Source organism: Tepidimonas sp., assembly GCF_046292505.1.
GTDB lineage: Bacteria > Pseudomonadota > Gammaproteobacteria > Burkholderiales > Burkholderiaceae_C > Tepidimonas.
Map to the genome: position 1 here is coordinate 1 of NZ_JBKBQX010000004.1, position 48,074 is coordinate 48,074.

At 69.8% G+C, this 48,074-nt stretch carries 45 protein-coding genes; 21 read left to right on the plus strand and 24 right to left on the minus strand.

Annotated elements, in window-relative coordinates; genetic code table 11:
- Positions 1-194: 194 nt before the first annotated feature.
- The 8 genes from fusA to ACK4TH_RS03160 all read right to left on the minus strand — a co-directional run bounded on the left by fusA (position 195) and on the right by ACK4TH_RS03160 (position 7,405).
- Positions 195-2,297, minus strand: coding sequence for an elongation factor G (gene fusA, locus ACK4TH_RS03125; RefSeq protein WP_409622559.1), 2,103 nt, complete (start codon positions 2,295-2,297; stop codon positions 195-197).
- Between the two features lie 96 nt (positions 2,298-2,393).
- Entirely contained in the window at positions 2,394-2,864 is a 471-nt protein-coding gene (gene rpsG, locus ACK4TH_RS03130) for a 30S ribosomal protein S7 (protein WP_068607662.1), read from the minus strand.
- Between the two features lie 183 nt (positions 2,865-3,047).
- Positions 3,048-3,425: a 30S ribosomal protein S12 gene (rpsL, locus tag ACK4TH_RS03135; protein ID WP_068607664.1), complete on the minus strand. Its 378-nt coding sequence runs from the start codon at positions 3,423-3,425 to the stop codon at positions 3,048-3,050.
- A 104-nt stretch (positions 3,426-3,529) separates the two neighbouring features.
- A complete protein-coding gene (locus tag ACK4TH_RS03140; RefSeq protein ID WP_409622882.1) occupies positions 3,530-4,702 on the minus strand; it encodes a D-alanyl-D-alanine carboxypeptidase family protein in 1,173 nt (390 codons plus the stop codon).
- Positions 4,703-4,809: 107 nt separating this feature from the next.
- Entirely contained in the window at positions 4,810-5,445 is a 636-nt protein-coding gene (locus ACK4TH_RS03145) for an alpha/beta hydrolase (RefSeq protein ID WP_409622564.1), read from the minus strand.
- Positions 5,446-5,466: 21 nt separating this feature from the next.
- Positions 5,467-5,826, minus strand: coding sequence for a (2Fe-2S) ferredoxin domain-containing protein (locus tag ACK4TH_RS03150; RefSeq protein WP_409622567.1), 360 nt, complete (start codon positions 5,824-5,826; stop codon positions 5,467-5,469).
- Positions 5,823-6,965: a VanZ family protein gene (locus ACK4TH_RS03155; protein ID WP_409622570.1), complete on the minus strand. Its 1,143-nt coding sequence runs from the start codon at positions 6,963-6,965 to the stop codon at positions 5,823-5,825. The genes ACK4TH_RS03150 and ACK4TH_RS03155 overlap by 4 nt, the downstream gene beginning before the upstream one ends.
- Before the next feature lie 11 nt (positions 6,966-6,976).
- Positions 6,977-7,405 carry a CopD family protein gene (locus ACK4TH_RS03160; protein WP_409622573.1) on the minus strand — a complete coding sequence of 143 codons (429 nt, stop codon included), beginning with the start codon at positions 7,403-7,405 and terminating at the stop codon, positions 6,977-6,979.
- A 58-nt stretch (positions 7,406-7,463) separates the two neighbouring features.
- On the opposite strand from ACK4TH_RS03160, the gene ACK4TH_RS03165 reads away from it, so the two are divergent.
- The 5 genes from ACK4TH_RS03165 (at position 7,464) to ACK4TH_RS03185 (ending at position 12,119) form a co-directional block, all read left to right on the plus strand.
- Positions 7,464-8,444 carry an SMP-30/gluconolactonase/LRE family protein gene (locus ACK4TH_RS03165; protein ID WP_409622576.1) on the plus strand — a complete coding sequence of 327 codons (981 nt, stop codon included), beginning with the start codon at positions 7,464-7,466 and terminating at the stop codon, positions 8,442-8,444.
- Positions 8,445-8,534: 90 nt separating this feature from the next.
- Positions 8,535-9,686 (plus strand): glycolate oxidase subunit GlcE, encoded by a 1,152-nt coding sequence (gene glcE / locus ACK4TH_RS03170; RefSeq protein ID WP_409622579.1) that lies wholly within the window; start codon positions 8,535-8,537, stop codon positions 9,684-9,686.
- Positions 9,687-9,689: 3 nt separating this feature from the next.
- Complete coding sequence (glcF, locus tag ACK4TH_RS03175) at positions 9,690-10,964, plus strand: glycolate oxidase subunit GlcF (RefSeq protein ID WP_409622582.1); 1,275 nt, start codon at positions 9,690-9,692, stop codon at positions 10,962-10,964.
- Positions 10,965-10,977: 13 nt separating this feature from the next.
- On the plus strand, positions 10,978-11,364 hold the full coding sequence (locus ACK4TH_RS03180) for a CidA/LrgA family protein (RefSeq protein ID WP_409622585.1): 387 nt from the start codon (positions 10,978-10,980) through the stop codon (positions 11,362-11,364).
- A complete protein-coding gene (locus tag ACK4TH_RS03185; RefSeq protein WP_409622588.1) occupies positions 11,361-12,119 on the plus strand; it encodes an LrgB family protein in 759 nt (252 codons plus the stop codon). Before ACK4TH_RS03180 ends, ACK4TH_RS03185 begins: the two co-directional genes overlap by 4 nt.
- A 38-nt stretch (positions 12,120-12,157) precedes the next feature.
- On the opposite strand, the gene ACK4TH_RS03190 is transcribed toward ACK4TH_RS03185, so the two are convergent.
- Together ACK4TH_RS03190 and lplT are read right to left on the minus strand one after the other, a co-directional pair.
- Entirely contained in the window at positions 12,158-13,174 is a 1,017-nt protein-coding gene (locus ACK4TH_RS03190) for a Bug family tripartite tricarboxylate transporter substrate binding protein (protein WP_409622591.1), read from the minus strand.
- A 53-nt stretch (positions 13,175-13,227) separates the two neighbouring features.
- Positions 13,228-14,511, minus strand: a complete 1,284-nt coding sequence (gene lplT, locus ACK4TH_RS03195) for a lysophospholipid transporter LplT (RefSeq protein WP_409622595.1) — start codon at positions 14,509-14,511, stop codon at positions 13,228-13,230.
- A gap of 147 nt (positions 14,512-14,658) precedes the next feature.
- Between lplT and alr the strand changes: the two genes are divergently transcribed.
- From alr to ACK4TH_RS03230, 7 genes are all read left to right on the plus strand, one after another.
- On the plus strand, positions 14,659-15,825 hold the full coding sequence (gene alr, locus ACK4TH_RS03200; RefSeq protein ID WP_409622598.1) for an alanine racemase: 1,167 nt from the start codon (positions 14,659-14,661) through the stop codon (positions 15,823-15,825).
- 55 nt (positions 15,826-15,880) lie between these two features.
- Positions 15,881-16,984 carry an efflux RND transporter periplasmic adaptor subunit gene (locus tag ACK4TH_RS03205; RefSeq protein ID WP_409622601.1) on the plus strand — a complete coding sequence of 368 codons (1,104 nt, stop codon included), beginning with the start codon at positions 15,881-15,883 and terminating at the stop codon, positions 16,982-16,984.
- 40 nt (positions 16,985-17,024) lie between these two features.
- Positions 17,025-20,318 (plus strand): efflux RND transporter permease subunit, encoded by a 3,294-nt coding sequence (locus tag ACK4TH_RS03210; RefSeq protein WP_409622604.1) that lies wholly within the window; start codon positions 17,025-17,027, stop codon positions 20,316-20,318.
- Positions 20,319-20,402: 84 nt separating this feature from the next.
- Complete coding sequence (locus tag ACK4TH_RS03215) at positions 20,403-20,630, plus strand: DUF2892 domain-containing protein (protein WP_068607687.1); 228 nt, start codon at positions 20,403-20,405, stop codon at positions 20,628-20,630.
- A 20-nt stretch (positions 20,631-20,650) separates the two neighbouring features.
- Positions 20,651-21,667: an SLAC1 anion channel family protein gene (locus ACK4TH_RS03220; protein WP_409622608.1), complete on the plus strand. Its 1,017-nt coding sequence runs from the start codon at positions 20,651-20,653 to the stop codon at positions 21,665-21,667.
- A gap of 1 nt (position 21,668) precedes the next feature.
- Complete coding sequence (locus ACK4TH_RS03225; RefSeq protein ID WP_409622610.1) at positions 21,669-22,424, plus strand: sulfite exporter TauE/SafE family protein; 756 nt, start codon at positions 21,669-21,671, stop codon at positions 22,422-22,424.
- Positions 22,425-22,543: 119 nt separating this feature from the next.
- Positions 22,544-22,873, plus strand: coding sequence for a hypothetical protein (locus ACK4TH_RS03230; protein WP_409622612.1), 330 nt, complete (start codon positions 22,544-22,546; stop codon positions 22,871-22,873).
- A gap of 43 nt (positions 22,874-22,916) precedes the next feature.
- Here ACK4TH_RS03230 and ACK4TH_RS03235 read toward each other — a convergent pair whose 3' ends face one another.
- The gene (locus tag ACK4TH_RS03235; RefSeq protein WP_409622615.1) at positions 22,917-23,825 is read right to left on the minus strand and encodes a LysR family transcriptional regulator; all 909 of its coding nucleotides are present in this window, start codon (positions 23,823-23,825) and stop codon (positions 22,917-22,919) included.
- Between the two features lie 103 nt (positions 23,826-23,928).
- Here ACK4TH_RS03235 and ACK4TH_RS03240 point away from each other — a divergent pair, with 103 nt between their 5' ends.
- The gene (locus tag ACK4TH_RS03240) at positions 23,929-25,446 is read left to right on the plus strand and encodes a CoA-acylating methylmalonate-semialdehyde dehydrogenase (RefSeq protein WP_409622618.1); all 1,518 of its coding nucleotides are present in this window, start codon (positions 23,929-23,931) and stop codon (positions 25,444-25,446) included.
- The gene (locus ACK4TH_RS03245) at positions 25,443-27,113 is read left to right on the plus strand and encodes a GMC family oxidoreductase (protein ID WP_409622621.1); all 1,671 of its coding nucleotides are present in this window, start codon (positions 25,443-25,445) and stop codon (positions 27,111-27,113) included. Before ACK4TH_RS03240 ends, ACK4TH_RS03245 begins: the two co-directional genes overlap by 4 nt.
- Before the next feature lie 286 nt (positions 27,114-27,399).
- On the opposite strand, the gene ACK4TH_RS03250 is transcribed toward ACK4TH_RS03245, so the two are convergent.
- Both ACK4TH_RS03250 and ACK4TH_RS03255 read right to left on the minus strand, forming a co-directional pair.
- Entirely contained in the window at positions 27,400-27,708 is a 309-nt protein-coding gene (locus ACK4TH_RS03250) for a flagellar basal body protein (RefSeq protein ID WP_409622624.1), read from the minus strand.
- Between the two features lie 73 nt (positions 27,709-27,781).
- Positions 27,782-29,068: a solute carrier family 23 protein gene (locus ACK4TH_RS03255; protein ID WP_409622627.1), complete on the minus strand. Its 1,287-nt coding sequence runs from the start codon at positions 29,066-29,068 to the stop codon at positions 27,782-27,784.
- 213 nt (positions 29,069-29,281) lie between these two features.
- Here ACK4TH_RS03255 and ACK4TH_RS03260 point away from each other — a divergent pair, with 213 nt between their 5' ends.
- Positions 29,282-31,375, plus strand: coding sequence for an acetoacetate--CoA ligase (locus ACK4TH_RS03260; RefSeq protein WP_409622630.1), 2,094 nt, complete (start codon positions 29,282-29,284; stop codon positions 31,373-31,375).
- Between the two features lie 45 nt (positions 31,376-31,420).
- Positions 31,421-32,290, plus strand: coding sequence for an HDOD domain-containing protein (locus ACK4TH_RS03265; protein WP_409622633.1), 870 nt, complete (start codon positions 31,421-31,423; stop codon positions 32,288-32,290).
- Between the two features lie 53 nt (positions 32,291-32,343).
- On the opposite strand, the gene ACK4TH_RS03270 is transcribed toward ACK4TH_RS03265, so the two are convergent.
- From ACK4TH_RS03270 to ACK4TH_RS03280, 3 genes are all read right to left on the minus strand, one after another.
- Positions 32,344-33,234: a DMT family transporter gene (locus ACK4TH_RS03270; RefSeq protein ID WP_409622885.1), complete on the minus strand. Its 891-nt coding sequence runs from the start codon at positions 33,232-33,234 to the stop codon at positions 32,344-32,346.
- Positions 33,235-33,248: 14 nt separating this feature from the next.
- The gene (locus tag ACK4TH_RS03275; protein ID WP_409622636.1) at positions 33,249-33,734 is read right to left on the minus strand and encodes a flavin reductase family protein; all 486 of its coding nucleotides are present in this window, start codon (positions 33,732-33,734) and stop codon (positions 33,249-33,251) included.
- A gap of 105 nt (positions 33,735-33,839) precedes the next feature.
- Positions 33,840-35,180, minus strand: a complete 1,341-nt coding sequence (locus tag ACK4TH_RS03280; RefSeq protein ID WP_409622639.1) for a D-amino acid dehydrogenase — start codon at positions 35,178-35,180, stop codon at positions 33,840-33,842.
- A 143-nt stretch (positions 35,181-35,323) separates the two neighbouring features.
- On the opposite strand from ACK4TH_RS03280, the gene ACK4TH_RS03285 reads away from it, so the two are divergent.
- On the plus strand, positions 35,324-36,244 hold the full coding sequence (locus tag ACK4TH_RS03285) for a LysR family transcriptional regulator ArgP (RefSeq protein ID WP_409622641.1): 921 nt from the start codon (positions 35,324-35,326) through the stop codon (positions 36,242-36,244).
- 22 nt (positions 36,245-36,266) lie between these two features.
- Here ACK4TH_RS03285 and ACK4TH_RS03290 read toward each other — a convergent pair whose 3' ends face one another.
- The 3 genes from ACK4TH_RS03290 to ACK4TH_RS03300 are packed head-to-tail and all read right to left on the minus strand — an operon-like array spanning position 36,267 to position 39,393.
- Positions 36,267-37,505: an HD-GYP domain-containing protein gene (locus tag ACK4TH_RS03290; protein WP_409622644.1), complete on the minus strand. Its 1,239-nt coding sequence runs from the start codon at positions 37,503-37,505 to the stop codon at positions 36,267-36,269.
- A complete protein-coding gene (locus ACK4TH_RS03295) occupies positions 37,499-38,425 on the minus strand; it encodes a metallophosphoesterase (RefSeq protein ID WP_409622646.1) in 927 nt (308 codons plus the stop codon). The genes ACK4TH_RS03290 and ACK4TH_RS03295 overlap by 7 nt, the downstream gene beginning before the upstream one ends.
- Complete coding sequence (locus tag ACK4TH_RS03300; protein ID WP_409622888.1) at positions 38,425-39,393, minus strand: LysR family transcriptional regulator; 969 nt, start codon at positions 39,391-39,393, stop codon at positions 38,425-38,427. Before ACK4TH_RS03300 ends, ACK4TH_RS03295 begins: the two co-directional genes overlap by 1 nt.
- Positions 39,394-39,501: 108 nt before the next feature.
- On the opposite strand from ACK4TH_RS03300, the gene ACK4TH_RS03305 reads away from it, so the two are divergent.
- Positions 39,502-40,053: a hypothetical protein gene (locus ACK4TH_RS03305; protein WP_409622649.1), complete on the plus strand. Its 552-nt coding sequence runs from the start codon at positions 39,502-39,504 to the stop codon at positions 40,051-40,053.
- An 87-nt stretch (positions 40,054-40,140) separates the two neighbouring features.
- Here the strand turns inward: ACK4TH_RS03305 and ACK4TH_RS03310 are convergent, their stop codons facing one another.
- Positions 40,141-42,012: a phosphoenolpyruvate carboxykinase (GTP) gene (locus ACK4TH_RS03310; RefSeq protein WP_409622652.1), complete on the minus strand. Its 1,872-nt coding sequence runs from the start codon at positions 42,010-42,012 to the stop codon at positions 40,141-40,143.
- 414 nt (positions 42,013-42,426) lie between these two features.
- Positions 42,427-42,570, minus strand: coding sequence for a hypothetical protein (locus tag ACK4TH_RS03315; protein ID WP_197484434.1), 144 nt, complete (start codon positions 42,568-42,570; stop codon positions 42,427-42,429).
- 110 nt (positions 42,571-42,680) lie between these two features.
- Here ACK4TH_RS03315 and ACK4TH_RS03320 point away from each other — a divergent pair, with 110 nt between their 5' ends.
- Positions 42,681-43,481, plus strand: coding sequence for an NDP-sugar synthase (locus ACK4TH_RS03320; protein ID WP_409622655.1), 801 nt, complete (start codon positions 42,681-42,683; stop codon positions 43,479-43,481).
- Positions 43,482-43,549: 68 nt separating this feature from the next.
- Entirely contained in the window at positions 43,550-44,950 is a 1,401-nt protein-coding gene (locus tag ACK4TH_RS03325; protein WP_409622658.1) for an aminopeptidase P N-terminal domain-containing protein, read from the plus strand.
- 48 nt (positions 44,951-44,998) lie between these two features.
- Here ACK4TH_RS03325 and ACK4TH_RS03330 read toward each other — a convergent pair whose 3' ends face one another.
- Positions 44,999-45,712 (minus strand): GNA1162 family protein, encoded by a 714-nt coding sequence (locus ACK4TH_RS03330; protein WP_409622661.1) that lies wholly within the window; start codon positions 45,710-45,712, stop codon positions 44,999-45,001.
- A complete protein-coding gene (locus ACK4TH_RS03335) occupies positions 45,699-45,938 on the minus strand; it encodes a DUF4810 domain-containing protein (protein WP_409622664.1) in 240 nt (79 codons plus the stop codon). The genes ACK4TH_RS03330 and ACK4TH_RS03335 overlap by 14 nt, the downstream gene beginning before the upstream one ends.
- Before the next feature lie 114 nt (positions 45,939-46,052).
- Between ACK4TH_RS03335 and ACK4TH_RS03340 the strand changes: the two genes are divergently transcribed.
- Positions 46,053-47,045 (plus strand): IS5 family transposase, encoded by a 993-nt coding sequence (locus ACK4TH_RS03340; RefSeq protein ID WP_409622891.1) that lies wholly within the window; start codon positions 46,053-46,055, stop codon positions 47,043-47,045.
- Positions 47,046-47,277: 232 nt separating this feature from the next.
- Here ACK4TH_RS03340 and blaOXA read toward each other — a convergent pair whose 3' ends face one another.
- Positions 47,278-48,054, minus strand: coding sequence for an OXA-198 family carbapenem-hydrolyzing class D beta-lactamase (gene blaOXA / locus ACK4TH_RS03345; protein ID WP_409622894.1), 777 nt, complete (start codon positions 48,052-48,054; stop codon positions 47,278-47,280).
- Between the last annotated feature and the right edge of the window lie 20 nt (positions 48,055-48,074).

Genomic DNA, 48,074 nt, shown 5'->3' on the forward strand with positions numbered 1-48,074 from the left:
GTCTTGCCATGGTCCACGTGACCAATCGTGCCCACGTTGACGTGCGGCTTGGTCCGCTCGAATTTTTCCTTTGCCATTGCAGTTTCCTTGCATCAAAGAACAGCGCCCGTGCGGGTTTAACGTCTGGGGCACGGTCCCGCCACGGGCAGCGGGACCTCCCCCTGGAGCGGGGTGCCCAAGACCAAAGGGGTGGCTTACTTCGCGCGCGCGGCGATAATGGCTTCCTGCACGTTGCGCGGGGCTTCGCTGTAGTGCTTGAATTCCATCGTGTAGGTCGCGCGGCCCTGCGACATGGAGCGCAGCGTGGTGGAGTAGCCGAACATCTCGGACAGCGGCACCTCGGCCTTGATGACCTTGCCACCGCCGGGCAGGTCGTCCATGCCCTGCACCATGCCGCGGCGGGACGACAGGTCGCCCATCACGTTGCCGGCGTATTCCTCCGGCGTCTCGACTTCCACGGCCATCATCGGCTCGAGGATGACGGGCTGGGCCTTCTTGCAGCCTTCCTTGAAGCCGAAGATGGCGGCCATCTTGAACGCCTGTTCGGACGAGTCCACCTCGTGGTACGAACCGAAGTGCAGCGTGACCTTGACGTCGACGACCGGGTACCCGGCCAGCACGCCGGTCTGCAGCGCCTCTTCGACACCCTTTTGCACCGCCGGGATGTACTCGCGCGGCACCACGCCGCCCTTGATGGCGTCGATGAACTCGAAGCCCTTGCCCGGCTCGTTCGGTTCGATCTTGAAGACGACGTGACCGTACTGGCCCTTACCGCCCGACTGGCGCACGAACTTGCCTTCGGCCTCGTCCACCGAACCACGGATGGTTTCGCGGTAGGCGACCTGGGGCTTGCCGACGTTGGCCTCGACGCCGAACTCGCGCTTCATGCGGTCGACGATGATCTCCAGGTGCAGCTCGCCCATGCCGGCGATGATGGTCTGGCCGGATTCTTCGTCGGTGTAGACGCGCAGCGACGGGTCTTCGGCGGCCAGGCGCGACAGCGCGATGCCCATCTTCTCCTGGTCGGCCTTGGCCTTGGGCTCGACCGCCTGCCGGATCACCGGCTCGGGGAACACCATGCGCTCCAGCACGATCGGGGCGGCCGGGTCGCACAGGGTTTCACCGGTGGTGACTTCCTTGAGGCCCACGCAGGCGGCGATGTCGCCGGCGCGGATTTCTTCGATCTCCTGGCGGTTGTTGGCGTGCATCTGCACGATGCGGCCGATGCGTTCCTTCTTGCCCTTGACCGAGTTGAGCACCGTATCGCCCTTGCGCAGCACGCCCGAGTACACGCGCACGAAGGTGAGCTGGCCCACGAACGGGTCGCTCATCAGCTTGAACGCCAGGGCAGAGAGCTTTTCTTCGTCGCTGGCCTGACGGGAGGCGGGCTGCTCGTTGTCGTCGGTGCCGGCCACCGGCGGAATGTCCACCGGCGAGGGCAGGAACTGGATGACCGCATCCAGCATGCGCTGCACGCCCTTGTTCTTGAAGGCGGTGCCGCACAGCATGGGCTGGATTTCCACCGCGATGGTGCGCTGGCGCAGGCCGGCGATGATCTCGTCCTCGGTCAGCTCACCGGTCTCGAGGTACTTGTTCATCAGCTCTTCGCTGGCCTCGGCCGCGGCCTCGACCATCTTTTCGCGCCATTCGTTGGCCTGGTCGACCAGCTCGGCCGGGATCTCGCGGTACTCGAACTTCATGCCCTGGGAGGCCTCGTCCCAGATGATGGCCTTCATCTTGATGAGGTCCACCACACCCTGGAAGTTGTCCTCGGCGCCGATGGGGATGACGATGGGCACCGGGTTGGCCTTCAGGCGCAGCTTCATCTGCTCATAGACCTTGAAGAAGTTGGCGCCGGTGCGGTCCATCTTGTTGACGAAGGCCAGACGGGGCACCTTGTATTTGTTGGCCTGGCGCCAGACGGTCTCGGACTGGGGCTGCACGCCACCGACCGCGCAGTACACCATGCAGGCGCCGTCGAGCACGCGCATGGAGCGCTCCACCTCGATGGTGAAGTCCACGTGGCCCGGGGTGTCGATGATGTTGAAGCGGTGCTCGGGGTAGTTGAGGTCCATGCCGCGCCAATAGCAGGTGGTCGCGGCGGACGTGATGGTGATGCCGCGCTCTTGCTCCTGCTCCATCCAGTCCATGGTGGCAGCGCCGTCGTGCACCTCACCGAGCTTGTGGTTCACGCCGGTGTAGAACAGAATGCGCTCGGTCGTGGTGGTCTTGCCGGCATCGATGTGCGCCGAAATGCCGATGTTGCGGTAACGCTCGATGGGCGTGGTACGTGCCATGAGAAAACTCCGATTTTGGATGGGCGAAGCCCGCCGACCTCGTGCAGTGCGGTGGCGGGCTTGGGGTTGAGGTCGCGGCCTGGCGCTCGGACGGCGTCAGAAGCGGAAGTGGCTGAACGCCTTGTTGGCCTCGGCCATGCGGTGGACCTCGTCGCGCTTCTTCATGGCGCCGCCACGGCCTTCGGTGGCCTCGATCAGTTCGTTGGCCAGACGCAGGGCCATCGACTTTTCGCTGCGCTTGCGCGCGGCCTGCTTGACCCAGCGCATGGCCAGGGCCTGGCGGCGCACCGGGCGCACTTCGACCGGCACCTGGTAGTTGGCGCCACCGACGCGACGGGACTTGACCTCGACGAGGGGCTTGACATTGTTGAGCGCGGTCGAGAAGACCTCCAGCGGGTCTTTGCCGGTCTTCTTCTCGATGTGCTCGAGCGCGCCATAGACGATGCGCTCGGCGACCGCCTTCTTGCCGCTCTCCATGACGACGTTCATGAACTTGGAGAGCTCGACATTGCCGAACTTGGGATCCGGCAGGATTTCGCGTTTAGGGACTTCGCGACGACGTGGCATGGTTTGTTCCTTTTTGCTTCAGTTGGCACCCAGGTGCCCCGAGGGCCATCGGGACCCTCACTTACTCGACCACCGGCACCCCTACGGCTGCTGCGGTCACACTGCCGGAGGCCCGCCAGCCAGGCATTCCGACACCGAGGCGTGACAGCCGCATGACGGCCGCGCACGCGCGACATGCACCGATCAGGCCTTCTTGGGCCGCTTGGCGCCGTACTTGGAGCGGGCTTGCTTGCGGTCCTTGACGCCCTGCAGGTCCAGCGAGCCGCGCACGATGTGGTAGCGCACGCCGGGCAAGTCCTTCACACGGCCGCCGCGCACGAGCACCACCGAGTGCTCTTGCAGGTTGTGGCCTTCACCGCCGATGTACGAGATGACCTCGAAGCCGTTGGTCAGGCGCACCTTGGCGACCTTACGCAGCGCCGAGTTCGGCTTTTTGGGCGTCGTGGTGTAGACGCGGGTGCACACGCCCCGCCGCTGGGGGCAGTTCTCCATCGCCGGGCTCTTGGACTTGGTCTTCTCGACCGTCCGCCCGTGACGCACGAGTTGGTTGATGGTTGGCATAACGTCCCTAAACGTCAAAGAAAACGATTCACCCTTCGGACGAATCCGAAAAGCCCGCTACTGTAACACGCGCTGGGGCTGGGCGCAATGGCTGGACGGCGCGCTCAGCGGATCCAGAGGCGCAGCGCGCCCCACAGCCGCCCCAGCAGCCCGGCCTCGTCGACGGTCTCCAACACGACCAGCGGCACTTCGGCGACGGGCTCGCCCCCCGCGGAGAGCACGCGCAGCGTGCCCAGCGGCTGGCCTTTTTGCAGCGGCGCGACCAGCGGGTCGGGGCGGACCACCTCGGTGCGCAGACCCTTGGCCATGCCGGCGGGCACGGTGACCACCACGCCCTCCGGGCGGCCGAGCTTGACCTCGCTGGCGCGGCCCTTCCAGACCGCGGGGGTGGCGATGGGCTGGCCCGGCGCCGACAGCCGCACGGCGTCGAACGCGGTATAGCCCCAGTTGAGCAGTTTCTGGCTTTCGGCGGCGCGGGCGTTTTCGCTGGCCGCCCCGAGCACGACGCTGATCAGGCGGCGCTGCCCCGCCGCCCCCTCGCCCAAGCCCGGCACGGACCGGCGCGCCGTGGCCACGAGGCAGTAACCCGCCGCGGCGGTGTGCCCGGTCTTGAGCCCATCCACGGTGGGATCGCGAAACAGCAGCAGGTTGCGGTTGGTGTCGTTGGCCGCAGGCGTGCCGGGGTAGCGGTAGCGCTGGATGGCGTAGTACCCCACGTACTCGGGGAAGTCGCGCATCAGCCGCATGGCCAGGGTGGCCAGATCGCGCGCGGTCGTGGTGTGCCCCGGGGCGGTGAGCCCCTCCGGATTCTGGAACTGGGTGCGCGTCAGCCCCAGGGCCTTGGCCTGTCGGTTCATCAGCTCGACGAAATGCTCCACGGTGCCCCCAACGCCTTCGGCCAGGACCACCGTGGCATCGTTGCCCGACTGCACGATCATGCCCTTGAGCAGATCCTCCACCGGAATCTGGGCATTGGGGGTGATGAACATGCGCGAGCCGGGCATGCGCCACGCCCGCTCGCTGACGACGAGCTTTTGGTCCAGGGCCAGCTTGCGCGACTTGAGCGCATCGAACACCAGATACGCCGTCATCAGCTTGGTCAGCGAGGCCGGCTCGACCGCTTCGTCCGGGTCCTTGGCGGCGAGCACCTGGCCGCTGGTGGCGTCCAGCAGCAGCCACGCCCGCGCAGCCACCTCCGGCGGCTGGGGCGCCTGGGCATGCGCCAGCCCCACGCCCAGCGCCCAGGCGCACAGCGCAACGAGGACGCCCCCGCCCAGACGACGCAGCCGGTGCAGACCGGCACGGATGGCAGTGAACGGCAAACACAACGCAACGACGGACACGACGGAAAACCCTCCAGGCCACCCGCGGCGGGGGCGGCGGATCACAGCGCGCGCAGATGGCGCACGACCAAGGACTTGAGCAACGGCAGACGCCCGTGGAAGAAGTGTTCCCCCCCGGGCACGACGGTGATGGGCAGCCCCTGCGGACGCGCCCAGTCGAGCACCGCGGCCAGCGGCACGGTGTCGTCGACCTCCCCATGAACGACCAGGGTACGCGCATGGAGTTCCGCATCCAGCGCGGGGAGGGTGAAGCGGCTGGCGGCCGGGGCCACCAGCGCCAAGGTGTGCACGGGCCGCTGCGCACCCAGGCGAGCGGCCGCGGCAGCGGCCACGTAGCCGCCGAACGAGAACCCGGCCAGCGCGAGCGGGACGGCATCGTCCGCGCACGCCCCCACCACCGCCAGCAGGTCGTCGACCTCGCCCACGCCGTGGTCGTGCGCGCCCGCACTGCCCCCCACACCACGGAAGTGGAAGCGCACCGCCACCCAGCCCTGCTGCACGAAGGCGCGGGCGAGCGTTTGCACCACCTTGTTGTGCAGGGTGCCGCCAAACAAGGGGTGCGGATGGGCAATCACTGCGACACCGCCCCCCGGGCGGGGCACGGCGGGGCGGTCGATCGCCAGCTCCAGCGGGCCGACCGGCCCGGGAATGGAGGACGACTCGGTGTGGGCGTTCATCGGCGGGGCTGCACTGCGGCGTCAGCGCCCCACGTCGGGAGGCAGGCGCAACCGCTCGACGGCAACCCCGTCGCGCAGGTGCGAGGTGACGATCTCGTCGATGTCGGCAAGGTCCACATAGGTGTACCAGACCCCTTCCGGGTACACGACCGCCACCGGCCCGCCGGCACAACGGTCCAAGCAGCCCGCCTTGTTGACCCGCACCTGCCCCGGACCGGCGAGCCCGAGGGCGCGCACCTGCGCCTTGCAATGATCGAACGCCTGCTGCGCGCCGTGGCGGGCGCAACAGGCCTCGCCGTTGGCCCGGTCATTCAGGCAGAAGAAAATGTGGCGGCGGTAGTAAGGCGGCGGCGTGGCCGCGTCGTGCGTGGCATCGGTCATGGGCGGCGATTGTAGGGCGCCCCTTCGCTGCGGCGCAGGGCCAGCCGGGCGGCCGCGGCCAGGGCAGCCCAGGGCCAGAGCCAACCCAGCCACTGCGACAGCCCGTGAAAGCGACTGAAGCGCCCCTGCTCCCACGTCTGCAACCATTCCCCCAGGTAGGCGGGGTCGGGCACGCGGTTGAGCAACCCGAGCATCAGCCCCCCGGCGAGCACGGCCAACAGCGCCGCGGCGCGCGAGCCGAGCGGCAGAGCAAACAGCGACATCGCCGCGGCCGCCGCCAACCCCAACTGCGTGGGCGGCGTGAGCCACGCCCAGGCGTGCGGCGGGCCGAAGGTCAACACGGCCGACAGGGCCCCGCTGCCCCAGGCCACCGCGCCGAACAGCAGGGCAAAGAGGCTGCGCTGCCCGATATGGCGTACGCTGGCATAGCCCAGCAGCACCGGCAACCAGAGACTCAGGGCGACCAGCAGCGCTTCGGTCAGGGGACTGGGCGCGGCCAGCGGCGGGCTTTGCGGCAGCCACGCCTGCAACGGCGAGCCCTCCGCAGCCCGCCAGAGCGCCGCCTCCAGCCGCGGCCAGAACTGGCCGGTGCCAAACGGCACGGGCGTGGGGTACAGCACGGCCAAGGGCCACAGGAGCAACACCGCCCATGCCCACTGCCCCCCCGGCTGCTGCCAGCGGGCGCGAAACTGCGCCCACGACCCGAGCACCCGCCAGCGCAACATCGCCGTGGCCCCGACCGCGCCGAGCAGCGCCCCCAGGGCATTGAGCAGGGCATCCGCCTGCGACGGCACGCGCTGCGGCAGGTAGGTCTGGGTGGCCTCCATGACCAGCGACAGCAGCGCCGGCCCGACGACGCCCAGCACCGGCGCGCCCCGCGGCCACCCAGCGCGGGCCAGGGCTACGGTGAGCAGCGCCCCGAGCGGCATGTAGCCCAACAGGTTGGCGATGACGTCGAAGCGGGTCCAGTACCGCGGCCAGGGCGCGGACAGAAAGGCCCACGGCGCCACCCCCTGCACCCGCCAGCCCTCGAACGGAAACAGGCTGGCATAGACGACCAGCACCGTGTAGCAGCCCAGCAAGGGCCAGGCCAGCGACAAGCTGCGCGCACCGGGGTGGGGCGCGGAGGTCGGCCTCACCGCCACCGGGCTCAGAAGGGCTTGACGACCACCAGCGCCACCGCCCCCAGCATCAGCAGCACCGGTACCTCGTTGAACCAGCGGTACCACCGGTGACCATGGCGGTTGGTGCCGGTCTCGAAGCGGCGCAACAGCCGCGCGCAGGCGTGGTGGTAGCCAATGAGCAGCACCACGATCGCCAACTTGGCGTGCATCCAGCCGTTGCCCGGCCCCAGACCGATGCCGTAGCCCAGCCACAGCCACAAGCCCAGCGCCAGCGCGGGCACCGCCAGCAGCGTCATGAAGCGCAACAGCTTGCGCGCCATCAGCAGCAGCCGCTCACGCTCGGCCGGGCTGTCGGCCGGCACCATCGCCAGGTTGACGAAGATGCGCGGCAGGTAGAACAGCCCGGCAAACCAACTGGCGATGAAGACGATGTGAAAGGTTTTGACCCACAACATGGCCCGCAGTGTATGCCAGAGGCTGCGCCGCCCGCAGCGCATGGCATAAGATCGGCGCATGGCTACGACCCCTCCCCCTGATGCCGACGGCGATGCCGCCGGGATGGGCGGCTGGACCTGCCTGACGCCGCCGGTCTGCGCCCATGGCGAATCGCCCGTCTGGCGCGGGCTGGAGGATCGGCTGTACTGGATCGACGCCGGCTTGCAGCGGCTGTGGCGGCTGCACGTGCCCAGCGGCCGCAGCGAGTTCCGGGAGCTGCCCCAGACGCCCGGGGCCCTGGTGCCCTGCCGCCGCGGGGGCTGGCTGATCGCGCTGCGCGACGGCATCTACCACCTGTCGGACTGGAACCTGCCGCTGGAGCGCATCGCCGACGCGCCCCACGACACGCGCCGGGTGTGCTTCCACGACGGCAAGTGCGATCCCTGGGGGCGCTTTTGGGTGGGCAGCAGCGTCGATGCCCGCGACCGGCCCGACGCTGCGCTGTACTGCCTGCGCGCGCGCGACCGGCAGCGGCCGGAGCTCGCGCTGATCCAGCCCGGCGTTTACACCTCCAACGGGCTGGCCTGGGCGCCCGACGGCAAGCTCCTGTACTGGGCCGATTCCCACGGCCACGCGGTGTACACGCTGCCGATGGTCTCGCCCGGCCAATGGCCGCCGGTGCTGGGAATGCGGTTGCTGCTCAAACGGTTCGATGCACGCCCGGTGGGCTGGTGCTTCGAGCAAGCCCAAGGTCAGGGATACGGGGGCCGTCCGGATGGCGCGGCCATCGACAGCGCGGGCAACTACTGGGTGGCGATGTTCGAAGGGGCGCGGGTGCTGTGCCTGAGCCCCAACGGGCAGATTCTGGCCGACTGGCCCGTGCCGGCGCAGTGCCCGACCGCGGTGTGCTTTGGCGGGCCGGACCTGCGCACTGTGTTCGTCACCACGGCCCGGCAGCGCCGATCGGCCGCCGAGCTGGCGCACTCCCCCCACAGCGGCGCCGTGTTTGCGCGCCGGGTGGATACCCCCGGTCTGCCCCCGGCCACGTATTGGGACTGATGGGACGGACGGGGCCGGCACAGACCGGCTCAAGCTTGCCGTTCAAAAAGTTCACGCCGGCGGCGCCCGTGCGGGCTACCATTGCCGCCCATGGCCGACGATACCCCCTCTTTGCCCCCCAGCGACGGCGCAGCGGATGATGTGCTGCGCGCTTGGGCCGCGCGCATCCGCGCCGCGGTGGCCGATCGCCGCCCCTTGCGTCTGCGCGGCGGCGGCACCAAGGCGTTCTACGGCGAACCCATCGCCCCCGAGGCCGAGGTCGTGGACACGCGCGCATACGCCGGCATCCTGAGCCACGAGCCGACCGAGCTGGTGATCACGGCCCGCTGCGGCACCCCGCTGAGCGAACTGGAGGCCGCCCTCGCCCGCCACGCCCAGTATCTGCCCTTCGAGCCGCCGCACTTGGGCGCGGGGGCGACCGTCGGGGGCATGGTGGCGGCCGGCCTGGCCGGCCCGGCGCGCGCCGCCGTGGGGGGCGTGCGCGACTATGTGCTGGGGGCGCGGCTGCTCAACGGCCGGGGCGAGGACTTGGTCTTTGGCGGCCAGGTGATGAAAAACGTCGCCGGCTACGACGTCAGCCGGGCGCTGGCCGGCAGCCTCGGCACACTGGGACTGATCACGGAGGTCTCGCTCAAGGTCCTTCCCCGCCCGGCTGGGGAAGCCACCCTGCAGCTGCCCCTGCGCGCCGACGCGGCCCTGCAGCATCTGGCGCGCTGGCGCGCCCAGCCGCTGCCGCTCAACGCCAGCCGGTGGCAGGACGACGCGGGCGGCACCCTGCTGCTGCGGCTGCGCGGCGCGGCCGCAGCGGTCGAGACGGCCTGCCATCGGCTGTTGGCCGAGGTGGGGGGGGAGCGGCTCGATCCCGCCACCGCCCAACGCGAATGGGCGGCCACCCGCGAGCAGACGTTGCCCTTCTTCGCCACTCCACCGTCGCCCGCCCATGGACTGTGGCGGCTGTCGGTGGCGCCCACTGCCCCCGTGCTGGCGCTGCCCGGGCCGACGCTGGTCGAGTGGTTTGGCGCACAGCGCTGGGTGTGGGCACCGCTGGATGCTGCGGATACCCTGCGCGCCATGGCCAGTCAGGCGGGCGGGCATGCGACGCTGTTTCGGGCCCCGGCCGCGACGCCACAGGCGCGCGGCCGCTTCACGCCGCCCGAGGGCCCCTTGCGCACGCTGCAACAGCGCGTGCGAACCGCGTTCGATCCGCACGGCGTCTTTCAGCCGGGCGTCTGGGGATTTTGATCCATGCAAACCCGACTCGCTGCCGAGTTTTTGAGCACACCCGACGGTCAGACGGCCGACGCCATTCTGCGGCGCTGCGTGCACTGCGGCTTTTGCACCGCCACCTGCCCGACCTATCAACTGCTGGGCGATGAGCTGGACGGACCGCGGGGGCGCATCTATCTGATCAAGCAGGTACTCGAGGGTGCCGAGCCCACCCGGGCGACGCAGCGGCACCTGGACCGCTGCCTGACCTGCCGCAACTGCGAAAGCACCTGCCCGAGCGGGGTGGAGTATGGCCATCTGCTGGACATCGGGCGCAAGGTGGTCGAAGCGCGCGTGCAGCGGCCGGCGGGCGAGCGGGCGGTGCGCTGGCTGCTGCGCGAAGGGCTGACCTCGCCGCTGTTCGGTCCGGCGATGCGGCTGGGACAGGCCGTGCGCGATCTGCTGCCCGCCCCGCTGCAGGCCAAGGTGCCGGCCCGACGCGACGCCGGCGCGTGGCCGCAGACACCCCGGCCGCGCCGCGTGCTGATGCTGGCCGGCTGTGTGCAGCCGGCGATGATGCCCACCATCAACGCCGCGACGGCGCGCGTGCTGGACGCCGCGGGGATCCAGACCGTGGTGGCGCCCAAGGCCGGCTGCTGTGGTGCCATCCGATTCCACCTGGACGACCAGGTGGGAGCGCTGGACGACATGCGCGCCAACATCGACGCCTGGTGGCCCTGGATCGAACCCACCGATGGCAGCCCCGGCGTCGAGGCGATCGTCATGAACGCCTCGGGGTGCGGCGTGATGGTGAAGGACTACGCGCACGCACTGCGGCACGACCCGGCCTATGCCGACAAGGCACGCCGGGTCAGCGACCTCACACGCGACCTGAGCGAGCTGCTGCCCGATCTGGTACCCGCCTGGCGGCAGCGGCTGGGCGACGGCTTGCCCGCATCGGCGCCCCGGCGGCTGGTGTTTCACCCCCCCTGCACGCTGCAGCACGGCCAGAAGCTGCGCGGCGGCGTGGAGCGGCACCTGGGCGAGCTGGGCTTCGAGGTCACGCTGGCGCGGCAGGAGTCGCACCTGTGCTGCGGATCGGCCGGCACCTACAGCGTGCTGCAACCGACGCTGAGCCGCCAGTTGCGCGACCGCAAGCTGGGGCACCTGGAAGCGACCGCCCCCCAGACGATCGTGTCGGCCAACATCGGCTGCATCACCCACCTGCAAAGCGGCACCTCCACCCCGGTGCGCCACTGGGTGGAGGTGGTGGACGAGGCCCTGGCCGCCAGCCCTGCACGGACCCCGGCCTAGCGCACCGCCCGCCATGCTGCCCGCCCTGACCGCCCTGTTGACCTTGCAACTGGCCGGGGAGGTGCTGGTGCGGATGCTGGGCTTGCCCATCCCGGGCCCGGTGCTGGGCATGGCGCTGTTGCTGGCGCTGCTGATGGCGCGCCCGGCCTGGCGCGACGCCCTGCAGCCCACCACCCAGGGCCTGCTGCAGCATCTGTCGCTGCTGTTCGTGCCGGCCGGGGTGGGGGTGGTGCAACACCTGCAGCGGCTGGGGGACGAGGCCGTGGCCATCGCCGTCGCGCTGGCGGCCGGCACCTGGATTGGACTGGCGGTGACCGCCTGGACGGTGCGCGCCCTGCTCCCGCGCGAGGGGAAGCCGCCCGCGCCACCCGCGACACCAACGCCCGGAGGCCCCCGGTGAACGCCGCCGCGGCCGCCCTCGACGGCACCCGCCTGGGCGAGATCTGGGTCTACCTGTCCGCCTCCCCGCTGCTGGGGCTGACGATCACCTTGCTGGCCTACGGCGTGGCGCACCGCCTGTTCCTGGCCTGCGGCGCGCACCCGCTGGCCAACCCGGTGGCCATCGCCGTCGCGCTGATCGGGGGGCTGTTGACCTTGACCGGCACCCCCTACGCCACCTATTTCGAAGGGGCGCAGTTCGTGCACTTTCTGCTCGGTCCGGCGACGGTGGCGCTCGCCGTCGCCCTGCACACGCAGTGGCCGCTGCTGCGGCGCACCTGGGCGCCGCTGGTCGCGGGACTGGTGGCCGGGGCGCTGGCCGCGGCGGTCAGCGCCGTGGCCCTGGGCTGGCTGCTGGGGGCCAGCCCGCAGACCCTGGCTTCGCTGGCCCCCAAGTCGGTGACCACGCCGGTGGCCATGGGCATCGCCGAACGCCTGGGGGGGCTGCCGTCCTTGACCGCGGTGCTGGTCGTGGTCACCGGCATCTGGGGCGCGGCAACGGCGCGCTGGCTGTTCGATCGGCTGGGCATCGCCGACCCGATGGTGCGCGGCTTTGCCCTGGGCGTCACGGCCCACGGCATCGGCACCGCGCGGGCCTTTCAGGTCAGCCCGACGATGGGCGCTTTCGCCGGACTGGCCATGGGACTGGCGGCCCTGTTCAACGCCCTGGCCTTGCCCTGGCTGATGCAGGGCCTGCTGGCGCTGCTGGCCCGCTGAAGCGGGGGGTCCAGACTCTGCGGCGCGCCCCGATGCGCTCACTGCGCGCGGATGCCGTTGCGCTCGATGATCGCCTTCATGCGCGCGGTGTCCGTGCGCACGCGCTGGACCAGTCCCTCCGGCGCCGTGCCGGCCACCTGCCAGCCCTGGGCAAACAGCTTTTGGCGCACCTCGGGCCGCCGCACGATCTCGGCCAGCGCCGCGGCCACGCGCTGGATTTGGGCCGCGGGCCAGGTCACCGGCGCGGCCACGGCGTTCCAGATTTCCAGATCGAACCCGCGCAGGCCCAGCTCCGCCAGGCTGGGCACCTGCGGGGCCAGCGTGCTGCGTCCCGGGGAGGTCACCCCCACCGCCCGCAGCCGGCCCGCCTGCACCTGCGGCAGCGCCACGCCGGGCGGCAACAGGGCCACCTGCACATCGCCCTGGATCATGGCCGTGACCACCTGCGGATTGCCGGGATACGGCACATGCACGGCGCGCCAGCCCGCGGCGGCCTTGAGCATCTCCATCCCGATGTGGGCGACCGTGCCCGCCCCCGGGGTGCCGTAGTTCCAGCGGTCCCCCGCCTCACGCCCCGCGGCCAGGACCGCCACGGGCTCGGCCGGCAGCCGAGTCGAGGCGGTCAGCACCAGTGGCGCGGTGCCGACCAGCGACACCGGCGCCAGGTCGGTCAGCGGATCGTACGGCGTAGCAGGGTTGAGGATCTTGGCGATGGTCAGATTGCCATTGATCATCAGGCCCATGGTGTGGCCATCGTGGGCGCGCGCCACCTGCTCCGCGGCGATGTTGCCACCCGCGCCCGGGCGGTTTTCCACCACCACGGGCTGGCCGAGCACCTGGGCCAGCGGCTCGGCCAGGGTGCGTGCGGTCAGATCGGGCGACGAGCCGGGCGGGAACCCCACCAGCAGGCGCAGCGGCCGCGACGGCCAGGCGCCGGTTTGGGCGTAGCCCGCGGCCGGCGCGGCGAGCGCGGCCACCCCCAGCGCCGCCGTGTGCAGCCAGGCGCGGCGGGACAACGATACCGACGGATGGGAAGGTGAACGGGGTGGAACCATGGCGGAGTCTCCTCGGATGCTGGGGTGGCGTCGACGACCGTCCGCGGAGCTGCTCACCCATGCAGGTCGTCGCGGCGGGCGATTTCGAACAGGCGGGTCAACTCGTGCGAATGGTGGCGCAAATTGTGCCGGTGCCAGCGCATGATCAGCACCATCACCCCGGCCACCAGCAGGCCGAACGCGGTGATGGCGCCGAACGCCGACAGCCCCGCGCCGGTGGCGGCGCTGTACAGGAACCCGAGCCCCAGGATGCAGGTCTGCTCGTTGAAGTTCTGCACCGCGATCGAGCGGCCGGCGCCCATCAGGTTGTGACCGCGGTGCTGCAGCAGCGCGTTCATCGGCACCACGAGAAAGCCCCCCAAGGCCCCCAGCAGCACCAGAAACGGCGCGGCCACCCAGACGTCGCGGATGAGCACCATCAGCACCACCAGAAGCCCCATCGCCACGCCCAACGGCATCACGCGCGGGGCCTGGTCGATGCGCATGCGCACCGAAGCCACCACCGCTCCCACCGCCGTGCCGACCGCCACCACGCCGACGAGGCTGGAGGCCTGCGTGGTGTTGTAGCCCAGCGCCGCGGCCGCCCAGGCCAGCACGATGTAGCGCAGGTTGCCGCTGACGCCCCAGAACAGCGTGGTGGTGGCCAGCGAGATCTGGCCCAGATGGTCGCGCCACAGGCGCAGGTTGCAGCGCCAGAAATCCGGCAGCAGCGCCAGCGGATTGGACGGCAGGTGGCGCAGCGGCGCGGTGGTGCGCGGGATGCGCAGGTTGAACGCCGCCGCCAGCCCGTACACCGCCACCAGGCCGACGATGGCGAATTCCGCCGCCGAGGGCAACCAGGCGCGCAGCCACGCCGCCTCGTGCGCCGCCAGCCACGCCACCACCGTGGGCGAGACGAGCTGCCCGCCCAGCACGACGCCGAGGATGATGGAGGCGATCGTCAGCCCCTCGATCCAGCCGTTGGCCTTGACCAGCTGCGACGGCGGCAGCAGCTCGGTGAGGATGCCGTACTTGGCCGGCGAATACGCCGCCGCGCCCAGCCCCACCAGGCTGTAGGCCAGCAGCGGGTGCACGGGGGTCAGCATCAGCACGCAGCCCACCACCTTGATGGCGTTGCTGAGGAACATGACCTGCCCCTTGGGCCGCGAGTCCGCGAACGCCCCGACCCACGGTGCCAGCAACACATAGAACAGCGCGAACATCGGCACCAGCGCGGCGGCCTGCCACTCCGGCGCGCCGCGGCTGCGCAGCAGCTCCACCGCCACCACGAACAGCGCGTTGTCGGCCAGCGAGCTGCAGAACTGCGCCGTCATGATGGTGTAGAAGCCGCGCTTCATGGGGACGAAATATCCGAAAAAGCCTCGAATCGGGGGTGCGCGCACCGCCCGCCTGTGCGAAAGTCGCGTCTGGCGCAGGGTGCGCGGTTTATAGCATGCGCCTGCGCCGTCCCCCATCCGCCAATTCCCGTTTTCCCTTTGCTTGCCATGCCCCGCCCGATCCTCGCCACCGTGCACCTGGATGCCCTGCGCCACAACCTGCAGCGCTGCCGTGCCGCCGCCGGCGACGCGCGCGTGTGGGCGGTCGTCAAGGCCAACGCCTACGGCCACGGAATCGAGCGCGTCTGGCCGGCGCTGCGCGGCGCCGACGGCTTCGCGCTGCTGGACCTGGCCGAGGCCGAGCGGCTGCGCGCGCTGGGCTGGCGTGGGCCGATCCTGCTGCTGGAGGGCTGCTTCGAGCCGCGCGACCTCGAGACCTGCTCGCGCCTGGATCTGTGGCACGTCGTGCACACCGAGGAGCAGATCGACTGGCTGGCGGCGCACAAGACGCACCAGCCGCACCACGTCTTTCTGAAGATGAACTCCGGCATGAACCGGCTGGGCTTTCGCCCCGAGGCCTACCGCGCCGCCTGGGCGCGGCTGCAGGCGCTGCCGCAGGTCGGCGAGATCGGGCTGATGACGCACTTTTCCGACGCCGACGGGCTGCGCCACGGACGCGAGGGCGTGCTGCACCAGGTGGACGCGTTCGTGCGCGCCACGCGCGACCTGCCCGGCGAGCGCAGCCTGTGCAACAGCGCCGCCACGCTGCGCCACGCGCTGCGGCTGCGTCTGGGCGCGGACGGCGCAGCGTTGGCGGCGGACTGGGTGCGCGCCGGCATCGCGCTCTACGGCAGCGCGCCCGACCATCCGGCGCACACCGCCGCCGAGTGGGACCTGCAGCCGACGATGACGCTGGCCAGCCGACTGATCGCCATCCAGCCGGTGGCCGCGGGCGAAACGGTCGGCTACGGCTCGATCTACACCGCCCCGCGCGCGCTGCGCATCGGCATCGTCGCCTGCGGTTACGCCGACGGCTACCCGCGCCACGCCAGCCTGTCGCAGGATCACGGCGCCCCGGTGCTGGTGCGCGGCGTGCGCACGCGGCTGGTGGGCCGCGTCAGCATGGACATGCTGGCGGTAGACCTGACCCCGGTGGAGGCCGCCAGCGGCCCGTGCCACGTCGGCGACGAGGTGGTGCTGTGGGGGCGCAGCGCAAGCGGCGCGGTGCTGCCGGTGGACGAGGTGGCGCAGGCCGCCGGCACCATCGCCTACGAGCTGCTGTGCGCGGTGGCGGCGCGTGTGCCGTTCGCCGTCGACGGCAGCGACATCCCCTAGCCCTTGTACTCCCGGGGGTATGACGCTATACTCGAGCCCAATGGAGGATCAAGCCATGGATCGACGCACAACGCCCATCCCCCCGCTGGCCCGCCGGCGCTGGCTCGGCGCGGCCGTTGCCACTGCCCTGCTCGGCGGCGCATGCCTGGCACCCGTCTGGGCGCAGGGCGATACCGGCGGCCCGCGCGTGCCGGTGGCCGAGGTCGCCCGCCGTCCGGTCGGCCAGGCACTGCTGCTGGATGCCACGATCGAAGCGCAGCAGCAGGCGACGCTGGCGGCCCAGGCCAGTGGCCGCATCGTGCAGCTGCACGTCAAGGCCGGTGACCGCGTGCGCGCCGGCCAGGTGCTGGCGGTGATCGACGACCGCGAGACCAGCGCCGGTGTGCAGCGCGCCGGCGGCGCGGTGGCGCAGGTCGAAGCCGAGCTGCGCAACGCCGAGGCGCACGCCAAGCGCACGCGCGAGCTGCGCGCGCAGGGCTTCGTGTCGCAGGCGGCGCTGGACACCGCCGAGGCGCAGGCCGCCGCCGCGCGCGCCGCGCTGCAACAGGCCAAGGCCGCGCAGTCGCAAGCCGCGCTGGCGCAGGGCTTCACGCGCCTGACGGCGCCGTTCGACGGCTTCGTGCTGGCCACGCACGCCGAGGCCGGCGATCTGGCCGCGCCGGGCCGCCCGGTGCTGACGGTGTACGCGCCGCAGCCGTTGCGCGCCACCGTGCATGTGCCGGCGTCGCAGTCGGCGCTGGCGGAGCGCGCGCAGCGCGTCGAAGTGCGGCTGCCGGACGGCCGCTGGGTGCCACCCAGCGGCCGCAGTCGCCTGCCGGCGGCGGATCCGGTGGCGCAGACGGTGGAGTGGCGTCTGCCGCTCGCAGCCGCCGATGCGCAGGGCGTGCTGCCCGGCCAGGCGGTCAAGGTGCGCTTTGCCGCTGGCAGCGACGAGCGGCTGGTGGTGCCGGCCAGCGCCCTGCTGCGCCGCGGCGAGCTGACCGCGGCCTATGTGGCGGCGCCGGCCGGGGCGCCAGCGGGCTTCGTGCTGCGCGCGGTGCGCACCGGCGCCGACCACGGCGAGGCCGGCATCGAGATCCTGTCGGGCCTGCAGCCGGGCGAGCGCGTCGCGCTCGATCCGGTGCGCGCCGGGCTGCGCGGTGCGCAGCCGGCGCAGTGATCGGCCATCGTCCCCTTCCCCGCATGCAGGAGAACGGCCGATGAACGCCGAACCCCAAACTACCCCCACCGGTACCCAGACCGAACGGCTGGGCATTTCCGGCGTGATCGCGCGCGCCTTCCAGGCCAACGCCATCACGCCGCTGCTGGCGCTGGTGGCGCTGCTGCTGGGCCTCTTTGCGGTGCTGGTCACCCCGCGCGAGGAGGAGCCGCAGATCAACGTCACGATGGCCAACGTGCTGATCCCGTTTCCCGGCGCCTCCGCCGCGGACGTGGAGAAAATGGTGGCGCAGCCCGCCGAGCACGTGCTGTCGCAGATCCACGGCATCGAGCACACCTACAGCGTCTCGCGCCCCGGCGTGGCGGTGCTGACGGTGCAGTTCAAGGTCGGCGTGCCGCGCACCGAGGCGCTGGTGCGCCTCTATGACGTGCTCAACGCCAACCAGGACTGGCTGCCGCAGGGCCTGGGCGTGCTGCCGCCGATCGTCAAGCCCAAGGGCATCGACGACGTGCCGGTGCTGGCCGCCACGCTGTGGAGCCCCGCCGGCAAGAGCGCGTGGGAGATCGAGCGCGTCGCGCACGCCATCGAGACCGAGCTCAAGCGCGTGCCCGGCACGCGCGAGGTGCAGACCATCGGCGGCCCGGGGCGCGCCATCCACGTCTGGATCGAGCCCGAACGGCTGCGCGCGCGCGGCGTGCCGCTGCAGGCCATCCACCAGGCCATCGCCGCCGCCAACCAGGCCATGCCGTCCGGCACCGTGGCGCAGCCGCGCCAGCAGCCCGGCGAGCCGGGCCTGCTGACAGTGGAGACCGGCGAGTTCCTGAAGAGCGTGCAGGACGTCGGCGACATCGTGGTCGGCGTGCACCAGGGCCGCCCGGTGTATCTGCGCGAGGTGGCGCGCATCGAGGAAGGCGCGCAGCTGCCGCGCCGCTATGTCTGGCACACGCCGGGGCCGGCGGCCACGCTCCCCGAAGGCGCGCAGCCCGGCCAGGCTTACCCCGCCGTGACGGTGATCGTGACCAAAAAGCCGGGGGAAAACGCGGTGGACGTCGCGCGCGCCGCCACGCAGCAGCTGGAGCGCCTGCACAACACGCTGATCCCGGACGGCGTCGAGATCACGATCAGCCGCGACTACGGCGCCACCGCCGCCGACAAGGCCAACAAGCTGATCAGCAAGCTGATCTTCGCCACCGGCAGCGTGATCGTGCTGGTCGGGCTGGCGCTGGGCCGGCGCGAGGCCGCCATCGTCGGCGTGGCGGTGATCCTGACGCTGACGGCGACGCTGTTTGCCTCGTGGGCGTGGGGCTTCACGCTCAACCGCGTGTCGCTGTTCGCGCTGATCTTCTCGATCGGCATCCTGGTCGACGACGCCATCGTCGTGGTGGAAAACATCCACCGCCACCGCCAGCTCACGCCGCAGGCCACGCTGCTGGAGATCATCCCGCGCGCGGTCGATGAGGTCGGCGGGCCGACCATCCTGGCGACGCTGACGGTGATCGCCGCGCTGCTGCCGATGGCCTTCGTCACCGGCCTGATGGGCCCGTACATGAGCCCGATCCCGATCAACGCCAGCATGGGCATGGCGATCTCGCTGGCGGTGGCCTTCACCATCACGCCGTGGCTGGCGTGGAGGCTGATGGGCACGCACGGCGCCGGCCACGCGGCGCACGGGCCGTCCAAGCTCACGCGCGGGCTGCAGACCTTGTTCACGCGCGTGCTGACGCCGTTCCTGGAGAGCGCGCGCCACCGCTGGCTGCTGGCGCTGGGCGTGGCGGCGGGCCTGTTCCTGTCGGTCGGGCTGGCGGTGGTGCAGGCGGTGATCCTGAAGATGCTGCCGTTCGACAACAAGAGCGAGTTCCAAGTGGTGCTGGAAATGCCCGCCGGCACGGCGCTGGAAGACACCGCCGCCGCGCTGCAGGACATGACGGCGTTCCTGGCGCAGCAGCCGGAGGTCACGCACGTGCAGGGCTACGCCGGCACCGCCAGCCCCATCACCTTCAACGGGCTGGTGCGGCAGTATTACCTGCGCGCCGACGCCGAGCAGGGCGACCTGCAGGTCAATCTGGCCGACGCCAAGCACCGCCACGAGAAGAGCCATGCCATCGCGCAGCGCCTGCGCCCGGGGCTGGAAGCGATCGCGCGTTCGCACGGCGGCCGCATCAAGGTGGTGGAAGTGCCGCCGGGGCCGCCGGTGCTGTCGCCGATCGTCGCCGAGGTCTATGGCCCGGACGAGGCCGGCCGCGCCGAACTCGCCCGCCGCGTGGCCCAGGCGTTTGCCGACACGCCCGACATCGTCGGCATCGACACCACGCTGAAGGAGGAGGCGCCGCGCGTGTTCCTGCGCCTCGAGCGCGCGCGCGCCGAGAGCCTGGGCATCCCGGCGCAGGTGATCGCGCAGACGGTCTACACGGCGCTGTCCGGCAGCGACGCCGCCTACCTGCACGACGGCCACGCCAAGTTCGCGGTGCCGGTGCGGCTGCAGCTGCCGCGCGAGCGCCAGGTCGGGCTGGAGGCGCTGCTGGCGCTGCCGCTCAAGGCCGCCGACGGCCGCATGGTGCCGCTGTCGGAACTGGTGCGCGTCGAGCGCGGCGTCATCGACCCGCCCCGTTTCACCAAGGACCTGCTGCCGGTGGTCTACGTGCTCGGCGACATGGCCGGCAAGACCGACTCGCCGCTGTACGGGATGTTTGCCATCCGCAGCCGGCTGGCCGAGGCCGCGCTGCCCGACACCGGCGGCCTGGGTGAGTACTGGATCCGCCAGCCGGCCGACCCGTGGCGCGAGTACGCGATCAAGTGGGACGGCGAATGGCAGGTGACGTACGAGACCTTCCGCGACATGGGCGCGGCCTACGCGGTCGGGCTGGTGCTGATCTACCTGCTGGTGGTGGCGCAGTTCCGCAGCTACCTGACGCCGCTGATCATCATGGCGCCGATTCCGCTGACGATGATCGGCATCATGCCGGGCCATGCGCTGCTGGGCGCGCAGTTCACCGCCACCAGCATGATCGGCATGATCGCGCTGGCCGGCATCATCGTGCGCAACTCGATCCTGCTGGTGGACTTCATCGAGCTGGAGACCGCCAAGGGCATGCCGTTCAAGGAGGCCGTGATCCAGTCCGCCGCGGTGCGCGCGCAACCGATCGCGCTGACGGCCCTGGCGGCGATGCTGGGGGCGTTCTTCATCCTGGACGACCCGATCTTCAACGGCCTGGCGGTGTCCTTGATCTTCGGGATTGCCGTCTCCACCTTGCTGACGCTGGTGGTGATCCCGGTGCTGTACTACGCCGTGTACCGGCGCCGCCACGAGGCACCGGGCGCGCCGCGCCCCGCCTGAGTCCCGTTTTGCTGAAACTGTCGTTTTGCTGAAATTATCATTTCCCCCCACCCTGTCCCAACCCTTTCATCTGAGGAGAGCATCATGACCGTCGAGCGCTGGATCCGTGTGATCGCGGGCCTGTTCGTGTTCCTGTCGGTGGCGCTGGGCGCGCCGGCCAGCCCGCTGTTCGTCAGCGAGTGGTTCCTGGCCTTCACCGCCTTCGTCGGGCTGAACCTGTTCCAGTTCGGCTTCACCAACTTCTGCCCGCTGGCCATCATCCTGAAGAAGCTGGGCGTGCCCGAGGCCGCCATCCCGTGCAAGGCCTGCTGAGGCCCGAGGCGGAGCGCGCGATGAACAGTGCCCATCCCACCCCGCTGAAATTCCTGCACCCGGGCTGGTTCACGCCGGTGATGGGCTTGAGCGGCCTGGCGCTGGCTTGGCACGCGGCCAGTCCGGTGCTGGGCCCCTGGGCCGAGGGGGCGGCGCTCGTCATCGGCGCGCTGGCCGCGGCGGTGTTCGTCGCCGTGCTGGTCGGCTCGCTGCTGCGCTGGCGGCGGCACCCCGAGGCCGTCGCCGAGGACCTGCGCCACCCGGTGCGGCACGCCTTCGTCGCCGCCGCCCCGGTGGGCCTGCTGCTGCTGGCCACCTGGCTGCAGGCCGTGGGGCTGGCGCTGCCGCTGGCGCACGCGCTGTGGTGGCTCGGCTCGATCGGCCAGCTCAGCGTCACCGTCTGGGCGCTGGGGCGGTGGCTCGCGCCCACCGTGGCGCACGCGCCGGATGCGCAGTCGCTGTGGAACGGCGTCACGCCGGTGCTCTACATCCCGGTGGTCGGCAACGTCGTGGCGCCGCTGGCCGGCGTCGGCTTCGAGCACGCCATGTGGTCGGCGGTGCACTTCGGCATCGGGGTGTTCTTCTGGCCGGTGGTGTTCACGCTGCTGGTGGCGCGGCGGCTGGCGCACGGACCGATCCCGCCGCGGCTGCACCCGACCTGGTTCATCTCGCTGGCGCCGGCGGCGGTGGCGGGGCTGGGCGCGCTGCGCTTCGGCTGGCCGCCGGGCGTGGCGGCGGCGGTGTGGGGCGTGGGCCTGTTCATGCTGCTGTGGGTCGGCACGCAGGCGCGGCGCTTCTTCGCCCAGCCCTTTGGACTGCCGTTCTGGGCGGTGTCGTTTCCGCTGGCGGCGTTCACCAGCCTGAGCTTCAAGCTGGCCGCCGCGCTGGCGCTGCCGACGCTTCAGGGGGCGGCGCTCGCGCTGCTGGCGCTGGCCTCGGTGGTCATCGCGGCGCTCGCGCTGGCCACGATCAAGGGCTTGCGCCAAGGCACGCTGCTGGCGCCGGAGCCGGTGGCGCCGGTGGTGGCGGCGCCGTGACATGACGCTGACCGACGGACTGCTGCTGGCCAGTGCCGCTTTTGCCGCGGGCGTGCTCAACGCCATCGCGGGCGGCGGCAGTTTTTTGACGTTCCCCGCACTCGTGTTCACGGGCGTCAACCCCGTCGTCGCCAACGCCACCAGCGCCGTGGCCGTCAGCCCAGGCTATCTTGGGAGCACGCTGGGCATGCGCGACGAACTGGCCCAGGTGCCGCCGCACCGCCTGCGCATGGAGGCCGGGATCGCCGCGGCCGGCGGGGTGGCGGGGGCCCTGCTGTTGCTGATCACCCCGGCCAGCGCGTTTCGCGCGATCGTGCCGTGGCTGCTGCTGTTTGCCACGGTCGTCTTCATGGGCGGGCCGCGGTGCGTGCGCTGGTTGGCGGAGCACCGCGGCAGCACCCCAGGCCGGGGCGCGCGGGCCTGGGGGCTGCTGGCCGTGTCCGTGTACGGGGGCTATTTCAACGGGGGGCTGGGCATCCTGCTCATGGCGCTGTATGCGGTGACGGGAGAGTCGCGCATCCACACCGCCAACGCGCTCAAAAACCTCAACTCGCTGGTGCTGTCGCTGCTGTCGGTGGCGACGTTCGCGCTCGCCGGCGCCATCGCCTGGGGCCCGGCCGTGCTGATGATGGCGGCCGCCACCGCCGGAGGCTACGCCGGCGCACACGGTGCGCGGCGGCTGCCCGCTTCTGCCGTGCGGGCGGTGGTCATCGGCACCGGGGTCGTCATGAGCGCGGTCTTTTTTTGGCGCGGCTGAACGGCCGGGAGGTGCAGAAGGCGCCCGATGCCGTGCCGGGTACCCGTCGCCCACAGTCCTCCACAAATGCTCGTCGCTGCGCTACGATCGCTGCGTTTATCCATCACCGTGTTTCTGCCATGGACCGTATGCCCGACGTCCTGAGCGGACGGCTCGAACAAATCGCGTACCCCCACATCCGGGACCACCTGCTGCAACTGCAGGACGACTGGCCGGGCATGTTGGAATACGTGAACCACTTGTTCCTGGACACGCGGGGCGGCACGCGGCGCGGCTTCGATTTCACGACCGCCGCGGCGCTGATGGAGATCAAGCACGACCTGATGGTGCGGCTGGACGAATTTGCCCGTCTGCGCGACCAAGTGCCGCACCGCGACCCGCAGTTCACCGCCGGCGCTGGCAAGCCGGTCAACGGATACCACCCGATCCCGCTGCCCAAACACTGGTGACACCGGCGTCGTCCCCGGACGGTCCACCGCTGTCATCTCCACTTTAGACGCCGCCCTCGGCACCGCCCCAAACGCGCCCCAGCGCGCTCCAGGCGGCTTCGATGGCCGGCTCTCCCTGCCTCTCGGCCAAGCTGACGAAACTCAGCACGCACCCCAGCGCCACCCGGTCGGCCACCACCAGTCCGCGTGCCTGGACCTCCCGGATGGCCACCGCGTCGCGCACCAGGCTCAGGCCCACGCCCGAGCGCACCAGATCCAGCATCGACGCCTCCTGATCCACCAGGGCCACACGCCGCACCTGCAACCCCAGCGGCTGCAAGGTGCGGCGCAGCAGGCGGTGGTGGGCCGATTCGGGCGGGGTCTCGATCCACGGCAAGGCCGCGAGTTCGGCCCAGCCGCGCCCCTGCACCTGCGGCCCCCACCCGGCCGGCGCCAGCACGCGGTAGGTGAACGGGGTGAGCGTGCGCACGCGGTAGCGTCCCGCCGTTCCGCGGTCCTCGTCGGGATCGCCGAGGTAGAAACCCACGTCGTGTTCGCCCGCGTCCAAGCGCTGCAGCACCTCGCCGCTCATGCCCTGGCGCAACGCCGTCTGCAGGAAGGGCGCCGTCTCCACCAGCTCGCGCAAAAAGGCACCCAGTCGAGTGAACTCCGGGTCCAGGATGGTGCCGATGGCCAGCTCGCCGCGCACCTGCTGCCGCAGGCGCTGGGCGGCACCGTCGAACTCGCGCTGCGCCGCCAACACCCGGTCGGCCAGGGGCAACAGGGCCGCGCCGTCCGGCGTCAGACGCATGCCGCGCGGGGTGCGTTCGAACAGCCGCACCCCCAGCCGCGCCTGCAAGGCCTTGAGTTGCAGACTCAAGGCCGGCTGCGTCAGGTGCAGGCGTTGCGCCGCCCGCGACAGGCTGCCTTCGCGGGCGACGGTCGCAAAGGCGCGCATGGCGGTGTGGTCCATCCGGATATTAGATCATCTTATGTCCCACTTTTGAAAAACTCGCTGGTCAGGCGAACCGCACGCTTCTACAGTCGGAGTTTTCGCATGAGCCGGATTTAAGACCATGATCCTGACCCCCACCGCCATCGGCCACCACATCGGCGGCCGCCCCGTCGTCGGCCAGTCGGGCCGCCAGCAGGATGTCTTCAACCCCGCGACGGGCGCCGTCACCGGCCGCGTCGCGCTGGCCGATGCGGCCGAGGTGCAGACGGCCGTCGCGGCCGCACGCGCGGCTTTTCCCGCCTGGGCCGAGCTGCCCCCGCTGCGCCGCGCGCGCATCCTGTTTCGGTTTCTGGAGCTGCTCAACCAGCACCGCGACGAGCTGGCCGCCATGCTCACCGCCGAGCACGGCAAGGTCTTCACCGACGCGCAGGGCGAAGTCACCCGCGGCATCGAAATCGTCGAGTTCGCCTGCGGCATTCCGCAGCTGCTCAAGGGCGACTACACCGAGCAGGTCTCCAGCGGCATCGACAACTGGACCATGCGCCAGCCGCTGGGCGTGGTCGCCGGCATCACGCCGTTCAACTTCCCCGTCATGGTGCCGATGTGGATGTTCCCAGTCGCGCTGGCCTGCGGCAACACCTTCGTACTCAAGCCCAGTCCCATCGATCCGTCGCCGTCGCTGCGAATCGCCGAGCTGCTGCAGCAAGCCGGCCTGCCCGATGGGGTGTTCAACGTGGTGCAGGGCGACAAGGCGGCGGTGGACGCGCTGCTGGATCATCCCGATGTGCGGGCGGTCAGCTTCGTCGGATCGACGCCGATCGCCAACTACATTTACGAGACCGGCGCGCGCCACGGCAAGCGGGTGCAGGCCCTGGGCGGGGCCAAGAATCACATGGTCGTCATGCCCGATGCGGATCTGGACCAAGCGGTCGACGCGCTGATCGGCGCAGCCTTTGGCTCGGCCGGCGAGCGCTGCATGGCCATCTCGGTCGGCGTGCTGGTGGGCGACGTGGCCGACCGGATCATGCCCCGACTGGTTGAACGCACGCGGGCACTGAAGGTGCTGGACGGGATGAACCGGCAGGCCGAGATGGGCCCCATCGTCACCGACACCGCACGCCAGCGCATCACCGGCTACATCGAGGCCGGCGTGCGCGAAGGGGCGCAGCTGCTGGTGGACGGCCGGGGCTTCGACGGCCGCAACGCCGGCCCGGGCTGCGATCACGGCTTCTGGCTGGGGGGCACACTGTTCGACCATGTCACCCCCGAGATGTCGATCTACCGCGACGAGATCTTCGGCCCCGTGCTGTCGTGCGTGCGGGTACCGGACTTTGCCACCGCGGAGCGGCTGATCAACGAGCACGCCTACGGCAACGGCACGGCCTGCTTCACGCGCGACGGGCATGTGGCGCGGGAGTTTGCGCGCCGCGTCCAGGTCGGCATGGTGGGCATCAACGTGCCGATCCCGGTGCCGATGGCTTGGCACGGCTTTGGCGGCTGGAAAAAGAGCCTGTTCGGCGACATGCACGCCTACGGCGAGGAGGGTGTGCGCTTCTATACCGCGCAAAAAAGCGTCATGCAGCGCTGGCCCGAGAGCACGCCCAAGGGCGCCGAGTTCGTGATGCCGACGTCCCAGTGAACACCTTCGACTACATCGTGGTCGGCGGCGGAACCGCCGGCAGCCTGCTGGCCAACCGCCTGTCGGCCAACCCGCGCCACCGCGTGCTGCTCATCGAGGCCGGGCAGAAGGACGACTACCACTGGGTGCACATCCCCGTGGGCTACCTGTACTGCATCGGCAACCCGCGCACCGATTGGCTGTACAAGACCGAACCGGACGCGGGCCTCAACGGCCGGCAACTGCGCTACCCGCGGGGCAGGGTGCTGGGCGGCTGCTCCAGCATCAACGGCATGATCTACATGCGCGGCCAGGCGCGCGACTACGACCAGTGGGCGCAGATCACCGGCGACGACGAGTGGACGTGGGAGCGCTGCCTGCCTGACTTCAAGGCGCACGAGGACCACTACCGCCTGGACGCGGACACCGACCCCGCATTCGCCGCCCTGCACGGCCACCGGCGCACCGGCAGCACGGGCGAGTGGCGCGTGGAAAAGCAGCGCCTGCGCTGGGACATTCTGGACGCCTTCGCACAGGCGGCGCAGCAGGCCGGCATCCCGGCCACGGACGACTTCAACCGCGGCACCAACGAAGGGGTGGGCTACTTCGAGGTCAACCAGAAAAGCGGCTGGCGCTGGAACACGGCCAAGGCCTTTTTGCGCCCGACCTGCGAGCGGCGACCCAACTTCACCCTGTGGACCGGCGCACAGGTCAAGCGGCTGCGGATCGAGCGCGGCGCAGACGGCGCCCTGCACTGCCGGGGTGTCGAGGTCTGGACCGGCCAAGCCAGCGTCACCGCCCATGCGGCGCGCGAGGTGGTGCTCAGCGCCGGCGCCATCGGCAGTCCGCAGATCCTGCAGCTCTCCGGCATCGGGCCGGCGGCCGTGCTGCGGCCCTTGGGGATCGAGGTGCTGGCCGACCTGCCGGGCGTGGGCGCCAACCTGCAGGACCATCTGCAAATCCGCGCCGTCTTCAAGGTGCAGGGGGCCGAGACGCTCAACACCCTGGCCCGCCATTGGTGGGGCAAAGCCCGCATCGGGCTGCAGTACCTGCTGACGCGCAGCGGCCCCATGAGTATGGCACCCAGCCAGTTGGGCGCCTTCACGCGCAGCGGGCCCGGCTTCGACTGGCCCAATGTGGAATACCACGTGCAGCCGCTCAGCCTGGACGCCTTCGGCGAGCCGTTGCACCCCTTTGCGGCCTTCACGGCCAGCGTGTGCAACCTCAACCCCACCAGCCGCGGCACGGTGCACCTGCGCAGCCCGCGCTTCGAGGATGCGCCAGCCATCGCGCCCCACTACCTATCCACGGCGCAGGACCGCCAGGTCGCCGCCGACAGCCTGCGTCTGACGCGGCGCATCGTCGCCCAGCCGGCGCTCGCCCGCTACCAGCCCGAGGAGTATCGACCCGGCCCGCAATACCAGACCGACGAGGAACTCGCCCGGCTGGCCGGCGACATCGCCACCACCATCTTCCACCCCGTGGGCACCACGGCGATGGGGCGCGACGGCGACCCGATGGCGGTCACCGACCCCCATCTGCGGGTGCGCGACGGGCGCGGTGGGCGCATCGGTGGACTGCGTGTGGTCGATGCCGGCATCATGCCCACCATCACCAGCGGCAACACCAACAGCCCTACCCTGATGATCGCCGAGAAGGCCGCACGCTGGATCCTGGCCGGGGCATGACCGCGCTGCGGGTTTGTCCGGAGCCGCAACGGGGACAGCGCCGCCTAGAATGTGCGCACTCGGACACCGGTGCGGCGCCTGCGGCGCAGCCGGTCAGCTCTGAGAGGACCGAGGAGACAAATCGATGGTACGGCCCGCAGTCGACCGCTGGCTTGATCGTCAACCGCGACAGAGATGATTCAAACGCCACCGCCATGGGTGGCTTGCAACGACACCGGCAGCTCCGCTCCCGGTGTTTTTTGTTGCCCCGCGTGCAGCGTCCGCCACGTGCGCGGCATACGCCGCCTCAGGCTCGGGTATCGAGCAAGCGCCCCACCGCCTGATCGGCCGCTTTGAACACCTGCAAATTGGCCGCAAAACTGGTGGCCGCCATCTTCTGCTCCACCATGTCGGCGGCCAGATCGGCCCCCGGCTCGGGCCGCTTGTCGATGCGGGTGCGCACGCCTGCACCGGGCGCGGGTTCGGCCTCGCTGCGCACCTGCTCGCGGCGGTAGCCGTCGGTTTGTGCGTTGGCGATGTTGTTGGCCGCGCTGCCCAGCCGGGTCTGCGCCGCGCGCATCCCGGACAACGCCGTGCTGCTGATCCTGCCGTCCATGCCACCCAGTGTACGACCGGGGCGAGGATTCGTGCCGACGCGGCGACGAACGGCCCCGCCCCGAGCGCGGGCGTCAGTCCGCCGAACGCCGATTGAGCAGCGCGTACAGGCCGATGGCGCCAAAGGTCGCCGTGCCGATGCCGCCCAGGGCAAAGTCGCCAAACTTCAGCGTGAAGTCGCCCGTGCCCAGCACCAGCGTGATCGCCGCCACCAGCAGGTTCTTGTTGTCGGAAAAGTCCACCTGGTTGTCCACCCAGATCTTGGCGCCCGCTACCGCGATCAGGCCAAACACCACGATCGAGACCCCACCCATCACCGCCAGCGGAATGGCCTGGATCAGCGCGCCGAACTTGGGGCTGAAACCCAGCAGAATGGCCATCAGGCCCGCCACGACGAAGATCGCCGTCGAGTAGATCTTGGTCGCCGCCATCACGCCGATGTTCTCGGCGTAGGTGGTCACGCCCGTGCCGCCCGCGCTGCCGGCGACCATGGTCGCCACGCCGTCGCCCATGAAGGCGCGGCCCATGTACACGTCCAGGTTCTTGCCCGTCATCGCCGTCACGGCCTTGATGTGGCCGAGGTTTTCGGCCACCAGAATCACGGCCACCGGCGCGATCAGCAGCATCGCGTGGCCGCTGAACACGGGCGCGCTGAAATTGGGCATGCCCAGCCACGCGGCATGGGCCACCCCCGACAGGTCGAGCGGCTTGCCCAACCCCAGCCCATTGGCCAGCACGGCATAGACGACGCTGGCCACGATCAGGCCCATCAAGATCAACAGCCGCTGCACCATGCCGCGCGTAAACACCGCCACCAGCCCCACGCAGACGAAGGTCACCGCCTGCATCCAGGCATCGAACGGCGTCGGCGCCATGTTCTTGACCGGAATGTGCGCCAGGTTCAGGCCGATCACGGCCACCACCGCCCCCGTGACCACGGGCGGCATCAGGCGCTCGATCCAGCCGGTGCCCACGGCCTGCACGATGGCCCCGATGACGAAGTACAGCGCCCCGCACGCGATGATGCCGCCCAGCGCCACGCCGATATTGCCGTTGGGCCCCTGCCCGGCATAGCCCGTGGCCGCGATCACCACACCGATGAAGGCAAAGCTCGACCCCAGGTAGCTGGGCACCTTGCCGCCCGTGGCCACGAAGAACAACAGCGTGCCGATGCCGCTCATCAGAATGGCGACGTTGGGATCGAACCCCATCAGGATCGGCGCCAGCACCGTCGCGCCAAACATGGCGATCAGGTGCTGCACCCCCAGCATCGCGGTCTGCGGCCAAGGCAGCCGCTCGTCCGGCCCGATGACACCGCCGGCCTGCAGGGCGGCGTCGGATTTTTCCGTCCATTGAAACATGATCGTTCTCGCTCCTCGCGTGGTTTTTGGGTAACGGGGTGGGATTCTGCCCGCGCGCGCCATGCCCCTGCAAGCCTCGTGTCAGGTCGGTGCGCCGGGGCGAGCCAGATTCGGGCCGGGGCGGATGACGCCGACGCGACGCGCCACGGGGCACCGCTCTCGATAATTTGGCCCAAGCGCCCGCGTGCGCGGCCCATCGCCCAAGGAGACCGGATGCCCGCCCCTTACACCCCCCAGATTCGCCGCTACCAGGACTGGCTGCGGCAGCGCCATGGCCTGGGCTTTGACGACTACGACGCGCTGTGGCGCTGGTCCACCACCGATCTGGGGGCGTTCTGGCAAAGCGTGTGGGACTACTTTGCCCTGCAATCGCCCACGCCGCACCACGCCGTGCTGGAAGGCGTGACCATGCCGCATGTGCGCTGGTTCCCCGGTGCGCAGGTGAACTACGCGCACCAGGTGTGGCGCCATGTGGAGCCGGCCGAGGCCGCGGGCCAGCCGGCCATCATCGCCGAGGACGAGCTGGGCCGCGTGCGCACGGTGGGCTGGCGCGAGCTGCAGCGCGAGGTGGCGGCGTTGGCGGTGGGCCTGCGCGCGCTGGGGGTGCGACGCGGTGACCGCGTGGCCGCCTATCTGCCCAACCGGGCCGAGACGGTGGTGGCCTTTCTGGCCTGCGTCAGCCTGGGCGCGATCTGGAGCGTGTGCGCGCCGGACATGGGCACGGCGGCCGTGCTGGACCGCTTCCGCCAGATCGAGCCGACCGTGCTGATCGCCGCAGACGGGGTGCACTACGCAGGCCGACCGTTGGACCGCAGCGCCACCGTGCGCGAGCTGCGCGCCGGCCTGCCGACGCTGTCCCATGTGGTCACGCTGCGCACGCCGTACGCGGCGGAACGCCTGACCGACACGCACGACTTTGCCGCGTTGGTCGACCGCGACGACGCGGCCGTGCGCGACTTCGCGCCCGAGTGGCTGCCGTTCGACCATCCGCTGTGGATCGTGTACTCCAGCGGCACCACGGGCCTGCCCAAGCCGATCGTGCACGGGCACGGCGGCATCCTGCTGACCACGCTGGCGCTCAAAGTCCTGCACAACGACATTGGCCCGAGCTACGACCCCAACAGCCTGGGCGAGCGCTTCCACTGGTACAGCTCCACCGGCTGGGTGATGTGGAACGCCCAGATCGCCGGGCTGACCGGCGGGACCACCATCGTGCTCTATGACGGCAGCCCGGGCGGGCGCAAGGACGAGCCGGACTGGACCGTGCTGTGGCGTTTTGCAGCACGGCACCGCGTCACGTTCTTCGGCGCGGGGGCCGCCTTCTATGGCAACGTCATGAAGGCGGGGGTCGATCTGGCCGCCCTGCAGGCGGGCGGGCACGACCTGTCCACCATCCGCGCGCTCGGATCGACCGGCTCACCCCTGCCCGAGGAGGTGCAGCGCTGGGGCAGCGCGCAGTTTGCGCGCGTCTACGCGCTCGCCGGCCGCGCCGCCGATCCGGCCGCCCTGCCCGGCGGCCCCGACGGGCCGCTGTGGTGGTGCAACATCTCGGGCGGCACGGATTTTTGCGGCGCCTTCATCGGCGGCCAGCGCGAGCTGCCGCAGGTGCCGGGGCAGATGCAATGCCGGCAACTGGGCTGCGCGGTGGAGGCCTGGGACGACGACGGCCATCCCGTCGTTGGCCAGGTGGGCGAGTTGGTCTGCGTGCGGCCCATCCCCTCCATGCCTCTGTACTTCTGGAACGACGAGGGCGATGCGCGCTACCTGTCGAGCTACTTCGACACCTACCCCGGCGTCTGGCGCCACGGCGACTGGCTGGAGGTGCGCGCCGACGGCGGCTGCGTCATCTACGGCCGCTCCGACGCGACCATCAACCGCCATGGCCTGCGCATGGGCACGAGCGAGATCTACGCCGCCGTCGAAGCGCTGCCCGAAGTGCTGGACAGCCTGGTGGTCGATCTGGAGTACCTGGGCCGCGAGAGCTTCATGCCGCTGTTCGTGGTGCTGCGCCCGGGACTGACGCTGGATGAGCCCCTGCGCGAGCGGCTGCGTGACGCCATCCGGCGCGCGCTGTCGCCGCGCTTCGTCCCCGACGCCATCGAGCAGGTGCCGGATATCCCGCGCACGCTCAGCGGCAAGAAGCAGGAGCTGCCGATCAAGAAACTGCTGTTGGGCCAGCCACTGGAGCGCGTGGTCAACCGCGACGCGATGGCCAACCCGGACTGCCTGGCTTGGTACGTGGCCTATGCCCAGGCCCGCCAAGCCCATGCCCCCGGTGAGACCCCGCCAGCCCCCGCGGGAGCATGACCCCAAACCGGCCGGCCCGCCGCGGCTTCGCGGCACAATCGACGCATGACCGACCGCTCCGTTGAAGACGAACTGGACCGCGCCCGGGCCCGCGGTCCGGTGCGCGACATCGTCATCCCGCCGTGCCCCGAATTGCTGCGCCAACTGCAAGACGTCACCGCGCATGGTGAGCCCGACCCGGCGGTACTGGACCCCATTGCCAGCAGCGATGTGGCCATGGCCGCCGCCCTGATCCGGCAGGCCAACAGCCCGCTCTATGGCCTGAGCCAGCCCGTGGCCACCGTGGGCCAGGCCCTCACGGTGCTGGGTGTGCGGCCCGCGGTGCAGTTGCTCATGGGCTTTGTGACGCGCAACGCGCTGCAGGTGCATTCGCCGGTATTGGCCCACTTCTGGGAAAGCTCCACCCGCCGCGCCATTGCCTGCGAGCACATCGGTCGTCAGCTCTACGACATGGACCCGGGGCTGGCGTACAGCTTTGGCCTGTTTTGCCACGTCGGCATGCCGGTGCTGCTGCGCGGCGTGCGCGGCTATGCCGCCACCATCACCGAGGCGCTGGCCCGCAAGGACCGCACCTTCACCCAAACCGAAAACGCCAACCACCGCACCGACCACGCGGTGGTGGGCGCCATCGTTGCGCGCACCTGGCTTCTTCCCCCCGCCGTGGCGGTGGCGATCCGGCTGCACCACGACTTCACCTGCCTGGGTGACGCCCGCTATTCGGACACGGTACGGCACCTGGTCGCCATGGGCCTGATCGCCGACCATCTGGTGCAGCAGCACGAAGGGGTGCCCCAGTCACCCGACTGGGCGCGGCACGGCCAAGCGGCGCTGGCCCACCTGCAAATCGGCGAGGCCGAGGTGGAGCACTGGATCGACGAGCTGCACCCGGCGTTCGAGGCGGTGCAGGCCCCCTGACGGGGCGCGGTCGAGCGGCGCACGGCACTCGGCCGATGGCACGGCGCCCGCGCTCAGCGCCGGCTGACTAGCACGATGCCCGCCGCCACCCCGGCCAGCGCCAGCAGCAATTGCAGCGTCAGCGGCTCGCCCAGCAGCAGCACGCCAAACACCAGCGCGAACAGCGGCGTCAAAAACGTGAACGTCGCCATGCGGGTCGCCGGATAGTGGCGCAGCATCCACATCCAGGCCAGATAGCTGGCGAACGCCCCCACCGCGGTCTGCAAAAACACCGATCCCCACGCCAGCGCCGAGTAGTCCAGCGCCCAGCGCTCGCCCAGGGCCAGGGACAGCAACGGCGTCACGACCGCGGTCACCCCCAACTGGTAGAACAGCGACTTTTCCGCGGCGACCGTGGCGATGCGGGTGGTGCGGATGGCCACGGTGGTCAGGCCCCAGAACAGGCCGGCCGCCAGTCCCATGGCGTCGCCCTTCCACTGCCCGGGCATCGAGCCGTGCAAAAACGCCTCGCTGAAGGCCACGGCCACCGCCCCGAATGCCAGGCACAAACCGGCCCACTGGATGGGGCGCAGCCGCTCCGCCGGCGCGAAGCGCGGCAGCAGCAACGCCACCCAGAACGGGCTGGTGTAGAGAAAGACCGTCAACCGCGAGGCGCTGGTGTGCTGCAGCCCCAGATAGATGAAGACGAACTCCGCCGCGAACAGCAGCCCGACCAGCAATCCCCCCGGCAGCGAGCCGTCGCGCTGGAACAGCGGCACACCGCGCCCGCGGCACCACAGCCACAGCAGCGCCGTAGCGCCCCACATGCGCAGCGAGGCCTGCCACAGCGGCGGGATCTCTCGCCCGGCAAACTTGATCAGAATCTGCTGAAACCCCCAGAACGCGCAGCACACCACCAGCAGCGACACGGCCAGCGTGTCGAGGTGGTCCTTGCGGTGGGGCAGGGTGGTGGAGGTCGTCACAGCGGATGCTCGGTGTAGAACCGCCCGCCATGGTACAGAAGGGGCGACGCCGCGCCGTCGTGGCGGCAGCGCAGCACCTCGGCGACCAGAATCACATGGTCCCCCTCCACATACCGGCTGCGGCTGCAGCACTCGAAGACGGCCGCGCAGTCCGGCAGCAGTGGCACGCCGTCGGCGTTGGGCGTCCACGCCACGCCAGCCCAGCGGTCCGCCTGCCGGCTGGCAAACCGTTGCGCCAATGCCTGCTGCTCCACCCCCAACACATGGATGGCGTAATGCGCCGCCGACTCGAAGACGGGCAGCGCGCGCGAACGCAGCGCCAGGCTCCAGAGCACCAGCGGCGGCTCCAGCGAGACGGAGTTGAACGAATTGACGGTCAGGCCGATCGGTGCGCCATCCGCCGCGCGCGCGGTGACGATGGTCACGCCGGTGGCAAAGCGCCCAAGGGCGGCCCGAAACCGCTCAGGCGACGGTTCGAACATGGGGCGCGATTGTGCCTTGCCGCCGCCCGACGCGTGGCCGGGCGGCGCGATGCCCTGTCCCGCGCAGGGCTTGAGCGCTTGGGAGTGGGACGCCCTGGGCCGGGTTCAGGCCGTGGCGGACGCCGCGGCGGGCCGGGCGGCGCGGTCGCGCGCCCCTGCCATCCCGACGAAGTCCATTGCGATCGCCGGGCGCTCGCCGCAGATCAGCTCGGCCAAGGCCCGGCCCGAGCCCGCACCGTGCGTCCAGCCCAGGGTGCCGTGGCCAGCGTTGATCCACAGCCGCCCCAGCGGCAGCCGGCCGATCAACGGGATGTTGGTGGGCGTGGCCGGGCGCAGGCCGCACCAGAATTGCGGCTCGCCGCCCTGCTCCGGCGTGCGCGTGTCGGCCACGCCGGGGAAGAGCTGCTCGATGCGCTCCAGCAGCATGTGGCAGCGCGCCCGCGCCACGGGCGTGTCCAGCCGCAGGTCGAAGCCGCCGAGTTCGATCGTACCCGCCACGCGCAGGCGGTCGCCCAGGCGCGAGATGGCGATCTTGCGGCCATCGTCGAGCAGACTGACCTGCGGCGCCCGCGCCGGATCGCGCAGGGCCAGCGTGGCGCTGTAGCCCTTGCCCGGGTAGATGGGCACGCGAATGCCCACCGTGGCCAGCAGCGGCGTGGTGTACGAACCGCAGGCCACCACGAAGGCGTCGGCCTGCAGGTGTCGCGCCTGGCCGGTGGCGCGGCAGCGCAGGTGCACGCGCTGCACGGCGCCGCCCACCACCTCCAGCCGCTCGATGTCGTGGCCGAACAGCAGCTCCGCCCCCTGCGCCGCGCAGCGTCGGGCCAGCGCCTGGGTGAACACGCGCGCATCGCCATGCTCGTCGGTGGGGGTGTAGGTGCCCCCGGCGATGCGCTCGGCAAAGGGCTGCAGGGCCGGCTCGATGCGCAACAGCTCCTCGCGCGAAACGACGCGCCGCTGCACCCCGTGGCGGCGCATCAGCTCGGCGGCCTCACCCGCCTCGGCAAAGGCCCGGGCATCGGTGTAGACGTGCGCGATGCCGCGCTCGCTGCGCGGGTACTCGATCCCCGTCTCCGCCACCATCTGCTTGAGCGTGGCATGGCTGAAGGCACCCAGCGACACCAGTTGCGCCACGTTGCGCTCGAAGGCGCGGTCGGTGCACTGGCCCAAAAACTGCAACAGCCAGCGCCATTGCGCCGCATCCCACTGCGGGCGCCACAGCAGGGGGGCCTGCTTGTCGAACATCCACTTGAGCGCCTTCAGTGGCGCCTGGGGATTGGCCCAGGGTTCGCAGTAGCTCACCGAAATCTGCGCCGCATTGGCAAAGCTGGTCTCCAGCGCCGCATCGGGCTGGCGATCCACCAGCACCACCTCGTGCCCGCGCTGCAGCAGGTGCCACGCCGTCGAGGTGCCGATGATGCCTGCGCCCAGAACCACCACTCGCATGTCCGTCTCCTTGGGCAGCCCCGCCGCGCCCGCGCGCGGATCGCCAACCGCCTGTCGGGCGGGAGTGTGCGCGATGGCGCGATAAAGATGAAGCGAGATTCACCAAACGGCGGTAACATCAGAAAAACTAATGCACGCCTGCCATGACCGCCACCTTCGACCCCGACGCCCTCGAATGTCTGGCCGCCATCGTTGAAGAGGGCGGTTTTGAACGCGCGGCCCAGCGGCTGTCCGTCACGCAGTCGGCGGTGTCGCAGCGGCTGCGCGCGCTGGAAGCGCAGGTGGGCACCGTGCTGCTGGTGCGCAGCCGCCCGATCAAGCCAACGCCGGCGGGGCAGTTGCTCATCAAGCACGCCAAGATGATGCGTCTGCTGCGCGCCGATCTGGAGCACGACCTGCGCGATCTGGCGCCCACGCTGGCGCGCCGGCCGCGCGACGAGGGGCGCATTTCGGTGGCGATCAACGCCGACAGCATCGCGAGCTGGGCGCTGCCGGCGGTCACGCCGCTGGTGCGCGACGGCGTGCCACTGGAAATCATCCACGACGACCAGGACTTCACCCACGAATGGCTGCGCGAAGGCCAGGTGATGGGCTGCGTGACCTCGCTGGCGCAGCCATTGCGCGGCTGCCGGTTGGAACCGCTGGGCCGCATGGCCTATGTCGCGGTGGCCTGCCCCGCCTTCGCCGCCGCGGCGCTGGAGGGGCGGCTGACGCGCCACAACTTCCACCGCGTGCCCTTCGTTGCCTTCAACCGCAAGGACGACCTGCAGCGCGACTTCGTCTGCCAGACCTTCGGACTGCCCCAGGTGGTGCTGCAGCAGTGCTACGTCCCCTCATCGGAGGGGCAGGTGCGCGCAGCACTGGCCGGCTGGGGCGTGACCGTGGTGCCGCGCCTGGTCGCGGGGCCGGCCCTGCAGGCCGGCACGCTGGTGGATGTGGCGCCGGGCAGCGCCTACGCCGTGCCGCTGTATTGGCACTGCTGGAACCTGGACTCCGACGTGCTCACGCGCCTGACCCACGCCCTGCGCGACGCCGCAGCGACCTGGCTCGAACCCATGGCCTGAGCCACGGCCGCCGCCGCCGGATTCAGCCGCGCCCCAGCCCCGGGATGCCCGACCAAATCTCATCGAGGTCCGGGATTTTCCACTGCGCCGGATCCTCGCGCTGCACCACCTGCACCGCGCAGCCCGGTGCCGACAGATCGATGCGCTCGGGCACGACCCGCTCGCCGCTGCGGGTGGAAAACACCGTCTTGACCACGGGCTTGAGCAGGTTGCCGGGATTCTGCTCCACCACCACGGCCAGCCGCTGGTTGGACAGGCGCACCAGCGAGCCCACCGGGTAGATGCCGAGGCTGCGCACGAAGGCCTGGAAGATGCGCTCGTCGAAATGCCCCTTCCAGCTGGCCATACGCTTGAGCGACTCGGCCGGATCCCAGCCGGCCTTGTACGGGCGGTTGGAGGTGATGGCGTCGTAGACGTCGCACACCGCGCCCATGCGCGCCAGCAGCGTCAGCGCCTCGCCTTGAAGGCCATCGGGGTAGCCGCCGCCATCCACGCGCTCATGGTGGTGCAGGCACACGTCCAGCGCCGCCTCGTCCTCGATGCCGGCGGCGCGCAGGCGCTGCCAGCCCTTGCGCGGGTGCTCGCGCACGATGGCAAACTCCTCCTCGGTCAGCCGGTCGGGTTTGTTGAGGATCTCCAGCGGGATGTCGGCCTTGCCCACATCGTGCAGCAGCCCGGCAAAGCCCGCCGCACGCACCTCCTCGTCCGGCAGGCCGAGCTGGCGCGCCAGCGCCACCATCAGCGCGCACACCGCCACCGAGTGCATGTAGGTGTAGTCGTCGGCGGTCTTGACGCGCGCCAGGCTGATCAGCGCGCCGGCGTTGCGCGTGACGCTGTCGGCGATGTCCTCGGCCACCGCGCGCATCACCTGCCGGTCGATGGCGCGGCCCATGCGCGCGTCCTGGAACATGTCCTTGACCGCGCCGCGCGCGCTGGCCAGCAGCCGCGCGGCGCGCTGCAGTTCCTCGGACTGGCTCACCGGCTGCAGCAGCCGCTGCACGCGCTCGTCGTAGGCGCGCAGCGGCTCGGCATCGTCGGGGGTCTCCACCGCCTCGGCCACCGGTGCCTCGGCCGGCACGTCGGCGCCTTGGCTGACGTCGATCCAGACCTCGCGCACGGCGCTGGCGCGGATGCGCGCCAGGTCCTCCGGGTCTTCCAGCAAAAAGCGGTTGCGCCAGAACGGATGATCCAGCCACGACCCGGCAAAGCCGTGGATGAACATGCCCAACCGGACGTCTTCGACGTGGATGCGCTTCAGCATGGGTGTGTGTCCTGCCCTCCATTATCCCGCCGGGCATCCCACGGGGGTACGCGCAACACACTCGACGGTACCTCCACCACCGCCGCCGGGGCAAAAGCGCCTTGCTCGCCCTTGTCCGCGTAGCCGAGCGGATTGGCCACCACGCGGCAGCGGCCGACGCGATAGTCGTGCGGGCAGTGCAGGTGACCATGCAGCCACACGTCGGCCAGCGGCAGCAGGTCGTCCAGCGCATTGCAAAAGCCGGCCGTTCCGGGCTGCACGCCGTAGCGCGGATCGGCGCTGCGCAGCGTCGGCGCAAAGTGGGTCACGACGACGGTGGGACCGTCGAAAGCCGCCGACAACGCCGTGCGCAGCCACGCCTGGCAGCGCAGCGCCTCGTCGCGCATGGCCGCCGCGTCGAACAGCCGACCGGCGCGCTGCGTGGCCATCTGGGTCAAATGGAAATTGGCGGCCCGAAAGGCCCGCTGTCGCTGGTGCAGCCGGTGCGCGTCCGGATCGGCAATGGGCCGCGGCCGACCGCGGCGCTGCAGCGGCACCGTAGCCAGCGCGTCGAAGTCGCTCCACAGCGTCGTGCCCACGAAGCGCACCCCGTCGATGACGACCGCCTGGCGCTCCAGCCAGACAATGCCCAACCGCTCGCACGCCGCGCGCAAGCCCGCATGGGCCTCGTCCCAGTCCAGGCCGTCATACTCGTGGTTGCCCGGCACGTAGAGCACCGGCTTGGGCCAGCCGCCGTATTGCGGCAAGGGCGAGAAGGCCTGCAAGCCCCAGTCGGGCAGCGCCAGCCGCCCCCCGTCGCCCCGCCGCTGGTACGACCCCACGTCCCCGGCCAGGACCAGCAGGTCGGCATCCGCCGCCGGCGTGGGGACGAAGCCGGGGTTGGCCTCCAGATGCAAGTCCGACAACAGTTGCACACGCATCAGTACGCCTCATCGGGTGCCGGGGCGCTGGCGACGGCACGCACCACCGTCTCGCGCAGCCAGCGCTGGGCGCTGCCCAGCTCGGTTTGCCGGTGCCACAGCATGTCCACATGCACCCTGGGCACATCGATGGGCAACGGCTGCACGGCCAGCTCGGCCGCGCGGCCCGTGCTGCTCAGGAAGTGGTGCGGCAGCACCGTCAACAGGTCGGACGTGGCCACCACCTGCCCGGCCGTAAAAAACTGGTTGACCGTCAACACGATGCGGCGCCGACGGGACAGAGCGGCCAGCGCCTCGTCCACGAAGCCGAACGGCCGCCCGGAAAAGCTCACCAGCAGGTGCCGCGCAGCGCAGTAGTCGTCCAGCGTCAGCGGGCCCTGGGCCAGCGGATGCCCGCGGCGCATCACGACGACGTAATGCCCCTCGTACAGGCGACGCGACAGAAAGCGCGGCACCTGCTCCTGCAGGTGGGTGGCCCCCAACTCGGCCAGCACGCCGGGGAAGTAGCCGATGGCCAGATCCACCCCGCCATCCTCCAGCAGCGGGCGGGGGTCGCGCGTGGTCAGGGGCAGCACGCGCAGCGTCACCCCCGGCGCCTCCCGGTCCAGGATCGCCACCAACCCGGGCACGATCTTGGAGGCGGTGGCGTCGGCCATGGCGAGCACGAACGCATCCTGCGCCTGCGTAGGGTCGAACGTCCCCGGCGCCAACGACTCGCGCAGACGTTGCAGCGCCTCGCGCACCGCCGGCCAGATCTGCAGGGCCAGCGGCGTGGGCTCCACGCCATAGCCGGAGCGACGCACCAGGTCATCGCCCAGCAGCTCGCGCAGCCGCCGCAGGGCGTTGCTGACCGCCGGCTGCGACAGGGCGAGGTTGTGCGCGGCGCGGGTGAGGTTGCGCTCGGCCATCACCTCGTCGAAGACGCGCAGCAGGTTCAGGTCGAGGGTGCGAAAGTTGAGTCGATTTATCACTCTGATGAATATATGACATTCCAAAAATTAAGTTGCAACCCATCAGGGCAAACCCTAATATGCGAACCATCGCATTGCTGCGTTGCAGCATCTTGGAGTCACGCCATGAGCACCACGCTGATCCACTCCCCGACCCCGGCCCCCGCCGTGGGGACCGGCGCAGGCGCCTCTCACGTCGAAGCCGCGCGCCGCGCCGTCGCGCCGCGCGCGCTGGCCACCTTGCTGCTGGCAGCGGGTGTGGCCGCGCTGGCGGTGGTGACGGATCGCCTCATCGACACCTGGGCCGACGGCCACCTGCTGGCCGCCTGGGTGTTGATGTGGGCGGTCGTCTTTCTGGGCAGTCTGCTGCTGGCCTCGCCCGCCCGCCACGCCGCGCAGCGCGTCATGGCCGGCCTGAATGGCTGGGCGCTGCGCCGCGCCGTCGCCCGCGCCGAGGCCCGCACCGCCGCGCTGGCGCGCCGTGACGCCCGCCTGCAGGCCGAGCTGAACGCCCTGCGCCAGCGCATGGAGGTCCCCGACGCGGCTTGGGCGTACGCCCTCAGCCCGCTGGGGCCCGAGCCGACTGGCACTGCCCACGCGGTGCGCGAATGGACGCTCAGCCAGTCCGAGCAGATGACCTGGCCCAACGGCCGGCGCTACAGCCTCTTCTACGTCTGACCGGCGCGCGACGGCTCCCCCGCCGCCCTATCCACCCGTGAAAAGGCCCCGCACGGCGAGGCCTTTGTTTTGGGGCGCGGCCCCCGCTCAGCCCAGGATGCGCTGCACCATGCGCGCCTTGGTCTCCACCAGTTCTGCCGGCAGGTGGTGCGCCAGCTTGTCGAACAGCTCCTGGTGCAGTTCCAGCTCGCGCGCCCAGTCCGCGGAGTTCATGTCGGTGACGGCGGCAAAGCGCTCGGGGCCGAAGTCCAACCCGTCCCAGTGGATCTCGTCGTAAGTGGGGCTGATGCCGAAGGCGTGGTCCTCGCCCGACACGCGGCCTTCCAGGCGGTCGATCATCCAGCGCAGCACGCGCATGTTCTCGCCGTAGCCCGGCCAGATGAAGCGGCCTTCGGCATCCTTGCGGAACCAGTTGACGCAGAAGATGCGCGGCAGGGTGTGCCCCGACTCCTCCAGCCGGTGCCCCATGTCCAGCCAGTGCTGGAAGTAGTCGCTCATGTGGTAGCCGCAGAACGGCAGCATGGCGAACGGGTCGCGGCGCACCACGCCCTGCGCGCCAAACGCCGCGGCCGTGGTCTCGGACCCCATGGTGGCAGCCATGTAGACACCCTCCATCCAGGTACGCGCCTCGGTCACCAGCGGCACGGTGTTGGAGCGGCGCCCGCCAAAGATGAAGGCGTCGATCAGCACGCCGGCCGGATCGTCCCACTGGGCGTCCAGCGCCGGGTTGTTGGTGGCCGCGACGGTGAAGCGGGCGTTGGGGTGCGCGGCCTTGCGCCCGGCAGCACCGTCAGCGGGCGTCCAGTCCTTGCCCTGCCAGTCCAGGCAGTGCGCGGGCGCGGGGCCCATGCCCTCCCACCAGACGTCACCGTCGTCGGTCAGCGCCACGTTGGTAAAGATGACGTCGCGCCGCAGGCTGGCCATGCAGTTGGGGTTGGTGGCGTCGTTGGTGCCGGGGGCGACGCCAAAGTAGCCGGCCTCGGGGTTGATGGCGTAGAGCCGGCCGTCCGCATGCGGCTTGATCCAGGCGATGTCGTCGCCGATGGTGGTGACCTTCCAGCCGTCGAAGCCCTGGGGCGGGATCAGCATCGCGAAGTTGGTCTTGCCGCAGGCGCTGGGGAAGGCCGCGGCGACGTGGTACTTCTTGCCCTCGGGGCTGGTAACGCCCAGGATGAGCATGTGCTCGGCCAGCCACCCTTCGTCGCGCCCCATGACCGAGGCGATGCGCAGCGCCAGGCACTTCTTGCCCAGCAGCGCGTTGCCGCCGTAGCCGGAGCCGTAGGACCAGATCTCGCGCGTCTCGGGGTAGTGGACGATGTACTTGGTGGAGGGATTGCATGGCCACGCGACATCGGCCTGCCCCGGCTGCAACGGCGCGCCCACGGTGTGCACACAGGGCACGAAATGCCCGTCGCTGCCCAGCACGTCGTAGACGGCGCGGCCCATGCGGGTCATGAGCTTCATGTTCACGACCACATAGGGGCTGTCGGTCAACTGCACACCGATCTGCGCGATGGGCGAGCCCAGCGGGCCCATGCTGAACGGGATGACATACAGGGTGCGCCCGCGCATGCACCCGTCGAACAGGCCCGGCTGGCCATCGCGCCCGTGCTGCAGAATGGCCCGCATCTCGGCCGGGGCGATCCAGTTGTTGGTGGGGCCGGCGTCCTCCGCGCGTTCGCTGCAAATGAAGGTGCGGTCCTCGACGCGGGCAACGTCGGACGGATCGGTCCACGCCAGATACGAGTTGGGGCGCTTGACCGGATCGAGCCGCTTGAGCGTGCCGGCCGCGACCATCTGCTCGCACAAGCGGTCGTATTCGGCCTGGCTGCCGTCGCACCATTCGATACGGTCGGGCTTGCACAGGGCGGCCATGTCGGCCACCCAGGCGATCAGGCGGGAGTGTTTGACGTACGCGGGGGTGTTGAGCTGGAGACCCTGCATCACGGGAGCATTCATGGCGGTGAAACCCTGGATCGCGGTGCGCCCGAGCCTGCCCCAGCGGATGCTGGCCAACACACTCCGGCGACTCAATGGCATCGAGCCGGTGCCGCGCACCGGCCGTCGGGGACCCCACGGCCGATCGTCACACGGATCGCGGTGGCGGCAACGACACGAGGCCCGCGGGATGGCCCGGGCCCGTGCCGGTCCGGCAGGGTCGAGCGGGCATTGTATGTAGCGCCCCCGCGGACCGGGGCGCGCCCGTCGAAAACCCCATGCAAAATATGCATGAAATCATGACGCCCCGATGACGCCTGCGGCACTTGGCGCCCCCACTCACGCGCCAATAAAGAAAACCCCGCCAAGCCACAACCCGGCGGGGTGCTCGAGACAAGCCGCGCAGCGACGGATCAGCCCCCGCGCGACGCCCGGTCAGGCCATGAAGACGGCGATGAATGCCAGCAGGAACATCAGAATGGCCCCGGCCACCGGAATCAGCCAGGGGATCACAGGGACGATGGCCTCGGCCGGGTCGGCCGCGGCGGCGCTGTGCTCGGTCGAGGGAACGTGTGCCATGCGGGATCTCCAGGGTTGTCGGGACGCGGCGGCAGCAACCGCCGCCGTGGGATTGTAGACAAAATGCCCGCATGCACGCTCACTCGCCAATCGCGACACCCATCCCCCCGATGGCCACCCCCCAAGCGCTCGAACCGCCTGCCGAAGCCCTGCTGCTGGCCGCCGGCCGCGGCGAGCGCATGCGCCCACTGACCGACTCGTGCCCAAAGCCCCTGCTGCCCGTGCGCGGACGGCCGCTGCTGGTCTGGCACCTGGACGCGCTGTCCCGCGCGGGGGTACGGCGCGCGCTCATCAACACCGCGTGGCTGGGCGAACAGATCCCGGCGGCTTTGGGCAACGCACACGACGGCCCGCACGGCCCGCTGGCGCTGAGCTATTCGATGGAGGGCCAGGACTTTGGTCGCGCCTTGGAAACGGCCGGGGGCATCGCCCGCGCCCTGCCGCGGCTGGCGGAGGTGTTCTGGCTGGCGGCGGGGGATGTCTTCATGCCGGACTTTGGCTTCGACCCGGACGCGCGGGTGCGCTTTGCCCGCGGCCCCGCGCTGGCCCACCTGTGGCTGGTGCCCAATCCGCCGCACCACCCGCGCGGCGATTTCGGGCTGGATGCGCAGGGCCTCGCGCTCGACCTTCCGGCCGGCGATCCGCGCCCGCGCTGGACCTACTCCACGGTGGCGCTGCTGCGCCGCACACTGTTCGAGCCGCCGTGGTGCGAAATCCCCCCCGGCAATCCCGAGGGCGTGGCCGCACCGCTGGCCCCGCTGCTGCGCCGGGCCATGGCCGCCGGCCGCGTCACCGCAGAGGTCTGGAGCGGCCCCTGGACCGACGTGGGCACCCCGCAACGCTGGGCTGCACTGAACGCCGAACCCGAGACGCCGGCCACGGCAGGGGCCCCGGCGCTTGACCGCGGGTGACCGTGCGGCCACGGATCGGCCATGGCCCGCCCCCGCTGTGGAGATCGCACCCCCCGTATCATCCCGCCATGACGCCCCCCATACCCCACCAAGCCCGCTACGCACAACGGCGCGCCCGGCTGGCGGCCCAGCTCGGCGACGGCGGCATCGCCATCATCCCCACGGCGCCCGAGCGGGTGCGCAACCGCGACAGCGAATACCCGTTTCGCTTCGACAGCTACTTTTATTACCTGACCGGCTTTACCGAGCCCCGCGCCTGGCTGGTGCTGACGGCCGAGGGACACACGACGCTGTTCTGCCAGCCCAAGGACTTGGAGCGCGAAATCTGGGACGGGTACCGCTTGGGCCCAGCGGCCGCGCCCGGCGCGTTGGGGGTGGACGAGGCCCACTCGGTCGACGAACTGGATACGCGCCTGCCCAAGCTGCTGGAAAACCGCCGCGCCGTCTGGTACCCGTTTGCCACGCACGCCGGGCTGGAGGCGCGCATCGACGGCTGGCTGCACAAGGTGCGCGCCCGGGTGCGGTACGGCGTGCTGTGCCCCGATGCCCAACGCGACGTGTGCGCGCTGCTCGACGAAATGCGCCTGGTGAAGGACACGCACGAGCTCGACGTGATGCGGCGCGCGGCACAGATCAGCGCGCGCGCCCATATCCGGGCCATGCGCCGCTGCGCGGCCATGATCCGCGCGGGTGAGGATGTGCGCGAATACCACCTGGACGCGGAGCTGCTGCACGAGTTTCGCCGCAGCGGCTCGCAGTCACCGGCCTACGGCAGCATCGTCGCCGCGGGCGCCAACGCCTGCGTGCTGCACTACCGCGCCGACGCCGCCCCGGTGCGCAACGGCGATCTGGTGCTGATCGACGCCGGCTGCGAGCTGGACGGCTACGCGTCCGACATCACGCGCACCTTCCCCGCCAACGGCCGCTTCAGCGGGCCGCAGCGCGACCTGTACGAACTGGTGCTCGCATCGCAGCAGGCCGCCATCGACGCGACCCGTCCCGGGGCGCGCTTCGTCGATGCGCACGATGCAACGGTCAAGGTGCTGGCGCAGGGCATGCTGGACCTGGGCCTGCTGGACAAGAACGACGTCGGCCACCTGGATGACGTGATCGAGAAGCGGCACTACTTCCGCTTCTACATGCACCGCACCGGCCACTGGCTGGGGCTGGACGTGCACGACGTCGGCAGCTACATCGAGCCGGCCGAGGTAGGCCAGGTGAGCGAACGGCGCGACCCGCTCAGCGGCGAGATCATCCGCGACCGCCCCAGCCGCATCCTGCGCCCGGGCATGGTGCTGACCATCGAGCCGGGCCTGTACGTCAGCCCCGCTGCGGGCGTACCCGAACACTTCTGGAACCTGGGCATCCGCATCGAGGACGACGCCGTGGTCACCGACGACGGCTGCGAACTGATCACCCGCGACGTACCGGTGGCGCCCGACGCGATCGAGGCGTTGATGCGGGGGTGAGGTGAAGCCCCGAAGCATCAACAGACGCCCCGGGGCCCAGCTACCGGGTCACTGAAGGGGACGGTAGCAGTCCGTCCCGTCCTTGCCGACATCCGGGCACAATGCCCCAGCCGGTAGTTTTTGACTCCAGATCAAGTGCGCCGCCGCTGACCCCGCAACGCGGTAGGCAAAGTTGCTGCTATCACGCACGACCTGCGACACCAGCGCATTGATGAGCAACGCCGCTACGCTGCTGGTGTCTTGGTCCACGTCCTCCCATTTGGCGCGCCCCTCCCAGAGCACGCGTCCCGTCTTGAGCGAGACCAGCCGCCCTTGCAGCTCCACCCGGGCCACCGTTCGCACCAGTTGGTAGTGGGTCCCGTATTCGTGGATGTCCACAAAGAGCGCCGCGTCCGTGCCGAACACCTCGGCCAGTTTCTCGACCGGAATCTCCTGCACCAAGCCCCAATCGGCCACGCCGTTGTCCCGCAACACCGCCTGGACCAAGGTCGGCGCGGGGACCTCATAACCCTTGGACGCCATGGCGACATAGACATGGGGGTAGACGCTCTCACTCGCCCGCAGGTCCTTGGCGTGGTTGACCGGCGGCAGCACCACCACCGAACGAGGTTTCTCGACGGCAAACTCGGGCGTCGCCGACACCAAACGGTTGGGATGCCCGTGGCTCGCCTCGATGCCCTGCGCTTGAACCCCCGCAGTCGCGAGCAGGCTCAACGCCGCCGACAGCACGACCCCTCCCAGCCAACGATCACGACTTCTCATCCGCCTTGCCCTCCTTGTTTTGTTTTTGCAGCCAGGTGACGAACCCCCTGAGCGACGGATACCGCTCGGCCTCGAGCTCCAGGTACTGCCGGGCCTGCTCATATTGACCCAACCGCTGGTGCAGCAATGCCATGTGCATCGCCATGCCCGGTGGCATCGGTGTCCCAGCTTTTTGCATGAGCGCGCGTTGCTGCTCCATCGCCTTCAATTGCTGATCAGGGGGCAACGCTTGCTTTAGGGAAACACTGATTTATTCCCCTCCCGCCCCCTGCGCGGGAAGCCTGAGCGCCGCAGGATGTGGAACAATCCCTGGTACGGCTTGGGGGCAGTAGCAGCGATGATGCAGACCAGCTTTTCCGACTACGAGTATGCCAACAAGAAGCGCCAAACCCGACGCGAGCGTCTGCTGGCGCAAATCGAGGCGATCCTGCCGTGGCAGGAGCTGCTCGCCGCCATCGAGCCACACTATCCAAAAGGCGGCGGCAGAGGCCGCCCACCGATAGGGCTGGAGCGCATGCTGCGCATGTACATCGCGCAAAACTGCTTTGGGCTGTCCGACGAAGCCATGGAAGACGCCATCTACGACAGCCAGGCGATACGGCGCTTTGTGGGCATCGACCTTGGGCGCGAGGCCGCACCGGACGCCACCACGCTGTTGAAATTTCGCCGCGTGCTCCAAGAGCGGCACCTGACCGAAGCCATCTTTGCCACCATCAACGCGCACCTTGCTGCCAAGGGCTTGATGCTCAGGCAAGGCACGGTGGTCGACGCCACGCTCATTGCCGCGCCGAGCTCGACCAAGAACCGCACACGCAGCCGCGACCCCGAAATGCACCAAACCAGAAAGGGCAACCAGTGGTACTTTGGCATGAAGGCCCACATCGGGGTGGATGCCGACTCGGGCCTGGTGCACACGGTGGTAGGCACCTCTGCCAACGTCAGCGATGTGACGCAAGCGAGCCAACTGCTGCACGGTGAGGAACGCGACGTCTTTGCCGATGCGGGCTACCAGGGCGTGGACAAGCGCAAAGAGGTCCAGGGCAAAGACGTCAAATGGCACGTGGCCATGCGCCCTGGCAAGCGCCGTGCGCTGGATACCAAGAGCCCGATGGGCGCGGTGCTGGCCGAGCTCGAGCGCATCAAGGCGAGCATTCGTGCCAAGGCCGAGCACCCCTTTCACATCGTCAAGAACCTCTTTGGTTACCGTAAGACGCGCTATCGCGGGCTGGCCAAGAACACCGCGCAGCTCATGACGCTGTTTGCCTTGGCCAATGTGTGGCTGGCGCGCAAGTGGATGTTGAACAACGATACCCGAAGTGCGTCTGCTGCATGAAAAAACGCCCCCGAGGCGCGCCACCGGGCGGGTTTTGCACCGCCGCGAGGGCACTTTGGGCGCCTCAGAGGCTGCCTTGGGGTGATTTGCGCTGACCTCACAGCGAGCGCGAGCGAGTGCGCGGTGCATGAGGTGATTTGTTCAGCGGTTCCCTAACGTTCGCCATAACCGGCGCGCAAATGCGGAGCGCAGCGTAGCATTTGCGCGTCCGAGTTGATGGCGTTGTTATGCATTATTTGATGACTCCCTTTGCTTTCAATGCATCTCGCGTCAACTGCTGGCGCAAAGGCAAATCCTGCTTGTCTCGAACCTCAATGTTAGTGGCAAAGAACCAAACATCCTGTGGTGTTTCGATATAGCCCACATACCAGCCAACTTGTGGTTTTACTCTCGTTGCCCAGCCTGTTTTGGCCCACATCGTATACGACGGAGTTTGCTCCACGAGCATGACTTGTCGAAGCGTTTCGTAGGAGTGCGCGCTAAATGGGAGTGTCCGCAGATATACTTTCTTGAGAAAATTTATCTGTTCAATTGCGCTAATTTGAAGTGAGCCGTCAAGCCAAAATGTTGTTTCATCGAAAGGTTCACGTAATTCCCCGTAAGCGGTCTTGCGCAAATAACCTCGATATTTTTCTGCGCCGACTCGGCGCGCAAACTCCTGAAAGCACCAAACACATGAAACTTTGAACGCGCTTTCTAACGTCTGGTCATGATTCCAATCAGGAAAGTCGTATATGTTTCCATCCCATTTCAGCACTTCGTCTTTTCCGGAAATGGCATTTTCTTCAACCGCAATCAGAGTATTCATTATTTTGAATGTTGATGCGATCGGAAATCTTTGATTTGCGCGAAGATCGTTATGAATGAAGTTATTTCCGTTATGTAGGGACGAAATCACAATCGTTCCATCTAATCTTTGCTGCGAAAAGAGCCCAGCAAGAACTTGGTCTTCAGCGGCTGCTGACAATGACCATAGAAGGGCGAGAAAAAGGATGAAAAGCTTGCTCATGTGTTTATGTGCATAACGTG

What these genes read in the sequence shown, in the direction of transcription:
- ACK4TH_RS03315 (WP_197484434.1), bottom strand. Translation starts at nt 42,570, where the DNA reads ATGGCACACGTTCCCTCGACCGAGCACAGCGCCGCCGCGGCCGACCCG.
- ACK4TH_RS03215 (WP_068607687.1), top strand. Translation starts at nt 20,403, where the DNA reads ATGACCGTCGAGCGCTGGATCCGTGTGATCGCGGGCCTGTTCGTGTTC.
- ACK4TH_RS03275 (WP_409622636.1), bottom strand. Translation starts at nt 33,734, where the DNA reads ATGTTCGAACCGTCGCCTGAGCGGTTTCGGGCCGCCCTTGGGCGCTTT.
- ACK4TH_RS03190 (WP_409622591.1), bottom strand. Translation starts at nt 13,174, where the DNA reads ATGGTTCCACCCCGTTCACCTTCCCATCCGTCGGTATCGTTGTCCCGC.
- ACK4TH_RS03145 (WP_409622564.1), bottom strand. Translation starts at nt 5,445, where the DNA reads ATGAACGCCCACACCGAGTCGTCCTCCATTCCCGGGCCGGTCGGCCCG.
- alr (WP_409622598.1), top strand. Translation starts at nt 14,659, where the DNA reads ATGCCCCGCCCGATCCTCGCCACCGTGCACCTGGATGCCCTGCGCCAC.
- ACK4TH_RS03220 (WP_409622608.1), top strand. Translation starts at nt 20,651, where the DNA reads ATGAACAGTGCCCATCCCACCCCGCTGAAATTCCTGCACCCGGGCTGG.
- ACK4TH_RS03280 (WP_409622639.1), bottom strand. Translation starts at nt 35,180, where the DNA reads ATGCGAGTGGTGGTTCTGGGCGCAGGCATCATCGGCACCTCGACGGCG.
- ACK4TH_RS03305 (WP_409622649.1), top strand. Translation starts at nt 39,502, where the DNA reads ATGAGCACCACGCTGATCCACTCCCCGACCCCGGCCCCCGCCGTGGGG.
- ACK4TH_RS03165 (WP_409622576.1), top strand. Translation starts at nt 7,464, where the DNA reads ATGGCTACGACCCCTCCCCCTGATGCCGACGGCGATGCCGCCGGGATG.
- ACK4TH_RS03325 (WP_409622658.1), top strand. Translation starts at nt 43,550, where the DNA reads ATGACGCCCCCCATACCCCACCAAGCCCGCTACGCACAACGGCGCGCC.
- ACK4TH_RS03320 (WP_409622655.1), top strand. Translation starts at nt 42,681, where the DNA reads ATGGCCACCCCCCAAGCGCTCGAACCGCCTGCCGAAGCCCTGCTGCTG.
- ACK4TH_RS03240 (WP_409622618.1), top strand. Translation starts at nt 23,929, where the DNA reads ATGATCCTGACCCCCACCGCCATCGGCCACCACATCGGCGGCCGCCCC.
- ACK4TH_RS03205 (WP_409622601.1), top strand. Translation starts at nt 15,881, where the DNA reads ATGGATCGACGCACAACGCCCATCCCCCCGCTGGCCCGCCGGCGCTGG.
- ACK4TH_RS03330 (WP_409622661.1), bottom strand. Translation starts at nt 45,712, where the DNA reads ATGAGAAGTCGTGATCGTTGGCTGGGAGGGGTCGTGCTGTCGGCGGCG.
- glcE (WP_409622579.1), top strand. Translation starts at nt 8,535, where the DNA reads ATGGCCGACGATACCCCCTCTTTGCCCCCCAGCGACGGCGCAGCGGAT.
- fusA (WP_409622559.1), bottom strand. Translation starts at nt 2,297, where the DNA reads ATGGCACGTACCACGCCCATCGAGCGTTACCGCAACATCGGCATTTCG.
- blaOXA (WP_409622894.1), bottom strand. Translation starts at nt 48,054, where the DNA reads ATGAGCAAGCTTTTCATCCTTTTTCTCGCCCTTCTATGGTCATTGTCA.
- ACK4TH_RS03150 (WP_409622567.1), bottom strand. Translation starts at nt 5,826, where the DNA reads ATGACCGATGCCACGCACGACGCGGCCACGCCGCCGCCTTACTACCGC.
- ACK4TH_RS03180 (WP_409622585.1), top strand. Translation starts at nt 10,978, where the DNA reads ATGCTGCCCGCCCTGACCGCCCTGTTGACCTTGCAACTGGCCGGGGAG.
- ACK4TH_RS03250 (WP_409622624.1), bottom strand. Translation starts at nt 27,708, where the DNA reads ATGGACGGCAGGATCAGCAGCACGGCGTTGTCCGGGATGCGCGCGGCG.
- ACK4TH_RS03295 (WP_409622646.1), bottom strand. Translation starts at nt 38,425, where the DNA reads ATGCGTGTGCAACTGTTGTCGGACTTGCATCTGGAGGCCAACCCCGGC.
- rpsG (WP_068607662.1), bottom strand. Translation starts at nt 2,864, where the DNA reads ATGCCACGTCGTCGCGAAGTCCCTAAACGCGAAATCCTGCCGGATCCC.
- lplT (WP_409622595.1), bottom strand. Translation starts at nt 14,511, where the DNA reads ATGAAGCGCGGCTTCTACACCATCATGACGGCGCAGTTCTGCAGCTCG.
- ACK4TH_RS03210 (WP_409622604.1), top strand. Translation starts at nt 17,025, where the DNA reads ATGAACGCCGAACCCCAAACTACCCCCACCGGTACCCAGACCGAACGG.
- ACK4TH_RS03340 (WP_409622891.1), top strand. Translation starts at nt 46,053, where the DNA reads ATGCAGACCAGCTTTTCCGACTACGAGTATGCCAACAAGAAGCGCCAA.
- ACK4TH_RS03160 (WP_409622573.1), bottom strand. Translation starts at nt 7,405, where the DNA reads ATGTTGTGGGTCAAAACCTTTCACATCGTCTTCATCGCCAGTTGGTTT.
- rpsL (WP_068607664.1), bottom strand. Translation starts at nt 3,425, where the DNA reads ATGCCAACCATCAACCAACTCGTGCGTCACGGGCGGACGGTCGAGAAG.
- glcF (WP_409622582.1), top strand. Translation starts at nt 9,690, where the DNA reads ATGCAAACCCGACTCGCTGCCGAGTTTTTGAGCACACCCGACGGTCAG.
- ACK4TH_RS03255 (WP_409622627.1), bottom strand. Translation starts at nt 29,068, where the DNA reads ATGTTTCAATGGACGGAAAAATCCGACGCCGCCCTGCAGGCCGGCGGT.
- ACK4TH_RS03310 (WP_409622652.1), bottom strand. Translation starts at nt 42,012, where the DNA reads ATGAATGCTCCCGTGATGCAGGGTCTCCAGCTCAACACCCCCGCGTAC.
- ACK4TH_RS03235 (WP_409622615.1), bottom strand. Translation starts at nt 23,825, where the DNA reads ATGGACCACACCGCCATGCGCGCCTTTGCGACCGTCGCCCGCGAAGGC.
- ACK4TH_RS03285 (WP_409622641.1), top strand. Translation starts at nt 35,324, where the DNA reads ATGACCGCCACCTTCGACCCCGACGCCCTCGAATGTCTGGCCGCCATC.
- ACK4TH_RS03260 (WP_409622630.1), top strand. Translation starts at nt 29,282, where the DNA reads ATGCCCGCCCCTTACACCCCCCAGATTCGCCGCTACCAGGACTGGCTG.
- ACK4TH_RS03265 (WP_409622633.1), top strand. Translation starts at nt 31,421, where the DNA reads ATGACCGACCGCTCCGTTGAAGACGAACTGGACCGCGCCCGGGCCCGC.
- ACK4TH_RS03230 (WP_409622612.1), top strand. Translation starts at nt 22,544, where the DNA reads ATGGACCGTATGCCCGACGTCCTGAGCGGACGGCTCGAACAAATCGCG.
- ACK4TH_RS03225 (WP_409622610.1), top strand. Translation starts at nt 21,669, where the DNA reads ATGACGCTGACCGACGGACTGCTGCTGGCCAGTGCCGCTTTTGCCGCG.
- ACK4TH_RS03290 (WP_409622644.1), bottom strand. Translation starts at nt 37,505, where the DNA reads ATGCTGAAGCGCATCCACGTCGAAGACGTCCGGTTGGGCATGTTCATC.